This is a genomic window from Acidimicrobiia bacterium, assembly GCA_036271555.1.
GTDB lineage: Bacteria > Actinomycetota > Acidimicrobiia > IMCC26256 > PALSA-610 > DATBAK01.
Genome location: DATBAK010000037.1, coordinates 1 through 57092, shown reverse-complemented (window position 1 = coordinate 57092; position 57092 = coordinate 1). Strand labels below are relative to the sequence as shown.

Here is a 57092-nt window from a genome sequence, read left to right as displayed (position 1 = left end):
TCCGACATCAACCGCGTGTGGACGTCGACGGCCGCGCAGGCCGAGGTCGCGTACCTGCGCAAGCAGGGGCTCGCCAAACTGCTGCTCGTGCGCAATCTCGACGTCGCGTACGACGGCGTGCAGGTGCTGTTCGGCGTCAACTTCGAGATCGACGAGGGCGAGATCGTCGCGCTGCTCGGCACGAACGGCGCGGGCAAGTCGACGTTGTTGAAATCGATCTCCGGTGTCGTCGAGGCGACCAACGGTGCGATCGTGTTCGACGGACGCGACATGACGTACGCGCCTCCCAACGAGGTCGCGGGGCGCGGAGTCGTGCAGGTGCCGGGCGGCGCGGGCGTGTTCCCGTCGCTCACCGTCAACGAGAACCTGCGGCTCGCGGGCTGGCTGCACCGGCGCGACCACGTGCGCACGCGCGAAGGCGTCGAGCACGTGCTCTCGCTCTTCCCCGTGTTGCGCGAGCGGCTCGAGGAACCGGCCGGGAACCTGTCCGGGGGTCAGCAGCAGATGCTCACGCTCGGCATGGCGTTCGTGACGCGGCCGCGGCTGCTGATGATCGACGAGCTCTCGCTCGGGCTCGCGCCCGCGGTCGTCGAGCAGCTGCTGCCGATCGTGCACGAGATCCGCGCCAACGGGACGACGATCATCCTCGTCGAGCAGTCGGTGAACCTCGCGCTCACGCTCGCCGAAACCGCGTACTTCATGGAGAAGGGCGAGATCCGCTTCCACGGCCCGACCGCGGAGCTGCTCGACCGGCCCGACGTGCTGCGGTCCGTGTTCCTCGAGGGCGCCGCGACGGTGAGCGCGCCGAACGGCGCGGCGAGTGAGCGCGCGGACGCGCCGGTCGCGCCCGCCGTGACGGTGGGACCGACGCGCCTCGCGCTCATCGGCGTCGGGAAGCGCTTCGGCGGGCTGCACGCGCTGACCGACGTGACCGTCGACGTCGGTGGCGGCGAGATCGTGGGCTTCCTCGGCCCGAACGGCGCGGGCAAGACCACGCTGTTCGACGTCGTCTCGGGCTTCCTCCCGGCCGACGCGGGCACGATCGGGTTCGACGACGGCTCCGGCGCGGGCGTGCGCGACGTCACGCGGCTCGGTGCGGCGGCACGCGCGCGACTCGGTCTCGGACGTTCGTTCCAGGACGGCCGCCTCTTTCCCGCGCTCACCGTCGCGGAGACGATCGCGGTCGCGCTCGAGCGCCGCGTCGAAGTCCGCGATCCGATCGCCGCCGCGTTGCACCTCCCGTCGGTCACCGACTCGGAGCTGCACGTGCGCGAGCGCGTCGAGCAGCTGCTCGAGTTGCTCGGCATCACCGACTTCCGCGACAAGCTCACGCGTGAGCTGTCGACCGGCAGCCGGCGCGTCGTCGACCTCGCGTGCGTGCTCGCGCACGAGCCAACGGTGCTGCTGCTCGACGAACCGTCGTCGGGCATCGCGCAGCGCGAGGCCGAGGCGCTCGGCCCGCTGCTGCTGCGCATCCGCAACGAGACCGGCGCGAGCCTCCTCGTGATCGAGCACGACGTGCCCTTGTTGCTGTCGATCGCCGACCGCATCGTCGCGCTCGAGCTCGGCGAGGTCGTCACGACCGGCGCACCTGCCGACGTCGTGCACGACCCGCGCGTCGTCGCGTCGTACCTCGGTACCACCGAAGCCGCGATCAGCCGCAGCGGCAGCGCCAGCGGCAACGGCACGGCGCAACCCGCCGCGTCCTCGACCCCGATCTGATTCGAACCGAGCAGGGAGATCCACATGCAGGCACCGCCACCTCCCGTCCGCCGCTCGAACGCGCTGAAGCGCTACGCGCCGTTCCTCGCGATCGCGGTGGTGATCGTGCTCGTCGCGGTCTTCCTCGGCGGCCGCAAGAGCAACAAGTCGGACGACAACACGAAGTCGTCCAACCGCGGCGGCTCGAAGTCGGAGTTGCCGATCACGTACGCGGCCGCGAAGGACGCGAGCACCACATCGAGCTACACGTGGCAGTCGACGTGCGATCCGAAGACGGGGAAGGTCGCGATCCCGATCCTCCAGGCCGCGCCGTGTGTGCCCGCGTTCCACGGCGCCAACGGCGGCGCGACCGCGCCCGGCGTCTCGTCGACGTCGATCAACATCGTCTTCTACGTGGCGAAGCCCGACCCGCAGACCGACGCGCTCACGCGCTCCGTCGGCGCGTACGACAGTCCCGATCAACAGGTGCAGGGCGTACGCGACTACATCAAGATCTTCGCGGCGACGCACGAGCTCTACGGCCGCAAGATCAACCTCGAGCTGCTCCACGGCACCGGCACCGCGACCGACGCGACCGCGGCGCGCGCCGACGCGATCAAGGCCGCGACCGAGCTGCACGCGTTCGCGGTGCTGAACGGTCCGACGCAGACCAACGCCTTCGCCGACGAGCTCACGAACCGCGGCGTCATGTGCATCGGCAACTGCCTCATCGCGCAGCCGCACTCGTTCTACGAGCAGCACCCCGGACTGTTCGGGGCGGGACCGACCGCCGACCAGCCCGCCGACGACACGCTCGAGCTCATCAAGAAGCAACTCGCCGGCAAGGACGCGGTCTACGCGGGCGACTCGAGCTTCCAGCACACGACGCGCAAGTTCGCGCTGCTCAGCTACGACACGCCCGACGGGCAGTTCAAGCCGATCTGGGACTCGTTCTCCAACAGCATGAAGGCGCAGGGCACGCCGCTCACGACGCACGTGTCGTACTTCCTGAACCTCACGACCGCGCAGGACGACGCGCGCACGATCATCACGAAGCTGAAGAGCTCGGGTGCGACGAGCGTGATCTTCAGCGGTGACCCGCTGCTGCCCAAGTACTTCACGGCCGAGGCCACGAAGCAGCACTACTTCCCCGAGTGGATCATCTCGGGCACCGTGTACGCCGACACCGACGTGTTCGCGCGGGGATACGACCAGACGCAGTGGAAGCACGCGTTCGGCATCGGCATCGTCGGCGCGCAGTTCCCCGAGACGCAGCACGACGACTACCAGCTGCACGAGTGGTACTTCGGGACGCCGCCGCCGGACCTCAACACGACCGGGATCGTCGAGGGCGACGTCGACGTGATGTTCACGGGGCTCCAGCTCGCGGGCCCGCACCTCACCGTCGCGAACTTCAGCGCGGGCCTCGAGGACCAGCCGGTCGCGCCCGAATCCGCCAACGGCCTGCGCGCGATCTTCTCCTACGGGAACCATGGCCTGTGGCCGGGCGGCACCGACTTCGGCGGCCTCGACAACCTCAACCTCATTTGGTACGACCCGACGGCCAAGGGCGTCGCCGACGAGACCGGCACCACCGGCACCGGCGCCTACCGCTACATCGACAGCGGCCGCCGCTTCCTCCCCGGCCACCTGCCGACGGATCCGATCAAGTTCTTCGATTCGGCCGACACGATCACGAACTTCACGACCGTGCCCGCGGAGATGCAGCCACCGACCTATCCGAAGCCGAGCAAGTAACCGGCGGCGTCGCGGGTCGCGTCGCGGCGCCGCGCGTCAGTCCGCGCGCACCCATTCGCCGTCGACGTAGCGGCGGATGACGCGCGCGGGCACGCCCGCGACGACGCTGAACGCAGGCACGGCGCTCGTCACGACCGCACCCGCGGCGACCGCGACGTGCTCGCCGATCGTCACGCCCGGCAGGATCACGCAGCCGTGGCCGAGCCACGAGCCCGAGCCGATCACGACCGGCGCGTCGTTCCACATCTGCGTGCCGATCGGCTGCGCCACGTCCTCGTAACCGTGGTTCTGATCGGTGATGTAGACGAAGTGCCCGGTCCAGATGTCGTCACCGAGCTCGATGCGCTCGTGGCCGACGATGCCGATGCCCTTGCCGAGCGTGCAGCGGTCGCCGATCGTGATGATCGGATCGCCGCGCCGACCCGCGTGCACGGGCATGCCCGCGCTCAGCGAGGCGAGCGGTCCGATCGACGTACCCTCGCCGATCGCGATGCGACCCTCACCGAAGATCACGGTCGGCGGGAAGCTGATCATGCTGCCGGCGCCGAACCGTTGGAACTCTCGCGCCGCGCGTTGCTGCGGACCGATCGCGCCGTACCGCACGGCGCCGTGCCACGCGCGCTGCACCACGGCGGCACGCCACGCGCCGAACCGATCGTGGTTGCTCATTCGTACTTGCCCAGCTGACGGAACCAGCCGAGCGTGTCCTCGACTCCCCACGAGCGCGCCAGCCGTCCCCGTTCCACCTGGTAGAGCGTCGTGCCCGGCTTCGCGTACTGCTGACCCGCGGGCTCGATGTCGAGGAACGGTCGACCCGTGAGCGTGCCCCGCTCGATGTAGCGCATCACGATCGTCGAGCGCTCGACGACGAGGTCCTCGATCGTGATCGCGACGTCGGGGAACGACTTGCGCAGGAAGCGGCAGACGCGGACATAGTGCTCGCGTCCGACGTTCGCCTCACCGTCGGCGCCGTAGAACGCGGTGTAGTCGTCGGCGAGCGTGGTCTCGCACACGGTCCAGTCGCCGCGATTGAAGCCCTCGCCGATGTGCCGGCGCACCAGCGCGCGCATCGCGTCCGCATTCATGCGGCTCCGACCTCCGGCCCTCGAGCCGGACGGCGCCGTCTGCGTGTGCGGATGTCCGCGCCTGCGGTCTGCGCCTCGTTCTTCACGGGCGGCACGCTACTTTTCGGCCATGGATCACGCGCCGACTCCCATCCTCATCGGACTGCTCTACGACTTCCCCCAAGGCGACGGGGGCGCCGGGTTCGAAGCGGCGCTGCGCCTCGGACTCGACGATGTCGCCGCGACCGGTCGGCTCGACCGCGCGGTCGACTTCGTGAGCAGCCACGTGCGCGGCCTGCCGTCGGGCAGCGAGCACGAGATGAAGCAGGGCTTCGCCGAGATCGAGCAATCGGGCGCGCTCGTGATGGTGGGTCCGTCGATCTCCGATAACGCGCTGATCGTCGCTCCGCTCTGCGACGCCGCGGGCCTGCCCGCCATCAACTACACCGGCGGCGAGCGCACGCGCAGCGAGCTCATGTTCCACTACCAGATCGGCTCGCTCGAGGAAGAGCCACCGATGCTCGCGCAGCGACTCGTCGACCGCGGGCTGCGCAGCTGCGCGGTGATCAGCGATCAGTCCCCCGTCGGTCGTCGCTACGCGGAGGCGTTCGAGGCCGCGCGCGGCCGGCTCGGTCTCGACGTCACCGGCTCGGCGACGATCTCACCGCTCACCGAGCAGCTCGTCGACGTCGTCGCCCGTCTCCGCGAGGGCGCGCCGAGCGCGCTCGTGTACTTCGGTCTCGGTGTGTCGTCGCGCGCGGTGGCACTCGCGCTCGCGGAGCTCGAGTGGGACGTGCCGGTGCTCTCGAACTCGGCGCTGATGTTCGGCTACGCGCGCCCCGACTGGCGTGACGGCTACCGCGGTTGGGAGTACATCGACACGATCGCCGACGACAACCCGTTGCGCGACGCGCTCCGCGAGCGCTCGCCGCGCGCCGCGTTGAGCCCCGTCGGCTGCGGCGCGTACGACATGGGCCGGCTCGTCGGCGAGGCGATCGCGCGGTGCGATCACCTCACGCGTGAGGGCATCGCCGAGGGACTGCGGCGCGTGAAGCTGCTCCCGGCGACCAGCGGTCACGCGGGCACGATCATGGGCTTCGGCGTGTACGAGCACGCCGCGCTCAAGGGCCCCTACCTGGTGCTGCGCGAGTGGAAGGACGGCAAGAGCGTCCAGGTCGCGGTTTGATCGGCGGCCGCTCGTCGCTTCACTGTCGCACCCTCCTGGTTCACTGCGCCGACCCAGCCCAGGAGGTTCCGATGACTCATCTCGCCGGCGGCTTCGAGCCCTGTCCGAGCTACCGAGCGCCGATCGAGCACGACGAGCCGGTCTGTGCCGGATGCGGCCATCTGGCCGACGACCACGCCGGGCCGGGCGCCCGGGTGCTCGCCCTTGCCGATCGCCGCGGCCTGCGCCGCGTCGAGCGCCCGGCCCGGCGCGCGTCATGAGCGTGCCCTCCACAATGCGACATCCGTTATCTCTCCACGGCACTCACGGTCGCAACGTCGCGGCGGTGGAAGCCGGGCGACGGCTCCGCGGAACCGTTCAGGCGCTCTTGCGGGCGCGCGCCGGCGCCTTCTTCGCGGGGGCCTTGGTCGCCGGCGCCTTCTTCGTGGCCTTCGACGCCTTCACGGCCTTCACCGCTTTCGCGGGCTTGGCCGCCTTCGCGTCCGCGCCGTCGGCCGAATCGGCCGCGCCGATACCACCGGTGCTCGGGTGGCGGCCGCGCGCGCCGGCGGCCTTCTCGAGGCTCGCCTCGAGCGCAGCCACGAGGTCGAGCACCTTCGCGGGCGCCTCGGTCGGCGTGGTCGCGACGATCTCCTCGCCCGCGGCCTTGCGCTCCACGAGGTCGAGGACCTGCTCGCGGTACTCGTCCTTGAACTTCTCGGCGTCGAACTGATCGACCGCGAGCGACTCGATGAGCTGGCGCGCCATCTGGATCTCTTTGTCGCCGACCTCGACGTCGTCGGGGGCGAGGCCGTCGCGGTCGACGACCTCGTCGGAGTAGCGCATCGTCTCGACGCACAGCAGCCCGTCGAGTGGGCGGATCGCGACCAGGCGCTCCTTGGCTCGGATCACGATGCGACCGATCGCGACCTTCTGCAACTCGCTCATCGCCTCGACGAGGAGGCGGTACGCCTTCTTCCCCTTCTCGTCGGGCACGAGGTAGTACGGCTGCTCGAAGAAGACGGGGTCGATCTCGGCGAGGTCGACGAACTCCTCGATGTCGATCGTGTGGCTGGCCTTGGGCGCGAGCGACGCGAGCTCGTCGGCCTCGATGACGACGTAGTGCCCCTTCGAGATCTCGTAGCCCTTGACGATGCGGTCGGCCGTGACCTCTTCACCGGTCGCATCCGAGACCTTCCGGTAGCGGATGCGCGCGCCGGTGCCTTCCTCGAGCTGGTTGAACGAGACGTCACGGTTGCGGGTCGCGGTCATCAGCCGGACGGGCACCTGCACGAGCCCGAATCCGACCGAGCCGCTCCAGATCGCATTCGGCACGCCGACACCTCCGTTGCTCGCTGAACCGTGTCATTCTACGGGTTCGACCGTTCTCGCAGGTCAGAGTCATCGCGAGCCCGCCAGAACGGGCGGGTCGCGGTGCGGCCCGCCAGAACGGGCGGGTCGGGTGCGGCCCGCCCGACCCGGGGACTGAGGCGTCAGGAGCGACGAGCGAAGCGAGTGCGACCAGAAAGCACAGTCCAGGTGGAGATCGGCGGGCACCGGCTCGCCCTGTCGAATCTCGACAAGGTCCTGTACCCCGAGACCGGCTTCCGGAAGGCCGACGTCCTCGACTACTACCGCCGCATCGCACCGGTCCTGCTCCCTCATCTGCGGGGCCGGGTACCGACCCTCGTGCGGGCACCCGACGGCCCGGGCGGCGAGGTGTTCTTCGAGAAGCGCGCGCCGAGCCATCGTCCGAAATGGGTGAAAACGGCGACGATCGGTAGATACGACCATCACGTCGGATTCGAGGGCTGTCTGGTCGACTCGCTCGCGGCGCTCGTCTGGGTCGCGAACCTCGCCGCGCTCGAGCTCCACTGCTACCAGGCGACCGTCGACGACCTCACGCGACCGACCGCGATGGTCATCGACCTCGACCCCGGAGCGCCCGCGACGATCGTCGACTGCGCGCGCGTGGCGCTCGACCTGCGGGCGTTGCTCGCGCAGCTCGGGCTCGAGGCGGTCGTGAAGACGTCGGGGTCGAAGGGCCTGCACCTGTCGGTGCCGCTCAACACGCCCGGCGTCACCGACGACGCGACGAAGTCGTTCTCGCTCGCGCTCGGACAACTGCTCGAATCGCGCGACGCGAAGCGGGTGACGACGGTGATGGCGAAGGAGCACCGGCGCGGCCGCGTCTTCGTCGACTGGAGTCAGAACGACCGCGCCAAGACCACGGTCGCGCCCTACTCGTTGCGCATCCGGCCGCGGCCGTGGGTGTCGACACCGGTGGCGTGGTCCGAGATCGAAGCGGTGCACGACTCCGGCGACGGCCCGTCGCTCACGTTCGAGGCGGCCGACGCGCTCGCGCGCGTCGAGGCGCTCGGCGACCTCTACGCGCCGAACCTCACGCTCGAGCAGGAACTGCCGAGCCTCGGCGCGCCCGCGTAGGGTCCTGCGCCATGGAGCTGCAGGGAAAGGTCGCGATCGTCACCGGTGCGAGCCGCGGCGTCGGTGCCGCGACCGCGGTCGCGCTCGCGTCCGAAGGTTGCGCGGTCGCGTGCGCGGCGCGCGCGACGGACGCCACGCCGATGCCGACGCCGGGCACGATCGACGAGACCGTCGGTCGCATCCGCGCCGCGGGCGGCACCGCGATCGCCGTGCCGACGAACCTCGCGAAGGACGACGAGGTCGAGCAGATGGTCGCAACCGCGACGGAACAGCTCGGCCCCGTCGACATCCTCGTGAACAACGCCGCGATCACGTTCCCCGGCGACGTCGACCTGCCGATGAAGCGCTTCGACCTCGTCTTCGCCGTCGACCTGCGCGCGCCGTTGATCGCGATCCAGGCCGCGCTCCCGTCGATGCGCGCGCGCAAGTCGGGCTGCATCGTGAACGTGTCGTCGGTCGCGGCGCTCAACTACTTCCCGGGGCTGATGGCGTACGGGATGGCGAAGAGCGCGCTCGAGCATCTGACCGTCGACCTCGCGGTGCAGCTGCGCGCCGACAACATCAACGTGAACACGTTCCGCATCGACGTCCCCGTCGCGTCCGAGGGCTTCGTCGCGAACCTGCCCGGCGACCATCCCGACTGGGAGCCATCGGAAGTCGCCGCCGAGGGCATCCTCTGGATGATCCGCCAGCCGGTCTCCTACACCGGTCACAACGCGGGCATGGCCCGGCTGCGCGCCGACCACGGGATCATGGTGTCGCGAGCGCAACAGCTCCACACGCAGGCCGTTGGGCTCGTCACCGAGACCCATCTGCGCCCGCCGAGCTGAACGCGCGACGATCGGCGGCGATGCAGCCGTTCGAAGCGTTGACGCCGCGCGGCCAGACCACCCGGCTGCGCGGGCTCGCACGCGTCGCACTCGAGCACTACGGGCTCGAGGACGCGCGCATCACCCTCTTGAAGGAGTCGTTCAACACCCTCTTCCGCGTCGACGCCGACGGCCGTACGTTCGCGTTGCGCGTCGGTGCGCACGAGCGCATCCACACCGACGAGACCGAAGCAGTCGAGACCGCGTGGCTCGTCGCGCTGCGCGCCGAGACCGATCTCCGCCCGCCGCTTCCGATCGCGAATCGCGAGGGCGCGTTCGTCACCGATGTCGAAGTCGACGGAGTGCCCGGGACGCGGCGCTGCGTCCTGTTCGAGTGGGTACGCGGGCGACGGCTCTGGGACGCGATCGACACCGCGTCGATGACGAGCGCGGGCGAACTGCTCGCGCGATTGCACGAGCACGGCACGACCTTCGACGGCGGACGGCGCCAGCCCGTGATCACCGGCGACACGGTCACGGTCTTCCGGCTCCCCGACCGCATCCCACGCGTCGACGAGCGGTACGGCACGTTGTTCGCCGAGGCGTTCGACCGCGCGCAGGTGGCCGTCGACGCGCTGTGGGCCGATCCGCCGCACCCACCGCACCTGCTGCACGGCGACTTCCACCCGAACAACATCCTCGTGTGGCGCAGCCGGCTCACGCCGATCGACTTCCAGGACCTGCTCTGGGGTTTCGAGGTGCAGGACATCGCGTTCGCGCTGACGACGCTCGGGCTGCGCCCGTTCGCGGCCGAGCGCATCGCCGCGCTGCGCCGCGGTTACGAGCACATCCGTTCGTGGCCCGCCGACGACGCCGTCGTGCACGAGCTCACCGGCGTGCGTCGGCTGAGCATCTTGAACCTCGGCTTGAATCTCCGACGCCCGGGACTCGACGAGTTCGTCGCGGGTCGCGCCGACTGGCTGCGCGACTGGATGCGCTAGCTACGCGAGGCGCTCGACGATCATCGCCATGCCCTGACCGCCGCCGACACACATGCTCTCGAGGCCGAACGTCTTGTTCGCGTCTTCGAGGCCGTTGAGCAGCGTGGTCATGATGCGCGCGCCGGTCATGCCGAACGGGTGACCGAGCGCGATCGCGCCGCCGTTCACGTTGAGCTTGTCGTAGGGGATGCCGAGCTCCTTCGCCGAGGGCACGACCTGCGCCGCGAACGCCTCGTTGATCTCGACCAGGTCGATCTGGTCGATCGTCATCGACGCGCGTGCGAGCACCTGCTGGCACGCGCCGATCGGACCGAGACCCATGATCTCGGGGTCGAGCGCGCTCACGCCGCTCGCGACGATGCGGGCGATCGGCGTGATGCCGAGCGCCTTGGCCTTCGTGTCGCTCATGACGACGACCGCGGCCGCACCGTCGTTGAGCGGGCAGGAGTTGCCCGCGGTGACCTCACCGTCGGGGCGGAACACCGGCTTGAGCGACGCCAGCTTCTCGAGCGTGGTGTCGGCGCGCGGGCCGTCGTCCTTCGACACGACGCTGCCATCGGCCAACCGCACCGGGATGATCTCGCGCTCGAAGAAGCCGCGCTCCTGCGACTGGACCGCACGCTGCTGCGAGCGCAGCGCGAACTCGTCCATCTCCGCGCGCGTCACGCCGGTGATCTCGCGCACGTTCTCCGCGGTCTGACCCATCGCGATGTAGACGTCGGGGAGGCGACCGTTGGACTCCCACGTCGGCGCGCCGCCCGCCTCGCGCTCCTTGGTACGCGCGTGCGCGGCCTCGAACTTCGGGTTGGGCGGACCGGTGTCGGCGGCACCGAACTGGAACCGGCTCACGGTCTCGACGCCACCGGCGACGAACGCGTCGCCCTCACCGGCACGGATCGCGTGCGCGGCCATGCGAATCGTCTGCAACGACGAGGAGCAGTAGCGGTTCACGGTGACACCCGGCGCGTCGAGCCCGGCGAGAAGCGCCGCGACGCGTGCCACGTTCGTGCCCGCCTCGCCCGCGGGCTGGCCGCAGCCCCAGATGACGTCCTCGATGGAGTCGGCGACTGCAGGCACCTTGTCGAGCACGGCCCTGATGACGAGCGCACTGAGGTCGTCGGGCCGGCACTCGACCAGCGATCCCTTGTTGGCGCGCCCGATGGGCGTCCGGCCGGTGGCGACGATCACGGCTTCGGGCATCGATTGCTCCTGCGTTCGTGGGACCGCGCAGGCTAGCTCCGACCTGAGAATGGGTCCGGAAGGAGCACCGGTGCGACGCGGATCCTGCGATGCCGCTCCCATCCCGCGTCAGGAGCGGCGAGCGGAGCGAGCGCGACCAAGCAGGCTCAGCCGACGAGCGTCAGTTCGGAGACGTCGCGTTCCTCGGCGACGCCGCCGGGGCGGCCGTACCACCACGAGTGCCGGAGACGGCCCGATTCGGGCACCGACAGCTCGACGCGCATCGGGAACGGTGATCCTTCCGCGCCGACCTCGAAGACTCCGGGGTCGGTCTCGCGCAGCACCGCGACCGAGCTCGCGTGCGGGTGACCGATCACCATCACGGCGCCGCCGTCGTGCGTGCGACCGATGATCGTGTGCTCGATGTGACCGCGCACACGGTCGGGATGCGCGGGGTTGAGGATCTCGTAGTCGAGCTGCACACCACTATCGCCCGGCAGCGCGGTGACGACGATGCGCGCCGCACCGCGCTCGTCGAAGCCGACAACGGCGTCGATGCCGACGTACGTACCGGTGTTCGCGAGCAGGTCGTCGACGAGGGGCATGCCGGCACCCTACGTGGCTCAGTCGATCTCGGACAACGGCGCGGTCATGCGGTGACGGAAGCTGACCGCGGTGCGCACGTAGTTCGTGGCTTCGACCCGGTTGCGCACGTCGAGCTTGCGGAAGATCTGGCGCAGGTGCGCCTTGACGGTCTCGGCGCCGAGGTAGAGCGCGGCCGCGATCTCGCGGTTCGAGAGACCCTCCGCCGCGAGCACGAGCACCTGACTCTCGCGCTCGGTCAGCCCCGCGTCCTTCGCGGGCCAGTCGAGGGTCGCGCTCGGTGCGCGCGGTGTCGTCGGCGCGGCGACGACCAGCTCGCCGCGCGCGACGCGGACCAACGCGCGCGCGATGTCGTCGGCCGGAAGCGCCTTGGAGATGAACCCGTCGGCACCGGCACTGCGGCCTTCGGCGATGAGATCGGGTCCGAGATCCAACGAGAACATCGCGACGTGATGCACATTGGGCGTGTCCCGCAACGCGCGGAGCGCGGGAGTGGCGATGCCGACGCGCCCGTACGTGTCGTACAGCGCGACATCGACCGGCTCGAGCAGCGGCTCGCCGATCACGAGCTGCTCGACGACGTTCAGCTGCTCGGGGAATTGTCGAAGGAGCGCGGCGAGTCCCGCGACGACGATCTCGTAGTCGTTGACGACGGCGATACGGACGGGAGTGGCGACCACGACCGGATCCTCTACCCCGACTCGGTGCGTCGATACCCCCGTTCGGGGGTATCGAGGGGTCTCGGGTCGGTGTTTCACTGCAGTCGTGCGCCCCGACTGCACGCCGAACCCGACTCACCACCGCGATCAGGTCGACGGCGACGAGGTCACCTCCCTCGAGCTCGTCTTCACGAGCAAGGGAATCGTGACGCACTGCCGGCTCCTCGGCGAGCTCGACGCGGGCACCGCCGATGCGCTTCTCGCCGACGTCGCGCGCACACTCGAACCAACGGTCGCGTTGCTCGAGCTCCACCTCGACGACCTTCGGTTCTGCGACGCTGCGGGCGTGAACGCGTTCCTGCGCGTGCGCTCGCACGTCGCGCGCAACCGGACGGACGTCATGCTCTGCGGCGCGCACGGCATCGTGCGCCGCGTGTTCGACATCGTCGAGCTGCAGCGCGCGATCGCGGTCGTTCGGTGAGGTAAACCGAACACCGCGATCGCACAGCACCCTGGCTAGGGTCACGGCTCGTGGCGACGGAGCGGCGAGCGAATCAGCCCGCGTGCCGCGATGGAGCTTCGTGTCGAGCGGAGCGGGCGCGATCATGAGCATGGAGCACGCGGCCGAGCACCATCGCAGCCCGCGCATCGGCTGGCTCCGCGCCGCGGTGCTCGGCGCCAACGACGGGATCGTGTCGATCGCGAGCCTCGTGATCGGCGTCGCCGCCGCGAACTCGTCCCGTTCGGCCGTGATGACGGCCGGGTTGGCCGGCCTCATCGCGGGCGCGGCATCGATGGCGGTCGGCGAGTACATCTCGGTCAGCTCGCAGCGCGACACCGAGATCGCCGACCTCGAGATGGAGGCGGCCGCGATCGAGTCGAATCCCGAAGCCGAGCTGCGCGAGCTCGCGGCGATCTACATCCGGCGCGGACTCCAGCCCGCACTCGCGCGCGAGGTCGCGCAGCAGCTGCAAGCCCACGACGCGGTCGGCGCGCACGCGCGCGACGAGCTCGGCATCACCGAGATCGCGGCGGCGCGCCCGTTCCAGGCGTCGTGGACGTCGGCCGTGTCGTTCACCACCGCCGCGATCGCGCCCCTGATCGCCGTCGGGCTGTCACCGCGCAACGCGCGCGTCCCGGCGACCTTCGTCGTCGCGCTCCTCGCGCTCGCGCTGCTCGGTGTGCTCGGCGCGCGCGCCGGTGGGGCGCCGCGCACTCGGGCCGCGGCGCGTGTCGTGCTCGGCGGTGGGATCGCGATGGCGCTCACGGCGCTCATCGGTCACCTCGTCGCCTGAGCTCATGGTCGCGCTCGCTGCGGGCCGGGATACCCGGCCCGCACGGCTCCACCGCCGCTCGGCGCTCCGGACGCCTCAAGTACCGAGTTGGTCTGGCCGGAACTCGCGTAGCTTCGTCTTGTACTCGCGCGCGTTGCGCACGTAGTTCGCGGCGTTCTCGAGGATCGACGCGGCGTCGACGCTGTCGGGACGCAGCTTGGCGGGCACGCCGAGCGCCATCGCGCCGGTCGGCACCTCCATGTCGTTCGGCACGAGCGCGGCTGCGCCGACGAGCGCGTGCGCGCGCACGATCGCGCGGTGCAGCACGATCGATCCGGAGCCGATGAGCGAGCCTTCCTCGATCGTGCAGCACTCCATGTGCACGAGGTGCCCGATCACGCAGTCGTCGCCGATCCGCGTCGGGAACCGGTTGGTCGCGTGGATGACGCTGCCGTCCTGGATCGACGTGCGCGCGCCGATGATGATCTGCCCGTAGTCGCCCCGCAGCACCGCCTGCGGCCACACGTTGCTGTCCGCCCCGATCACGACCGAACCGATGACGGTCGCATCCGGGTGCACGAAGGCGTCGGGGTGGATCTCGGGGACCCGGTCGCCGAGCGCGTAGATGGTCACGGCCGGCGACGCTACCGTCTCGCCCGTGACCACGATCGACGAGCACGTCGCGCGCGTCGCGGCCGACGGTTACACGATCCTCGAGCACGCGATCGAGCCCGAGATGATCGACGCGCTCACCACCGACGTCGACCGCCTCGAACGCGACTTCGGCGTGCAGCCCGCCGGCAACTCGTTCGAGGGTGCGCAGACCGTCCGCATCTACAACCTGCTCGCGTACGGATCGCGGTACGAGCAGATCCCGGTGCATCCCGCGGTGCTCCCGGTCGTCGACCGCGTGCTCGATCCCGGTTGCCTCGTGTCGTCACTGTCGTCGATCTCGATCCTGCCCGGCGAGATCGCGCAGCCGATCCACGCCGACGACCAGCTGATCCCGCTCCCGAAGCCGCACGTGCCGACGGTCTGCAACACGATGTGGGCGCTCACCGACTTCACCGCGGCCAACGGCGCGACGCGCGTCGTGCCGGGCACGCATCTCCTCGATCACTCCCCCGACTACGGCAAGCCCTACGACTCGATCCCCGCGGAGATGGAGAAGGGCTCCGTGTTGGTGTGGGTCGGCAGCCTGTGGCACGGCGGCGGCGCGAACACGACCGATGAACGGCGCGTCGGCATCGCGATGAACTACTGCGCGGGCTGGATCCGCCAGCAGGAGAACCAGCAGCTCGGCATCCCGCGCGCGATCGCGAAGGACTTCTCGTCGCGCCTGCGCGAGCTGTGCGGCTACGGCGTCTACAACATGCTGATCGGGCACATCAACAAGCACAGTCCCGTGGAGATGTTGGATGCGCTCGACGCGCCGAGCGACGGCAGTCCGATGGTCTGGGACCGCATCTGACCTACGCTCCCGCCACTCACCCAGGGAGACTGCAATGACAGGCGCGATCGTCGACACCCGCAGCGGCAAGGTCCAGGGGCTCGAACGCAACGGGATCCACGTGTTCCGCGGGATCCCGTATGCGGCGCCGCCGGTGGGCGGGCGGCGCTGGAAGCCGCCGCAGCGCGAGGACGCGTGGGACGACGTGCGCGACGCGACGAAGTTCTCCGCGCAGTCGGCGCAGGGCCTCTTCATGCTCGACCAGATGCTCGGCGGCGAGGAACGGGCGAAGAGCGAGGACTCGCTCTATCTGAACGTGTTCACGCCCGGCCTCGACGACGCGCGCCGACCGGTGATGGTATGGATCCACGGTGGCGCGTTCATGTTCGGCGAGGGTGCGACACCGTGGTACGACGGCACGAAGTTCGCGACGCGCGGCGACGTCGTGCTCGTGTCGCTCAACTACCGCCTCGGGTCCTTCGGCTTCCTGCACCTCGCCGACCTCTTCGGCGACGACGTCGCGGGCTCGGGCAACGTCGGCCTGCTCGACCAGGTCGCCGCGCTCGAGTGGGTGCGCGACAACATCGAGGCGTTCGGTGGCGACCCGAACCGCGTGACGATCTTCGGTGAGTCCGCAGGCGCGGGCAGCATCGGAACGCTGCTCGGCATGCCCGCGGCGCGCGGCCTCTTCTCTGCCGCGATCCCGCAGAGCGGCGCGGCGTCGTGGTTCGCGACGCGCGAGCACGCGACCGAGATCGCGAGCGTCATCGTCGAGCAGCTCGGCGTGAAGCCCGGCGACCTCGACGCGCTCTACGCGAAGTCGACCGACGAGATCATCACCGCGCAAGCCGCGGTGGGGCTCGAGACCGACGCGAACGGGTTGCCGTTCCAGCCCGTCGTCGACGGCACCGTGCTCCCCCGCCCCGCGCTCGCGGCGATCCGCGACGGCAGCGCCGCCGGAGTCCGGCTGCTCATCGGGACGAACAAAAATGAGTTCACGCTCTTCAGCGTCCTCGATCCGTCGCTCGCGTCACTCGACGAGGCCGGTATTCGAGCGCGCGTCCGCACGTACTACGGAGAGGACGGTGTCGACGAGTTCCTCGCGACCTACCGCCGCATCCTGCCCGGCTCGACGCTGCAGGACCAGTGGAACGCGATGGCCACCGACGCACTGTTCCGGGTTCCCGCGATCCAACTCGCCGAGGCGCAGCTCCCGCACGCGCCCGTATGGAGCTACTTCTTCACGTGGGAGTCGCCGGCGTTCGGCGGCTTGCTCAAGTCGACGCACGCGCTCGAGATCCCGTTCGTGTTCGACACGCTCGACCAACCCGGGAGCGACCTCTTCACCGGCGACGGTCCCGAGCGCGCGGCGATCGCGTCGCGCATGCACGACGCGTGGATCGCATTCGCGCGCGACGGCGCGCCCGGACACGCTGCCATCCCGGAGTGGCCGCAATACGACACGACGCGCCGCGCGACGATGCGCATCGACGAGACGTGGGAAGCGCTCGACGATCCCGGCGCCGAGACCCGCCGCCTCTGGGACAACCACTGACGACGGGGTCGATCGTCGCGCTCGACGGCGTCGGCGTCCGCTTCGGCGGGCAGCCGGTCCTGCACGACGTCACGCTCGCGATCGAGCCCGGTGAGGTCGTCGGCGTCACCGGCCCCAACGGCGCGGGCAAGACGACACTCCTGCGCGTCGCCGCCAACCTGCTGCGGCCCGCGACCGGCCGACGGCTGGGAACCCCCCGACTCGCGTACGTTCCCGCGGCGGTCGAGCCGCCGTTGCTCACCGTGCAGTCGTGGTTGGACGGAGTGCGGCGCACGCGGCGCGTGCCCTGGAGCGACGTGCTGGAACAGCTCGGATTCGACGGGCGCCTCGACCGAGCGTGCCGTGAGCTCTCGTTCGGAAACCTGCGCAAGCTGCTCCTGGCCGACGCGTTCAGCAGCGAGAGCGACCTCGTCGTCATCGACGAGGCATCCGAAGGTCTCGACAGCACGGGGGCGGCCGCGGTCGTCGCGTTGATGAACGATGCCCGCCGGCGCGCGGCCGCGGTGCTGTTCACCGAGCAGCTGACGCAGACGATCGTCGGTGCCGATCGGATCGTGTCGATCACGCGCGGCGTGCTCCGCATCGAGTCCGCGTCCGACATCGCCGAGGTCACGATCCGGCTGCGCGGCCCGGCGACGCGCGTCGAAGAGGTCACGACGCACGCCGCGGACCTGGGTTTCCGCTACCTCACCGACGATCGCCCGTGATCGCGTTCAACTCGCGGCTCGCGCTGCGGTCGGCGAAGTGGGTCGGCCCCGCGGTCATCGTGTTGCTCTGGACCGCCTTCACCGTCGCGAGCCCCGGCAGCGGATTGAGCAACGCCGGCAACGACTCGTTCATGTTCATCGCCATCGCGTGCTGGCTCACGGTCGGCATCGGCAACATCGACGACCAGGGGCACCGCGAGCTGCTCGCCGCGGCGACCGGATCGCCCGCGCGCCTGCACCGCGCCCGCGCCGTCACCGCCTTCACGTTCGCCAACGAGCTCGCGCTGATTCCGACGATCGCGGGGCTCGCGACCGCGCAGAACCCCGCGCACGCGCCGAACCCCGTCGTGATCGTGATCACCGCCCTGCTCCTGCAGGTCGCGGCGACCGCGGTCGGTGTTGCGATCGGCACGTGCCTGCACCGACCCGTCGTCGACAACACCGGTGTGGCGCTGCTCGTGTCGATCGGCGCGTTCGTCGTGCTCGCGTTGTTGCCGCCGTTGCAACACGTGCTTCGCGACCTGAACGACGACCGCGTCGGCCGCGCGCTGGTCGCGGTGCCGGTCGCGATCGTGGTGGCGCTCGGCGCGGTCGTCGGCGCCGGCGCGCTGGCCGACCGCCGGAACTAGGTAGACGAGGCGCGCGGCGGTCGACTGTGGCGGGCCTTCTCGCGTAGGAAGGCGTGGATCCCCGCGTCGCCGAGCGACACGCCGAGACCCGAGTGGCCGCGCCCCGCCCAGGGCAGGCGCGCGGTGGTGCGGTCGGAGCAGTTCCAGTAGACCGTGCCCGAGTCCATGCCCGCGAGGAAGTGGTCGGCGCGCTCGCGGTCGTCGGTGAAGATCGCGGCGGTGAGGCCGTACTCGGTGTCGGCGGCGAGGCGCGCGGCTTCGCTGTCGGAGGCGACCCGTTGGATGCCGATCACCGGTCCGAAGGATTCCTCGCGCATCACGGTCATCGAGTGGTCGACGTCGACGAGCACCACCGGCGCGAAGAAGTTGCCGGCGCCGTCGACCGAGCCGCCGTCGGCGACGACCCGTGCGCCGCGCGCGACCGCGTCGGCGACCTGCGCCGCGAGCAGCGCGGGTTGTTCCGCGCGCGCGAGCGGCCCGAGCGTCGTCGCAGGATCGGTCGGATCGCCGGGCACGTAGCCACGCGTCTCGGCGACGAAGGCATCGACGAACGCGTCGAAGATCCGCTCGTGCACGTACACGCGCTCGATCGCGCAGCACGACTGACCCGCGTTGTAGAAGACGCCCTCGGCGACCGCGGTCGCCGTGCGCGCGATGTCGACGTCGTCGCAGACGTAGGCGGGGTCCTTGCCGCCCAGCTCGAGTTGCGCCCGCGCGAGACGTTCGGCCGCCGCGGCCGCGACGCGCCGGCCCGTCGCGTACGAGCCGGTGAAGCAGACGACGTCGACGTTGCTCTCGACGACCGCGGCGCCGGTCGGACCCGCTCCGACCGCGGCCTGCATGACGTCGACCGGCACTCCGGACGCGTGCAGCACATCGGTGATGCGCAGGCCGGTGAGCGACGCGAGCTCCGACGGCTTGTAGATCACCGCGTTGCCGGCGAGCAGCGCGGGCACGATCGAGTTGAGTCCGACGAAGTACGGGTAGTTCCACGCGCTCACGTGCGCGACGACGCCGGCCGGGTCGTACGTGATCGACTCTTCGAGCTCCGGAGCCGTCGTCACCGTGCGCGCCGCGGCGATGCGCGGCACGTGCTCGACGAAGAACTCGACGCGCTCGCGCACCGCGCGGATCTCGTTGCGGGCCTGCGTGATCGGCTTGCCCATCTCCGACGTCGTCGTCGCCGCGCAGTCGTCGATCGCGGCCTCGAGGCGATCGACGAAGTCGAGCAGCACGACCGCGCGATCGTCGAACGAGCGCGCCGCCCAGCCCGCTTGCGCGGCGCGCGCCCTCCGCACCTTCGTCGCGACCGTCGCGTCGTCGTCGACCTCGAGCTCGCGGATCAGCGCACCGGTCGCAGGGTTGCGCACCGGGATCGGGCGCGGCGTCGCCGGTGACGGCGTGAACGCGCGCTCCGGACGCGGCTGCGACGAGACGCCGACCGTGGGGGTCGACGGCACACCGACGGTCGGCTCGGGCGCCGGCGCGACACCCGCGACCCCGGCGGCGCCGTCGGCCGCGCCGGCGGTCAGCCGCTCGCCCCAGCGGTTCTCCTTCTGTCCGGGGCGCCGGCCGAGCTCACCGACGAATCCGCGTGTGGGCTCGGCGAGCGCACGCAACGCGGCCTCGACGTCGGCGAGCGTGTCGAACGTCGCGAGCCGGCCGCTCCGCGTCTTCAGCTCACCCGGCGTCTGCGGACCCCTCAGCAGCAACAACGTGACGAGCGCGAGCTCGCGCCGGTTCAGACGCAACGTCTCGTCGAGCACGTGCCGGTGCTTCACGACCCGCTGCCCGGCCGCCTTGATGCGGCGCGCCAGCTGCTTCTCGCGCAGTCCTTCGAGCGCGCGTTCGACCGTCGCCTCGTCGTAGGCAACGACCGGCTCGCGGTTCGTCGACTGGTTGCACGCGGTGACGAGCCCGTTCAGCGACAGCGGGTAGTTCTCGGGCGTCGCGAGCGACTTCTCCGCGAGCGCGCCGACGACGCGCGCCTCTTCCGGTTCGAGCGTGATCCGCTCCGGCTCGGAGCCGCCGCCCGCTTCGTCGTCGTCGCTCACGGCCTGTTACAGAACCAGGTCCGCGACCGTGCGCAGGGTGTTCACGTCGCCGCTGATGAGGAGGGTGCCGACGACCGACTCGCGCCACTTCTCGAGGTCGTCGCGGATCTTCTCCTTCGGACCGATGAGCGCGGTGTCCTCGATGAGCTGCAGCGGCACCTCGCGCGCGGCCTCTTCCTTCTTGCCGTCGAGGTAGAGATCCTGGATGACCTTCGCCTCGCGTTCGTAGCCCATGCGCGCGAACACCTCGTTGTGGAAGTTCACCTCGCGCGCGCCCATACCACCGATGTAGAGCGCCATCACCGGACGGTAGAAGTCGGCCGCGCTCTCGGGGTCGTCGGTGATGATCACCGGCACCGTGCACGCGATCTCGAAGTCGTCCCAGCCGTGGCGCGCGGTCGGGCGCGCGAAGCCTTCGCTCAACGCGTCCTTGTAGAAACCGTCGACGCGCGGCGCGTAGAAGATCGCGAGCCAGCCGTCGGCGATCTCCGCGGTGAGCGCGACGTTCTTCGGACCCTCCGACGCGAGGTAGATCGGGATCTCCTTGCGGAGCGGGTGCGTGATCGACTTCAGCGGCTTGCCGAGCCCCATGCCGCCGCGCAACGGCATCTGGTAGTGCTTGCCCTCGAAGTCGACCGGTTCCTCGCGCGCGACCACGCGCCGCACGATCTCGACGTACTCGCGCGTGCGCGCGAGCGGCTTGCGGTAGTCGTCGCCGTACCAACCCTCGGCGACCTGCGGACCCGACGCGCCGAGTCCGAGGATGAAGCGTCCGCCCGACAGATGGTCGAGCGTGATCGCGGCCATGCCCATCGCCGCGGGTGAGCGCGCCGACATCTGGCATATCGACGTGCCGAGCTTGATGCGCGACGTCGACGCACCCCACCACGCGAGCGGGGTCAGCGCGTCGGAGCCGTACGCCTCGGCGGTCCAGAACGAGTCGTAGCCGAGCTTCTCGGCCTCGACGAGGATGTCGGGGAAGTTCGGCGGCGGCGACGCTCCCCAGTAGCCGATCTGGAATCCGAGCTTCAGGTCCTTGGCCATGCGCGCATCCTAGAAGCGACCCGCCACACGGTCCGAGGGCGCGAGGTCGAGCCGCATCGACGCCCTCACGTCACCCGCGACCGTGAGCCACAGGCGAAGCTCGTTGCCGTCGGTCATCTGCACGAGGTCGACGGGCTCACCGGGGTCGATGCCACCGCGGAACTCGATCGCGACGCGGCGGGGGGCACGACGCGGGTCGAGCATGGCGAGCGCGTCCTCGGCCGCGGCCCAGTACGCGGCGTTGTTCACGTGACCGAGCAGGTCGAAGTCGGTGGTCCGAACCGGCCAGCGGTCGCGCCGCGCACCGTCCGCGGGTGGCGGATGACTCAGGCGCTGGCCGATGCTCCGACCGCCGGCCGCCTCGCCGAACACGGCGTCGAAGTCGGGACCGAGCGGCACCGGACGTCCGCTCGCGACGTCGATGAGCACCCACACCGCGGTCGCGCGCGCGACCGTCGTCGCACCGAGCGCGATGTCGGTGCGGCGCTCGGCCCACGCGCGGCCGACTCCCGAGCACCACGTGGCCAGCGTGAGCTCGTCGCGCAGGTGCGCGGCGCGGTCGTCGTGCAACTCGACGGCGAGCCGCCGCATGACCCAGGCGCGCTCGGGTTGCTGACCCGCGTCGACGGCGTCGTCGCTCGCGACGTCCTGCATGAACCGCGCGATCGCGTCGAGGCGGAGCCGACCCGTACGCGAGAGATCCGCGAGCCGCACGCGCACCGAGCCCGTGAACACGCGACCGCGCGTCGGGCGGGGCACCAGCTCGTCACCGGCCACGACGGCAACGTAGCCTGCCGGCCGCCCGCCCCGAACCCGGAGGAAACGCGTGCCCGCCCCCCGCTCCGCGCAATTCGGAGAGCACGAGCCGACGCCCGAGGGTTTCCGGCAGCACCAGTTCAGCGTGCCGCCGGGCGCGACGACCGTGCTCCTCGTGCGCCACGGCGAGTCCGCACCCGCGCGTCCGGGCGAGCCGTTCGCGCGACGCGACGGGCATGGCGATCCCGAGCTCGACCCGGTCGGCGTCGCGCAGGCGGAGAAGGTCGGCGAGCGACTCGCGCTCGAGCGGGTCGACGCGATCTACGTCACCACGTTGCAGCGGACGCACCAGACCGCGGCGCCGCTCGCGGCGCGGCTCGGGCTCACGCCGATCGAAGAGCCGGAGCTTCGCGAGGTGTTCCTCGGCGAATGGGAAGGCGGCGAGCTGCGCGTGCGCGCCGCGGCGCGCGATCCGATCTTCGAGGAGATCTTCAAGCAGGAGCGGTGGGACGTGATCCCCGGCGCCGAGCCCGCGGAAGCGTTCGACGCGCGCTTGCAGCGCGGTCTGCAGCGCATCGTCGACGCGCATCCCGACGGCCGCGTCGTCGCGGTCGTGCACGGCGGCGTCATCGGCCAGCTGCTGCAGCGGGTCACGGACTCGCGTCCGTTCGCGTTCGCGGGCGCCGACAACGCGTCGATCAGCGAGATCGTCGTCACCGGCGACCGCACGATCCTGCGCCGCTACAACGACACCGGCCACCTGGCCTGATCGGCGAGCGCGACAACGAGCGCTTCGGTGTGCGGGCGCAGCGTGCCCGGCGCCGGCCCTTCCGGATCGCGCTCGTCCCACCAGCGGCCGTAGCCGCGCACGCGCGGCGGCAGCTCGAGCTGCACTCCCCCGCGGCGCGCCCGGTTGACGGGATTGTCGGGATGCACGCCGCGCAGTCCGAGCGGGATGCGCTCGAGCTCGTCGAGAAAGGTGTACTCGGGCAGCGCACCGCGCAGTGCCGCCGCGAGCCGGGCCGCGAGCGCGCGGTCCGCGCCCCCGACGAGCACGGTCGTCCATCGGTCGTCGGAGGGAATGAGCCCGCCGTAGCCGTGCACCGACACGATGACGTCGACGTGGTCGAGGAACGCGGCCAGCGCGTCGGACTGCGCGGGGTCGTAGTCCGCCGACGACACGTGCCAGCGCAGCGTCTCGGGTTGCACGACTGCGTACAACGACGCGCCCGACCGGATGCTCGCCTCGCGCGCGATCTCGAAGGTGCCCCGCTCGAGCCCTCCGTGCAGCGCGAGGAAGCCGACGCGCGAGCCCAGCTCGACGTGCTCGTGCACACCGTCGCACTCGAGGAATTCGCGCAGTAACACCATGCGCGTCAGTCGCGCCGGCGCGAGAGCAGACAGAACTCGTTGCCCTCGGGGTCGGCGAGCACGATCCACGAGACCTCGCCCTGACCGACGTCGACGCGCGTCGCGCCGAGCGCAAGCAAGCGCTCGAGCTCCTCGGCCTGATCGCTGCCCACCGGACTGACGTCGAGGTGCACGCGGTTCTTCACGACCTTGTCGTCGGCGACCTTCGCGATCACGATCGTCGGCCGCGACCCGTCGGGATCGGCGATCTCGACCGCGTCCTCGTCGCGATCGACCTCGTTCCAGCCGAGCACCGCGCACCAGAAGCGCGCGAGTGCGTCGACATCGTGTGCGTCGACGCTGAGCTCGGTGAACCTGGCTCCCACGCGGTCGAGGATAGGACCGTGCCGGTACGCTGCGCGGGTGTCGGTCGTCGTGGTCACCGGTGCGGCGCGCGGCATGGGTCGCGCCTGCGTCGAGCGCGTCCGCGACCTCGCCGAGCACGTCGTCGTCGCCGATCTCGACGCGCCCGCGATCGACGGAACGGTGGGTGTCCCGTGCGACGTCGGGGACCCCGACGCGATCGCGACGCTCGTCGCGCGGGTCCGGGACTTCGGCCCGCTGCGCGCGCTCGTGCACGCGGCCGGTATCTCACCGACGATGGCCGACGCGCGCCGGATCCTCGCGGTCGACCTGGTCGGTACCCAGCTCCTGCTCGACGGCTTCGAGCCGCTCGTGACCCCGGGCACGCGCGCGGTGTGCTTCGCGTCGAGCGCCGCGCACCAGATCGCGGTGCTCGCGCCCGACCCCGAGCTCGCCGCGCTCGTCGAGGAACCGCTCGCCGACGGCTTCCTCGACCGCGCCGCGGAACGGCTCGCCGATCCCGGGATCGCGTACGCGTGGGCGAAGCACGGCGTGATCCGCGCCGTCGCGCGCGCCGCGGTCACCTGGGGCGCGCGCGGCGGACGCGTGAACTCGGTGTCGCCGGGCATGATCGACACCGACATGGGCCGGCAGGAGTTCGACGGCCAGCCGGTGATGAAGCTCATGCTCGAGCACTCGCCCGCGGGTCGGTTCGGGCGGCCCGACGAAGTTGCCGCGGTCGTCGCGTTCCTGCTCTCCGACGCGGCGTCGTTCGTCTCCGGCATCGACATCCTCGTCGACGGCGGCGGCCTCGAAGGTTTCCGGAACGCGATCGCGGGCTGAGCCGCGACACGCGCGCGCTTACGCGTCGTGGATGCGGACGCGCAGGCGCTTGTTGCCCTTGCCCTTGCTCTCCGTCTTCACCACTTCGAAGCGACCGATCTCCGCGGTCGAGTGCACGTGCGTGCCGCCGTCGGCCTGCTTGTCGAGACCGACGATGTCGACGACTCGGATCTCGGTGACCGACTCGGGGATGAGGTTCACCTTCGTGCGGATGAGATCCGCGTCGTCGAGCGCGGTGCCGCGTGGCAGGAACGACACCTCGATCGGCCGGTCCGCCGCGATCTCGGCGTTCACGAGCTCGGTGACGGTCGCGGCGAAGCCCTCCGGCAGCGGGTCGAACTCGAAGTCCATACGCGCTTCGAGCGGTTCCATGTTGCCGCCGGTGACCGCCTTGCCCCACTCGTTCCAGATCACGCCGCACAGCGTGTGCAACGCGGAGTGCGTACGCATGAGCCGGTGGCGGCGGTCCCAATCGAGCACACCGTGCACGTTCGCACCTTCTTCGGGCGCAGCACCGGCGAGCGTGTGCCACACGAGGTCGCCGTCCTTGCGCACGTCGACAATCTCCACATCGTCGAGCAAGCCCCGGTCGTGGGGTTGTCCACCGCCCGTCGCGTAGCACGCGGTGCGGTCGAGCGCGACCGCGTCGTCGCGTCGCGACACGACGCGCGCGTCGAACTCGCGCAGGTACGCATCGCGCAAGAACAACAACTCCGTCGCCATCGCGTGCGACCCTAGTGGTCGGGCGCGCGCCTCGTTTCCCGGCGCGTCCCGCGGGTACCACGCGAAGGTCTCCTCCCCGGCGGAAGGAACTCGAATGCGCGCGTCGACGAAGTGGTGGCTCACGATCGCGTTCGTCGTCCCGATGGTGATCACGGTCGGCGGCACTGCAAGCCGCGCCGCCGCAGCGGGTGGCACGACCTGTTCGAGCAGCAGCGGCACCGCGACCTTCAAGCCGCCACTGCCCGTCTTCCACTCGAAGCAGAAGGTCGAGCCGGCGGTCACGGTGAAGGGCGCGAAGTCCGGCGGTTGCAAGGGTGGCGGCGTCACGAGCGGCACCTTCAGCTCGACGAGCAAGTTCCACGCCGACACCAACTGCGACATCTTCGTCGCGGGCAAGTCGTCACCGCACCCGCCGACCGGCACGCTCACGACGAAGTGGAACACCGGCAAGACGTCGACCACCACGGTGACGTTGAACGCCATGCTCGGGCAGCCGACCAAGCTGCGCGTCAAGGGCAAGGTGACCACCGGAGTGTTCAAGGGCATGAAGCTGAGCGCGACGATCGAGTTCGCGCCGAAGCCGCGCGACTGCGTCAGCGCGCCGCTCGCGTCGGTGGCCTTCCGCCTGGTCGGGAAGCTCCAAATCAGCTGACCGATCGCGTCCGAGCGGTATCGCGCGCCGCACCCATTCGCGCCGCGTGATGTACTGACGCCGTGGCCGCGCTGCCTCCGGATCGGATCGACCTCGGCAACGGCACGCTCGGTCCCGGCGCGGAGCGCACGTTCGCGTTGCGTCGTTTGCGCGTCGGCGACGCGCCGAAGGTCGCGGGTGCGGTCGGCGACAACCTCGACCACCTGCGGCCCTGGATGCCGTGGGCGGGCAAGGATTCGGCGGACACGCGCTTCCAGCGCCGCCGGCTCGCGGAGGCCGACCTGCAATGGGCGCGCGGTGCCGACTTCGGCTACGGGCTCTTCGCGACCGCCGACGACGGCTTCGAACGCCTGCTCGGCGCGTTCGGCCTGACCGCGCGACGCGGACCGCGGACGCTCGAGATCGGCTACTGGCTGTGCGCCGACGTGACCGGCTTCGGGCTCGCGACGCGCGCGGTCGCCGCGCTCACCGACACCGCGCTCGCGGTCGACGGGATCGAGCGCGTGCTCGTCTACTGCGACGAGGCGAACCACGCGAGCGCCGCGATCCCGCGTCGACTCGGCTTCACCATCGACCGCATCGTCGCGGTCCCGCCCGAAGCGGCCGCGGAGACCGGCCGTCAGCTCGAATGGGTCGTGCGCCCCGCCGAATGGCGCGAGCTGCGCAGCGCGGCCGGCCGCGACTGATCGCGCGCACTCCCATCCCGCGTCCCGAGCGGCGAGCGCCCGCGGGCCGGGTATCCCGACCCGCAGCGAGCGCGAGCATCAATGCTGCGTGCCGACCAACAGCTGGCGGAAGGGCGTGGTCTTGTCGGGGCCGGGCTCCTTCGGGAGGCCGAGTACGCGCTCGCCGATGATGTTGCGCTGCACCTGGTCGGTGCCGCCGTAGATCGACGGACCCGGCGAGAACAGCGTCATCTCCTGCACGAGCCCGCCGCCCGCGGTCCCTTCGCCCATGAGCATCCCGTCGGCGCCGATGATCTGGTTCCCGAGCTCACGGTTGAGTCGCAGCAGGTCGCTCATCATCAGCTTCGCAATGTTCGGCGCGCCCGCCGACGCACCACCGCCGCGCATGCGCAGCGCGGAGAATCCGCCGATGCGGTTCAGCGTGTAGAGCCGCGCGAGACCCTGGCGCACGACCGGGTCGTCGTCTCGACCGAGCTCCTTCGCGAGCCCGATGAGTCGGTCGGTCATGCCCGACCCACCGCCGCCGGTGCCGCCGGTACGCACCTGGCCGACGAACTCGCCCGCCTTGCGCTCGAGATGTCCCGCGAGCGGGCCGGGGAACGCGGCGCCCGCGGCGCCGCCGCCACCGCTGCCGAGGCTCGCGCGCTCCGCCGCGAGCGTCGTGTTCGCGACCGCCCAACCGTTGTTGACGCCGCCGAGGTTGTCGGCCGCGGACACGTGCCCGTCGTCGATGAACACCTCGTTGAAGAGCGCGCGCCCCGTCATCTCGCGCAGCGGACGCACCTCGACGCCCTTCTGCGTCATGTCGAATCGGAAGTACGTGATGCCCACGTGCTTCGGCAGGTCCGGGTCGGTGCGCGCGATCAACATGCCGAGGTTGCAGAGCTGCGCGGTCGACGTCCACACCTTCTGACCGTTGATGACGTACTCGTCACCGTCGAGCTCGGCGCGGCACTGCAACGACGCGAGGTCGGAGCCCGCGCCCGGCTCGCTGAAGAGCTGGCACCACGCGTCCTGACCGTTGAGGATGCGCAGCAGCCATGTCTGCTTCTGCTCCTGCGTTCCGTGCCGCGCGATCGTCGGCGCCGCGAGCGCGTAGCCGAGGCCCGACGGTGGGCCGATCGCGCCGCCGTCGCGGATCTCGTCGCTCACGACGTTCGCGAGCGCACGCGAATACCCGCGCCCGAAGGAGTCCTCGGGGAACGTCGGCGCGGCGTAGCCCGACTGCGCCAGCCGCTCCCACCAGTCGCCGACGCTGAGGTCGGGATCCCAGTTCTCGGCGAGCCACGAGCGCACCTCGGCGCGGACGTCCTCGACGGTCGGTTCGCTCACCGGATCCTCCCTCTCGGCGTCATTCGCTGACGCCCCATTCGCCGACGACACGCGTCGGCCGCACGTGAACCAGCAACTCACCCGGCACCGCGTTGCGGCGACCGAACTCCTCGGCGCGATCCTCGCCCATGTACCTGCCGCCGAGCACGGTCGACCACGCGAGCAGCTGCTCGGGATCCTCGGAGATCGTCGCCTCGCCCTCGATCGTCACGAACGAGAACGGCGGCGTCTCGTCGTCGAAGGCCATCGCGACACGCGGATCGCGCCGGAGACTCTTGCCCTTCACCGTTTGGGTGTTGGTCGTGAAGACGATGTCGTCACCGTCGAGCGCGACCCAGATCGGCGCGACGTGCGGCGACCCGTCGGCGCGCACGGTCGCGAGCTTCGCGGTGCGGGGCGTGGCGAAGGCGAAGCGCTTCCAGTCGTCGCCGGTCATCTTCGTCACAGCAGCTCGTTCACGCGTTCGCTCGGACGGGCGATGACCGCGCGGTCACCGCGGAACACGACCGGGCGCTCCATCAGCTCGGGGTGCTCGAGCAGCAGGCCGACGACTTCCTGCTTCGTCGTGTAGCCCTTCGGGTCGAGGCCGAGCTCCTTGAACCGGTTGTCGTGCCGCACGAGCGCGGCGGGCGGATCGGAGATCCCGTCGACGATGCGCTCGAGCGTCTTCTTGTCGGGCGGGGCCTTGAGGTACTCGACGACGTCGGCGTCGATGTGGCGCTCCTTCAGGATGTCGAGCGCGCCGCGCGACTTGCTGCAGCTCGGGTTGTGGAAGATCTGCATGTCGTCCATCGGCCGAGCTTATGGTCGCATCCGCGTGCACTTCACGATCACGCCGCGCCTTGGTGACGACTGCCGCGCCTGCTCCAAGCTAGATCGCAGCTCGGAGCCGACGGAGATACGTGTCCCGCGGCATGTCGACCGCGCCCAACGACACGAGGTGCGGGGTCGTCCACTGCACGTCGAACAGCGTGACGCCGTCGAGCGCGAGGCAGTCGACGAGCGCCCACAACGCGACCTTCGACGCGTCGCGACGCGAGTGGAACATCGACTCCCCCGCGAAGAGCCGTCCGATGCGCACGCCGTAGACGCCGCCCGCCAGCTCACCGTCCTCCCACGCTTCGAGGCTGTGCGCCCATCCGAGGTCGGCGAGATTCGTATAGGCGTCGAGGAACGACTCGTCGATCCAGCCGTGCGGGCGGCGACGATCGGCGCAGCCTTCCATCACGGTGCGGAACGCGGCGTCGATCGTGACGGTGAAGCGCGGACGGGCGCGCTGCAGGCTGCGACTCGCGTGGAAGCCGTCGAGCGGGATCACGCCACGCGGATCGGGCGACCACCACGCGAGCGCGCCGCGGCGGCCGAGTCGCATCGGAAACAGACCGCGGCGGTACGCGGCGATCAGCGTGCCGGGTTCGAGGTCGGCGCCGATGCCCGCGACGCCGTCGGCGTCCGCGCGCGCGGGATCGGGCAGCTCCCACTCGCACGCCGGCGGCTCGACCGGCGTCATCTACGCCAGCAGCGCGCGGGCGATGTGCCCCACCTGGATCTCGTCGGTCCCCGCGTAGATCTGGAGCACCTTCGCATCGCGGCAGAGCTGCTCGACCTCGTACTCGGCCATGTAGCCGTTGCCGCCGAAGAGCTGCACCGCTTCGAGCGCGACGCTCATCGCCGCCTGGGCGGAGTAGAGCTTGAGCGCCGACGCTTCACTCAGGCTCATCGGCTTGCCCGCGGCCGACCGTTCGAGCGTGCGGAACACGAGGTTCTCGACGTTGAGCCGCGCGACCTCCATGTTCGCGAGCTTCAGCTGGATGAGCTGGTAGTTGCCGATCGGCTGACCGAACTGCACGCGCTCCTTCGCGTAGGGCACACACAGCTCGAGGCAGCGCTCGATGATGCCGAGCGCCATCGCGGCCACACCGGTGCGCTCCATCGTGAACGTCGCCTTCGACGCGTCGCGCCCTTCGCGTGCCGGCAGGTCCTCGGTCTCGCCGAGCAGACGGTCGCGACCGCAGCGCACGTCGTCGAGAAAGAGCATGCCGGTCGGCGACGAGTGCAGACCCATCTTGCGCAATGGCTTGCTCTGCTCGAGCCCGGGCATGCCGCGGTCGAGCACGAACTGCAGCACCTTGCGGTCACGCGGGTTGCTCTCGCCGTCGTCGAGCTTGCAGATGAACACGATCGTGTCGGCGTACGGACCGTTCGTGATGAACGTCTTCGATCCGTTCAGCACGTACTCGTCGCCGTCGCGCCGAGCAGTCGACACCATCGAGCCGAACGCGTCGGATCCCGAACCCGGCTCGGTGATCGCCCACGCACCGATCTTGTCCATCGTGAGGATCTCGGGGACCCAGCGCTCCCGTTGCGCGATCGTGCCCCGGCTGTCGATCGCGGCCGCGGTGAGCCCGACGCTCACGCCCATCGCGGTGACCATGCCGGGTGAGCACTTGCAGAGCTCGATGATCGGCACCATCGCCATCGCGGCTCCGAAGCCGCCGCCGCGCCCGCCGCCGTCGCCGTCTCCGTCGCGTTTCGGCGCCTCGGCCTCGCCCTTGGCGATCGCGATCCGGCGCTCGAAGTTGTCGCGCTGCATCGCGCCGATGCCGAACGTCGTGTACAGCTTGCGCAACAGGTCGTAGGGCGGCAGATCGCCGTGCTCGAGCTCCTCGCGGTGCGGGCGGATCTCGCGGTCGACGAAGTCGCGCACCGCGCCCCGCACCATGTCGAGCTCTTCAGGCCATTCGAACACTGTGCCTCCTGGTCGGGTTCGGGAGCTCGCCCTCCTCGACGCCTCAGTCAACACGCCGCACGGGCCGTGAAGCGACCCGTCCGTTCCGGTGCGTCGCCCGCAAACCTCCGACTCGGCGGTGAACGTGCCGACAGAAGCGGCGTCAGAACAGTCACAACGGTCGGCCACGGAATGGCGGCGACCGGGGCCGAGACCTCAGACGGGCGGGGTGTCCGGCCGATGAAAACCCTGTGAGCGGCGGAAGGAGCCCCGTGGCCGCGCGAGAGTCCGTCACCGTGTCCCGGCGGCTGCCGCTGGCGCCCGACGCACTGCGGGTGGCGTTGCTGTTCCTCGCCGTCGACACGATCAGCGGTTCGCGGCGCTGGACCCTCGGGCCGCTGGGCGCGCTCGAGATCGACACCGAGTTTCGAACCGACGGCGCTCAGAGCGGCGGCGTGGAGCACCGGTCGACCACCCACGGCCATCTCTCGGCACCCGACGGCTACACCGTTCCCGCCACGATCGTCTTGACGACCGGCGACGACGGCGCGGCCCGCTTGTCGCTGCGCGCCGACGCACGCTCGGCCCGCCACCGCGAACCGCTCACGATCGCGGCGCGCGCCGGGCTCACCGAGCTCGTCGAAGAGCTCCGCTTCTTCGGCACCCGCCAGGGCGCGCTGAACTGACCCGGGCCTAGGCTGCGCTCCGAGCCAGGAGGGCGGCCATGTGGGTGAAGCGTTGGTTCGCGGCGATCGCGGTCGTCGCGTTGGTCGGTGTCACCGCGGGAAGCGCGAGTGCGGCGACGAGGCCGTGGCGCATCGTGAAGACGCCGGCGCTCGGCACCGGTATGGAGATGCTCGGCGTGTCGTGCCCGACCGCGACGTTCTGCATGGCGGTCGGTCAGAGCGGTGGGACGGCCGCGGCGAAATGGGACGGTACCGAATGGTCGACGGTCCCGACCGTCGACCCGAGCGGCACGTTCGCCGACTGGCTGACCGACATCTCGTGCGTCAGCTCCGATTTCTGCGTCGCCGTGGGCGAGCGCTTCTCCTCACAAGCCGGAAACGATCCGACCCTGATCGAGACGTGGAACGGAACGAGCTGGTCCCTGACCGACACGTCGGCGCTCACGTCCGAGGGTGGCCTGAACGGCGTCGCGTGCACGAGCACCACCGCCTGCGTTGCGGTCGGGGGCGGGCCGATCGCCGCACTCTGGGACGGTGTGCAGTGGACGGCATCCACGGTTCCCGCGCCGAGTGCGTTCGGCGGCGACCTCGAGGACATCTCGTGCCCCTCGCCCTCCGCGTGCGTGGCGGTGGGCACCTACAACACCGCTCCCAATGCGCAGGGCACGCTCGTCGAGTCGTGGGACGGCTCGGCCTGGACGCAGTCGCAGAGCCCGAGTCCGGGGATCGATCCGAATCTCACCGACGTCTCCTGCGCGTCGACAACCGCGTGCCTCGCGGTCGGCGTCACTCGCGACAACGACGACCACTACCAGCCGCTCGCCGAAGTCTTCCGGCGTCATCACTGGACGGTGACCGCGACGCCCGACGCTCCGACTCCGGGCATCTTCGACTCGGTGTCGTGCGCGCGGCCGACCTGGTGCGTCGTCGTCGGTGATCGCACCGGTCCGGTCAACGCGGCGATCCTCGACGTCTGGAACGGGTCGACGTGGACGGTGCCGTCCTTCTCCGCGCCGCGCGCCGACAACGAGCTCCTCGGGACGACGTGCATCGCGGTCCAGTCGTGCGTCGCGGTCGGCGTCAGCAACACCGGCAAGCGGCCCTTCAAGGCGCATCCCCTCGTCGAGACCGACATGAAGCGAGTGGCCGCGTCCTGACCGCCGCCCCCCTCGCGGGCGTGGCGCCCGGCGGCGCGGCCGGCCGGCCGCGTTACCGGATCGGCGCCTGCGCGGGGACGATCGGCGCGGGGAGCGCGGTCTCGCCCATGAGCCAGCGGTCGGCCGCGGCCGCGCACGAGCGGCCTTCGGCGATCGCCCACACGATCAGGCTCTGACCGCGGCCCATGTCGCCGCAGACGAAGACGTTCGGCACCGACGTCTGGAAGTCGTCGCCGCGCGCGACGTTCCCGCGTCCGTCGAGCTCGACACCGAGACCTTCGAGCAGCCCCGCGCGCTCGGGACCGAGGAAGCCCATCGCGAGCAGCACGAGCTCGCACTCGAGCTCGAAGTCGGTGCCGTCGACCTTCTCGAACGTCGGTCGCCCGTCGACGATGACCGACTGCACCTCGTGCGCGCGCAACCCGCGCACCGCACCATCCGAGTCGGCGAGGAAGCACTCGGTGTTCACCGCGAACACGCGCTCGCAACCCTCTTCGTGCGCGGACGACGTGCGCATCATCAACGGCCACGTCGGCCACGGCGTGCTCGCGTCGCGCAGGTCCGGAGGCCGCGGCAGGATCTCGAACTGGTGCACCGAGGTCGCGCCCTGGCGGAGCGAGGTGCCGAGGCAGTCGGCGCCGGTGTCGCCGCCGCCGATGATCACGACCCGCTTGCCCTCCGCGCTGATCGGCGGCGCGGCGATGTCGCCCTCCTGCACCCGGTTCGACAACGGCAGGTACTCCATCGCCTGGTAGATGCCGTCGAGCTCGCGACCCGGGATCGGCAGGTCGCGCCATGCGGTCGCGCCCCCCGCGAGCACCACGACCGCGTGCTCGGCGACGAGCTCGTCGGCGCCGACGTCGACACCGACGTTCACGCTCGTGCGGAACTCCGTGCCCTCCGCACGCATCTGCTCGAGCCGCCGTTCGAGGTGGCGCTTCTCGAGCTTGAACTCGGGGATGCCGTAGCGCAGCAGCCCACCGATGCGATCCGCGCGCTCGTAGACGACGACGTCGTGCCCTGCGCGCGTGAGCTGCTGCGCCGCCGCGAGGCCCGCGGGTCCGCTCCCGACGACGGCGACGCGCCGGTCGGTCTTCACCGACGGCGGCAGCGGCACGACCCAGCCCTCTTCGAACGCGCGGTCGATGATCTCGACCTCGACCTGCTTGATCGTCACCGCGGGCTCGCTGATGCCGAGCACGCACGCGGACTCGCAGGGCGCGGGACAGAGCCGCCCGGTGAACTCGGGGAAGTTGTTCGTCGCGTGCAGGCGCTCGATCGCCGCCTGCCAATGGTCGCGGTACACGAGGTCGTTCCACTCGGGGATCAGGTTCCCGAGCGGGCAACCGGTGTGGCAGAACGGGATGCCGCAGTCCATGCAGCGCGCGGCCTGCGTGCGCGTCTTCGACGTCGGGAAGTCGACGTACACCTCGTGCCAGTCGTGCACGCGCTCGGTCACGGGCCGGCGCACCGGCAGCTCGCGATCGAACTTGAGAAACCCCGTCGTATCACCCATGCCAACTCGCTCGCTTCTTCGCCGGCTTCGCTTCGCTCGCCGACTCGCACGTTCGCGGGCGAGCTTCGATGCTCGCTCCGCTCGCGCCTTCGGCCGCGTCGGAGTGGCTCATCCTCTCGCCGCGGCCATGACCGCCTCATCCGGATCAGTGCCGCGCTCCTCGGCGTCGGCGCGTGCGGCGAGCACGCGCTTGAAGTCCTTGGGGAAGACCTTGCGGAAGCGATCGCTCTCGCGCCACCAGGCCGAGAGGATGCGCTCCGCGACCGCGGAGCCGGTTTCCTCGAGGTGGCGGGACACGATCTCGCGCAGCCACGTGCGATCGTCTTCCTCGAGCCCGTCGAGGTCGACCATGTCGCGGTTCGTGCGCTGCCAGAGCGAGCCGTCGGAGTCGTACACGAACGCGAGACCACCCGACATGCCCGCCGCGAAGTTGCGACCGGTGCGTCCGAGGATCACCGCGCGCCCACCCGTCATGTACTCGCACGCGTGGTCGCCGACGCCTTCGACGACCGCGGTCGCGCCCGAGTTGCGCACGCAGAACCGCTCGCCGACCATGCCGCGGATGAACACCTCGCCCGCGGTCGCGCCGTAGAGGATCACGTTGCCGGCGATGATGTTGTCCTCCGCGACGAAGCGCGATCCCGGCGGCGGCAGCACGGTGACGCGCCCACCCGAGAGGCCCTTCGCGAGGTAGTCGTTCGCGTCGCCTTCGAGCCGCAGGCTCAGGCCGCGCGGCACGAACGCGCCGAACGACTGGCCCGCGGAGCCGGTGAGCGTGATGCGGATCGTGTCGTTCGGCAGCCCTTGCGCGCCGAAGCGCTTCGTGACCTCGGATCCGAGCATCGTGCCGACGGTGCGGTTCACGTTCCGGATCGGCATCGAGATCTCGACCGGCTGACCGTCGACGAGCGCGGCCTCGCTGAGTGCGATCAGCTGTTGGTCGAGCGCACGCTCGAGTCCGTGGTCCTGCGGACGCGAGCAATAGTTCGTCTGGCCGTAGGGGTTCTCCGGCACGTGGAGGATCGGCGAGAGGTCGAGACCGCGCGCCTTCCAATGGTCGACTGCGGCGCGCACGTCGAGCAGCTCGACGTGGCCGATCGCCTCCTCGACGCTGCGGAATCCGAGCGACGCGAGCAGCTCGCGCACCTCTTCCGCCACGAACTCCATGAAGTTCACGACGAACTCGGCCTTGCCGCTGAACTTCTTGCGCAGCTCGGGGTTCTGCGTCGCGACACCGACCGGACACGTGTCGAGATGGCAGACGCGCATCATCACGCAGCCCGACACGACGAGCGGCGCGGTCGCGAAGCCGAACTCCTCGGCGCCGAGCAGCGCGGCGATCAGCACGTCGCGACCGGTCTTCAGCTGCCCGTCACATTGCACGACGATGCGGTCGCGCAAGCCGTTCAGCAACAGCGTCTGCTGCGTCTCCGCGAGGCCGAGCTCCCACGGCGCGCCGGCGTGCTTGATCGAGGTGAGCCGCGCCGCGCCCGTCCCACCGTCGTGGCCCGAGATGAGCACGACGTCGGCGTGGGCCTTCGACACGCCCGCCGCGACGGTGCCCACACCGACCTCCGCGACGAGCTTCACGTGCACGCGCGCCGACGGGTTGGCGTTCTTGAGGTCGTGGATGAGCTGCTTGATGTCCTCGATCGAATAGATGTCGTGGTGCGGGGGTGGCGAGATGAGCCCGACGCCGGGCGTCGAGTGCCGCGTCTTCGCGATCCACGGCCACACCTTGTGGCCCGGCAGCTCGCCGCCCTCGCCCGGCTTCGCGCCCTGCGCCATCTTGATCTGGAGGTCGGTCGCGTTCACGAGGTACTCGCTCGTGACCCCGAACCGTCCCGACGCCACCTGCTTGATCGCGCTGCGCCGGAGGTCGCCGTTCGCGTCGGGCCGGAAGCGGTCGGCGTCCTCGCCGCCCTCCCCGGTGTTCGAACGCGCGCCGAGCCGGTTCATCGCGATCGCGAGCGTCTCGTGCGCTTCCTTCGAGATCGAGCCGTACGACATCGCGCCGGTCGAGAACCGCTTGACGATCTCGGAGACCGGCTCGACCTCGTCGATCGGCACCGGCGCGCGTGCCCCGGTCTCGAGCTCGAACAGACCCCGCAACGTCGCGAGTTGGCGGGCCTGGTCGTCGACGAGCCGCGTGTACTCCTTGAACACGTCGTAGCGCTTCGTGCGCGTCGAGTGCTGGAGCTTGAACACGGTCTCGGGATTGAAGAGGTGGTACTCGCCCTCGCGCCGCCACTGGTACTCACCGCCGACCGGCAGCTCGCGGTGCGCGAGCTCCTCGGGACGATCGGGGAACGCGAGGCGGTGGCGCGCGCCGACCTCGGCCGCGATCACGTCGAGGTCGACACCTTCGATGCGGCTCGCGGTGCCCGTGAAGTACTCGTCGACGACGCTCCTGGCGAGCCCGACGGCCTCGAAGATCTGCGCACCGGTGTACGACGCGACCGTCGAGATGCCCATCTTCGACATCACCTTGAGGATGCCCTTGCCCGCGGCCTTGATGTAGTTCTGCTGGGCCTTGCGCTCCGGAAGGCCGGCGAGGATCTCCTCACGCACGAGATGGTGCAGCGCGTCGAACGCGAGGTACGGGTTGATTGCGCCCGCGCCGTACCCGAGCAGCAGGCAGAAGTGGTGCACCTCCCGCGCCTCGCCGGTCTCGACGACGAGCCCGACGCGCGTGCGCGTCTTCGTGCGCACGAGGTGATGGTGCACGGCCGCGGTCGCGAGCAGCGCGGGGATCGGCGCGAGCTCGGCGGTGGCGTACCGATCGGAGAGGATGATGATGTTCGCGCCACCCGCGATCGCGTCGCTCACCTGACGGCGGATCGCGTCGATCGCGTTGCGCAGCGCGTCGCCGCCGCCGAGCACCGGATACAGGCACGACACCGTGACCGGCCGGTAACCGAGCTCGGGCGCCTCGCGGTCGATGTAGCGGAGCTTCGCGAGGTCGTCGTTCGAGATGACCGGGTACGGCAGCACGATCTGCCGGCACGACTCGCTCGTCGGCTCGAGCAGGTTGCCCTCGGCACCGATCGTCGACGACAGCGATGTGACGAGCGCTTCGAAGTTCGCGTCGAGCGGCGGGTTCGTCACCTGCGCGAACAGCTGCTTGAAGTACTCGTAGAGCATGCGGGGGCGATCCGACAGCACCGGCGACGGCGTGTCGGTGCCCATCGACCCGAGCGCCTCGACCGCGTTGCGCGCCATCGGGGCGATGATGAGCCGCAGATCTTCTTGCGTGTAGCCGAACAACCGCTGCTGCTGCACCGCGGAGGAGTGCACCGGCGTGAGCGCGTACTGCGGCGGCAGGTCGTCGAGATGGATGAGTCCCGCGTCGAGCCACAGCTGGTACGGCTGCTCGGCCGCGAGCGTCGCCTTGATCTCGTCGTCGGGCACGAGCCGACCCTGTGCGGTGTCGACGAGGAAGATCTTCCCGGGCTCGAGGCGGCCCTTGGCGACGATGCGCTCGGGCGCGATGTCGAGGACGCCGACCTCGCTCGCCATCACGACGAGGTGGTCGTCGGTGACCCAATAGCGCGACGGCCGCAGCCCGTTGCGGTCGAGCACCGCGCCGATCACGGTGCCGTCGGTGAACGCGATCGACGCGGGACCGTCCCAGGGCTCCATCAGCGACGAGTGGTAGCGGTAGAACGCGCGGTGCGCGGGGTTCATCGAGGTGTGGTTCTCCCACGCCTCCGGGATCATCATCAGCACCGCGTGGTGGAGCGGCCGCCCCGCGAGGTGGAGCAGCTCGAGCGCCTCGTCGAAGCGCGCGGTGTCGCTCGCCGCGGGCGTGCAGATCGGGAACACGCGCTCGAGATCCGGCAGCGCGTCGTGGTGCATCGAGCCTTCTCGCGCGCGCATCCAGTTCTCGTTGCCCTGCACGGTGTTGATCTCGCCGTTGTGCGCGATCACGCGGTACGGGTGCGCGAGCGGCCAGCTCGGGAACGTGTTGGTCGAGAAACGTGAGTGCACGAGGCACAGGGCCGAAGCGGCGCGCTCGTCGGAGAGGTCGGGATAGAAGCCCCGCAGCTGGGGCGCGGTCAGCATGCCCTTGTAGACGAACGTGCGCGTCGACAGCGACGGCACGTACACGCCGAGCTCGTGCTCGAGCCGCTTCCGCACCAGGTAGACGTGACGCTCGAGGTCGATGCCGGCGACCGCGCGTCCGTCACCCGTGCGCTGGGCCACGAAGATCTGCTCGAACGCGGGCATCGCGGCGCGGGCCGACGTGCCGACGCCCGACGGGTCGGTCGGCACGACGCGCGTGCCGAGCAGCGTGCAGCCCTCGTCGGTGAGCAGCTTCGCGATCGCGTCGCGCTGGTCGGCCGCGACCGCGGCGTCGGCCGAGAGGAACACCATCCCCGTCGCGTACTCACCGCGCGGCGGGAGGTCGAAGTCGACGACGCCCCGGAACAACGCGTCGGGCGTCTGGATCAGAATTCCGGCGCCGTCACCCGTGTCCGGCTCCGCCCCGGCCGCGCCCCGGTGCTCGAGGCTGCACAGCGACTGGAACGCGAGCTCGAGAATCGAGTGCGACGCCCGTCCGAGCATGTCGACGACGAAGGAGACGCCGCACGAATCGTGCTCGAAACGGGGGTCGTAGAGGCCCGGTGTGGGCATGCGCGTGACGTCCTCGGCTTGGGAAAACGGTCGTCCGGGTTTGGGGCCGGCCGTTCGCGGGACGTCGATGGCCCTACGGCAGAGCCCGGCGAGTGTACCGGCGAGGGCGCGCCACGACCAACAGTTCCGCGTCATGCACGGCCGGCGTCAGACGCGAGCCGCGTCCCACGACAGGCGCAGCTGCGCTTCCCGCCAGAGCTCGGCGAACGCGGCCGCGGGCGCGCCGTCGGGACTGCGCACCACGATTGGTTGGCGGTACACCGGCATGCGCTCGATCTCGGCCGACATCGGGATCTGCGCCGACAACGTCTCGGGGCGCGCGAGCTGCACGGACTCGACCGTCTCGCGGTGCAGCCGCTTGCGCCGGTCGACCATCGAGAAGAACGGCAGCAGCGTCGGTCGGCCGCGTCCGCTACGGCCCGCCTGCTCGACGCGCGTCACGAGGTCCGCGAGCTGGTCGAGCGCGCGTACCGACAGCGGACCGGGGATCAACGGCACGAGCAGTCCGTCGGCCGCGTCGACGATCTGCTCCGCGAGCCGCCCGGTTCCCGGCGGGCAGTCGAGCACGACGAGGTCGAAGCGCTCGCGCATCGGTCGCAACAGCGTGCGGAGTCGGTGCTCGTCGTCGAGCAGCCGGTCGTAGTTGCGCGCGGAGCGGTCGGCCGGGACGACGGAGAGTCCTTGCCACTGGGTCGGACGCGCCTCGGCAACGAGGTTGCGGCGGCCGCGCACCACGCCCTTCGCGACACCGCGCGGTGCCGGCACCGTCGACAGGCAGTGCGTCGCCGCGCCCTGCGGATCGAGGTCCCACAACACGACCCGCAGCGACCGGGCCGCGAGCGCGGCCAGGTTCACCGCGACCGTCGTCTTGCCCACCCCACCCTTGCCGCTGCACGACGCGACGACCCTCATACGCGCCCGCCCCGTGGTCAGTGCCGATCCGTCGGCCCTTCGGAACCGCCGCAGGTTATGGGCTTTTCACTCGCTGCGCTCGTCCTCGTTTGTGACGCCGCGTAGCGGAATGGCGAAAAGGCCAAGTTTTTCGGCTCAGAATCCGCGCGCGCGACCCCCGGTGATGTAAGGCTTCCCCCGTTCGGTCCGGAAAAACAGGAGGAAACGTGAATCGAAGCCAGCTGGTGACCGCGCTCTCCGAGCGCATCGAGACGACCCGCCGTGAAGCGGACGAGGTGTTGCAGTCCATCGTCGACCTGATCACGGCCACCGTCGCGGCTGGGGAAGACGTCGCCATCTCGGGGTTCGCGAAGTTCCGCCGGGTCGACCGTCCGGCGCGCATGGGACGCAACCCCGCGACCGGTGAGACGATCCGCATCAAGGCGAAGCGCTCGGCGAAGATCACGCCGCTGAAGAACTTCAAGGACGCGGTGCTCTCGGGCAAGGCCCCCGCGGCGAAGAAGGCTCCGGCCAAGAAGGCTCCGGCGAAGAAGACGGCGGCCAAGAAGACGACCGCGAAGAAGACGACCGCGAAGAAGGCTCCGGCCCGCAAGACCGCGGCGAAGAAGGCCCCGGCGAAGAAGGCTGCGAAGCGGGCGCCCGCGAAGAAGGCTGCGAAGAAGGCGCCGGCCAAGAAGGCGGCGAAGCGCCGGTAGTCAGCAAATCATCGGCGTTTTCACGGTGCCCCCGGCCGACGGTCCGGGGGCACCGTCGCGTCGCGGGCCTGGCGCGGTGCGGCAACCCGCGCTCGCGCGCGCTACGGTCACGTACGGCTGCGGCGCCCGGTGACCCCACACATCGGCGCGCTGCGGCCGTTTCTTTTCTCGGGGTCGCTTCGAGACGCGGGCGCGTCAGTCCTCGCCGTCGGGGCGGTCGAGGAGCCATGGCCGCACGAGGATGATCGAGTCCGACGGGAGGTCGGGGTCGAGGCGCATCGAGATGCCGTTCGGCGTCGGCGGCGCGCCGCTCCACTCCTCGACGATCGCGGGCTCTTCGTCCTTCGGCGGCTCGAGCACGTCGCGCAGGCCGAGCATCGACGCCCGCAGGATCATCCCCACGCTCGTGCGCGTGAAGCGATCGACGGGTCGCTCCGGGGCGGGCTCCTCTTCGAGCACGCGCCCAGGGTAGGTCGGTCGAGAATCGCTCCGGAATCGCGGCTTCGCGAAGGCGCTATCGTCAGGTCGTGGCGAACGTACGTTCGAATGCCGTCGCCGCCCCGCCGATGGAGTGGCAGACGTCGTTGCTGGCGAGCGCGCCCGCGCGCCCGTCGATCGACCCGACGTTCGCGTCGCTCCGACGGATCGAGCTCTCGCCCGGCGCGTGGGCCGATCACGCGCCGCTCTGGCTCACCGGCGCCGACGACCTCTTCGGCGCCGTGCTCGCCCGCGCGCCCTGGCACCAACGCACGGTGACGATGCACGGCCGCATCGTCGACGAGCCGCGTCTGCACGCGTGGTACGGCACCGAGCCGCACGCCGACACCGTGCCGCCCGTGCTCGGCGACGCGGCCGACGCGCTGAGCGCGCGCTACGAGCGCGCCTTCACGCACCTCGGCGCCGCGCTGTATCGCGACGGGCGCGACAGCGTCGCCTGGCACGGCGATCGCATCCCGCGCGAGATCGTCGAGCCGGTGGTCGCGATCGTCTCCCTGGGCGGACCACGCACGCTGCGGATGCGGCCGAAGGGCGGCGGTCGCTCGATCCCGTTCGTGCTGCACAGCGGCGACCTGCTCGTGATGGGCGGCACGAGTCAGCGCACGTGGGAGCACAGCGTCCCGAAGGCCGCGCACGCGCTCCCCCGCGTGAGCATCCAGTTCCGTCACGACCTCTGACTGTGCTTTCTGGGCGGGCTCGCAAGCTTCGCCCCGGCCGCCGAGCGACCCGGCCGTTCCGGCGGGAACGATCAGTTTCCAAGTCGACGCGTCTGCACCTTCATCGAGGGGGCGTCGGCGGCGACGGTGCCGACGAAGCCGGGGCCGCAGTCGATCGGCTCGCACGACCAACCGTGGGGTCGCGGCACCGCGTTCGCGAAGCCGCCCGCGATGCCGGTGCCCTGCGCCTTCAAGATCGCCTCGACCTCGGTCCAACGCCGGAGGAATGCCAGAAGTCGCGCGGCGTCGTCGAGCGCGGCCAACGCGACGAGCTCGTCGGCGTCGAAGATGCGGGTCGCGATTCGGTCGAGGTACCGACGCGGCCGCACGCGTTCGACGTCGATGCCGACGCGCGCGCCGGGATCGCTGATCGCGATCGCGCCGAGCCCGCCGGAGTGCGCGAGGCTGAGCGCGACGCCCTCGGCGATCGGACGTCCGCTCGGCTCGCGCTCGATGAAGACGAGGGTCGGATAGACCGCGAGGCGGCTGCCGATCACGACGCGCGCCGCAGTGTCGAGGACGGTCGACGCGCGGCGCGGCTCGACATCGACGATGTCGACGATCACGACCTCGATCGCGAGCGGTTCGCTCACGACGGCGTGAGTGATGCGCGTCGGCGTTCGAGCGCGGCGCGCTCGCGGAGGTTCGAAGCGAGCTCGATCGCGCGGTCGTACGCGGCGCGCGCCGCGACGTCTTCTCCGGCGCGCCGCAGGAGCTCGGCGCGCGCGGCGTGGTACGGGTGGTGCGCGGCGAGCGGTTCCGCGAGCGGTGCGAGTTGCGCCAACCCGGCGCGCGGACCGTCGGCCATCGCGATCGCGACCGCGCGGTTGAGCTCGATGACGGGTCCGGGTGCGAGCTGCGCGAGCACGCCGTAGAGCGCGGCGATCTCGGTCCAGTCGGTCTCGTCGACGCTCGCGGCGGTCGCGTGCAGCGCGGCGATCGCGGCCTGCACCTGGTATTGACCGACGTCGCCCGCGCGTAGCGCGGAGTCGACCAGTGTCTCGCCTTCCGTGATCTCGGCGTGGTCCCAACGACTGCGATCCTGCTGCTCGAGCAGCACGAGGTCGCCGTCGTCGGTGATGCGCGCGGCGCGGCGAGCGTGGTGCAACAACATGAGCGCGAGCAATCCCACGACCTCGGGATCGGCACTGAACCCGCTGCGCACGAGGCGCGTGAGGCGGATCGCTTCGCGACACAGGTCGTCGCGCACGAGATCGTCGCCGGCGGTCGCGGTGTAGCCCTCGTTGAAGATCAGGTAGAGGCAGGCGAGCACGCCCGCAAGGCGTTCCGCGAGCAGCTCGGGCGGCGGCACACGGAAGGGAATGCCGGCGGCGCGGATCTTGCGCTTGGCGCGCACGATGCGCTGCGAGATCGTCGGCTCGCTCACGACGAACGCGCGTGCGAGCTCGGATGTGCTGAGTCCCGCGACCGCCTTGAGCGTGAGCGCGACGCGCGTCTCGATGGGGAGCGACGGGTGGCAGCAGGTGAACAGCAGGCAGAGGCGGTCGTCGTCGATCGGCGCGGGTGCGAGCTCGGCCGGGACCGCCGGCGTGTCCCGTTCGAGCTGTTCGACCTTGCGCGCGAGGGTCGCATCGCGGCGCACGCGATCGAGCGCCTTCCGGCGCGCGGTCGTCGTGATCCACGCCGCGGGGTTGTCGGGAACGCCGGACCGCGGCCACGTCTCGAGCGCGGCGGTCAGCGCGTCCTGCGCGGCGTCCTCGGCGAGCGCGAGATCGCCGAAGCGCCGCGTCAGGCCGGCGACGACGTGTCCCCACTCGAGCCGGACCGTGCGCTCGATCGACGCGTGGACGGCGCCGGGGAGAGGATCGCGACGGCGGTCGGGCACGCCGTGATTCTGCTCCCCCCGGATGACCGGCCGGGCCGGCAGGACCGCGGTCACATCGCGGAGTAGTCCTGCACCGGCCGCACTTCGATCGCGCTGTGCTGCACGCTCGGGATCTTGGCCGCCCACGCGATCGCGGCGTCGAGGTCGGCGACGTCGACGATGTAGTAGCCCGCCAGGTGCTCACGGGTCTCGGCGAAGGGGCCGTCGCTCGTGAGCGTCTCGCCCTTGCGCACGCGCACGGTCGTGGCGGTGTCGGGGCCGTGCAGCGGGTCGCCACCCACGATCACGCCGGCGCCCACGAGCTCCTCCGTGAAGGTGCCGTACGCCCCGTGCTCGGCGCGCTGCTCCTCGGAACCGTCCTTCGGCGCACTCTTCGGGTCGACGTAGATCAGCAGCATGTACTTCATCGGGCCTCGTTCCTCCTGGCCGCCCGGCGGCGGCATCGTGTTCCCGACGAACGGCGCCGCCGGATTTCGACCTCGGTCGCGAGATTCTCGCGGCTCGGGTCATCGGTATGGCGCCCCCCGAGCGTCAGAGTGAGCAGACCATGACCGCCGACGAGCGAGCGCCGAGCTTCGATGCCGCCTTCCCACTGCTGTTCCGCCATGCCTTCGTCGTCGCCGTGCGCATCCTCGGGGATCGGGGCGACGCCGAGGACGCGGCGATCGAGGCCACTGCCCGCGCCCACCTGCACTGGCGCCGCATCGGCCGCGCGCCGTACCCGTGGCTCACGCGGGTGAGCGCCAACCTTGCGATCGACGAGCTGCGGCGGCGACGCCGGCGGCCACCGACGAGCCCGGACTCCGGCGTCGAGGCCGCGGCACCGGAGCTCGGGCGGGACGAGCAGCTCGACCTCCGGCGCATCCTCGAGACGCTCCCCCGCCGGCAACGCGAGGTGCTCGTGCTCCACTACTTCGACGACCTCACGCACGACGCGATCGCGGCCGCGCTGTCGACCACCGCCGGCACCGTGAAGCAGCACCAGTCGCGCGGGCTCGGCGCGCTGCGGCGCGCGCTCGGAAAGGAAGACGACGATGGCTGACGGTCGCGACGACCTGCCGCTCGACTGGCCGACGTCCGAACAGCGGACACGCGTCGACGCGCGCGTGCGCGCGTTGCGGCACGGCCGGCTCGCGCGACGGTCGGCCGCGGCCGCGGTGGTCGTCGCGCTCGTCGTCGGGCTGCTCGTGGTCGTGCGCGGCGGAACGTCGAGCTCGGTTCGCACCGCGGCCTCGGCCCCGTCGACGACGGCGGCGATCGCGCCGGTGCCCACGACGACGCAGCCCCTGGTCGGTGTCGCCGAGCCCAAGGGCTGGCGCCTCGTCGACTACGGCGACGCGCGGTTCGCCCTTCCTCCCGGTTGGTCCGCCGACGGCCCCGGCTCCTCTTCGTGCGCGCCGCTCACCAACACCGGCGTCACGCTCCGACACGACGGGCCCGACTGCGCGTACGTCTCGGTCGAGCCGTTCTCGCAGCTGCGCGAGCTACCTGGCCGCCCCGCGCTGACGATCCACGGCATCGACCTGTATCTCGAGCCCGGCAGCCCGCTCTGGATCGACTACGCGGTTCCGGCGCTCGGTCTGCACGTCTACGTGCACCAGCCGACCGAGGCCCGGCGCGTGCTCGACACGCTGACGCTGTCGACGCGCCGGGTCGTGCTCGATTCGACCACGTGGCCCTCGGTGCCGCGCGACTGGAAGACATTGAGCTTCGGTGACGTGACACTGTCGGTGCCCCCCGCGATGAACATCACGCAACTCGGCCCGAACACGATCGCGCCGGGCGCGTGCAGCGCGGTGCCGTTCCCCGAGTCGGGCGCGTACCTCGGCAGCGGCGCGGGCATCACGTTGAACTGCCCGATGATTCCGGCCGGCGTCGTCCCCGTCCCGACGGACGGGGTGTGGATGCGCCCCGCCGACAAGGGGGCGATCCCGCCGCTGCCGGTCGACCGCACCATCCGCAACGGCCGGGCCGGCCTGGCCGTCAAGTTCGTCCCGGGCTACGGCGTCCTGGATCTCGAACCGGCGTTCGACGTGACGATCCTGGGTCGCGACGGTCGCCGCTCGACGACGACCGTCCGCGTCGGGCTCGGAGCGAACCCCGAGATCGCCCGCACGATCATCGGCTCGATGCGCCCGGCGGGTCGCTCGAACTGATCGAGAACAGTGACGCGCCCGCGTCACTTCGATCGATCAGTTCCGCGAAAGGCCTGGTCAGTGGCCGATGAGGCGTTCGGTGATCGTGCGGCCGGTGAGGGGGCGGCCGGTGCGGGCCGCCTTCTCGTCGAGCTTCAGCGACGCGTTCTGCAGGTACCGCGCCGCGAGGAAGCGCAGCGGCTCGGGTTCCCACGGGCGCGATTGGTGCCCGACCATCGGCAGGTGCGTGATCTCGGAATCGGTGCCGGTAATGAGATCCGCGAGCACGCGCCCGCTCAGGTTCGTCGCCGCGACGCCCTCACCGGTGTAGCCGTGCGCGGTCGCGATGCCGGACGCGCGGTCGTAGCGCATCGTCGGGATCCAGTCGCGCGGCACACCGACCGTGCCGCCCCACGCGTGCGTGGTGCGCACGCCGGCGAGCGACGGGAACCACTCGACGATCGACCGCCGCAGGCGCTCGTGGGTCTCCGCGTGGCGGTCGAACTCGGGCCGGATCGCAGATCCGAAGTGGTACGGCGCGCCGCGCCCGCCGAACAGGATGCGGCCGTCGCGCGTGCGCGAGAGGTAGTCGACCGTGAGCGCTTGCGAGTTGACGACGGCGCGGTGCGTCCAGTGGATCTCGTCGAGCTGCGCGTCGGTCAACGGCTCGGTCAGCACGATCAGCGAGTAGATCGGCAACACCGCGCGCCGGTAGCCGGGGAGCTGCGCCAGGTACGACTCCCCCGCGAGCACGACGACGTTCGCGCGCACGTCGCCGGACGCGGTCTCGAGCGCGGGATGCGAACCGCTGCGCACACCGGTCACCGCCGTCTGCTCGACGATCGTCGCGCCACTGCGCTCCACGGCACGCGCGAGCCCACGCACGAGTCGGCCGGGATGGATCGCGGCCGTGGCCGGGAACCATACTGCGCCTTCGACGCCGGTCACGTCGAGCTTGGCGCGCGCCGCATCGCGGTCGAGGCGGTGCACGAATCCCGACCGGCCGAGGTCGTCGTAGCGCCGTTGGATCGCGTCGAGCGACGGCAGCTGATGCGCGCCGAGCGCGAGCGAGAGCTCGCCGTCCTTCTGGTAATGCGCGTCGATGCCCTCGGCCGCCGCCGTCGCACCGACCGCATCGACGGTCGCGACCATTGCGTCGTGCACCGCGATCGCCGCGTCCTTCCCCCAGCGGTGCTGCAACAGATCGGGACCGGCGCCGAAGCCGAACGTGCACCACGCGCCGTTGCGGCCCGACGCGCCGAAGCCCGCGATGTCGCGCTCGACGATCACGATGCGCAACGACGGGTCGCGCGCGAGCAACGAGTGCGCGGTCCACAGCCCGGTGAAGCCCGCGCCCATGATCGCGACGTCGGCGTCGACGGAAGCGTCGAGCGGCGCGCGCGGCGTCAGGTCGTCGCCGCAGCTCTCGAGCCAGTAGCTGACCTGTGAGTAGTCCACCGGCCGGGCAGCCTACGAGGCCACCGTTTCGCGCGGGAGCGGGCCGGTCGCTGTGCAACGCCGCCCGACTCGGGCCCGACTCGTCGCGTGAGGCGTCAGGAGCGGCGAGCGGAGCGAGTGCGACAATGAGCGCGTGCTGACCATTGCTTCGGACGCGCATCGCGCGCACGCGCCGCAGGGCGCGGTGCTCGACCAGGGCACGCCCATCGCGGCGCCCGAGGTTCCGGAGCGCGCCGAGCGCATCGTCGCCGAGATCCGGGCGCGCGCCCTCGGTCCGATCCAGGCGCCGACGGCTCACGGCCTCGACCCGGTGCTGCGCGTGCACGCGCGCGACTACGTCGAGTTCCTCGAGACCGCGTACGACGAGTTCGTACGCGTGACCGGTGCCGCGCCGGGCACCGAGCTGACCGCGTACGCGCGGCCGGTTCGCGGACAGCCCGCGACACGTGACACGGCCGTACACCCGATCGCCAAGATCGGCTGGTACTCGCACGACACCGACCCAATCGTCGCGGGCACGTGGGCGGCCTCGATCGCGGCCGTCGACATCGCGCTGACGGGAGTCGACGAGATCCGCGCCGCGGGCCGCGGCGGCGTCTACTCGCTGTGCCGCCCGCCCGGCCATCACGCCGCGCACGACGGCCTCGCGGGCTACTGCTACCTCAACAACGCCGCGATCGCGGCACGCGCGTTGAGCGACGCCGGCGCGCGCGTCGCGATCCTCGACGTCGACTTCCATCACGGCAACGGCACACAGGCGATCTTCGATCGCGATCCGAATGTGTTCTTCGCGTCGCTGCACGCCGATCCCGTCGACGACTACCCGTACTTCTCGGGTTTCGCCTCCGAACGCGGCACCGCGGAGGGCGAAGGCACGACACTCAACCGTCCGCTCCCGCCCGGCACCGAGTGGTCCACGTACGGGGCCGCGCTCGCCGACGCGCTCGGCGCGATCCGCGCCTTCGGCTGCGACACCCTTGTCGTGTCGCTCGGCGTCGACACTGCACTCGAGGACGTCGACTCGTTCCGCCTCACGGGCGACGACTTCCACCGGCTCGGCGCGGCCATCGCATCGTTGCAGCGACCGACGCTCTTCGTGCAGGAAGGCGGCTACTGCCTCGACGTCATCGGCCGCAACGTCGTGAACGTGCTGACTGCCTTCGAGACGTCACTCGCCCAATGAATCGAAACGCGCGTTGAACGGCGGGAGCACGAGCAGCCGTTCGGGCGTGGCGCTCGGCGACCAGTCGTAGGCGCGGATCTCGTCGAGCGTCCGCCGGCCGGTGACCGCGCGCGCGAGCTCGAACGTCGAGGCCCGCAGCGTTACGGCGGGCTCGACCGTCCCGGACGTCGATTCGCGGCCGTCGTGCGCGAACCGCACCGCGCGGTCGCCGGTCTCGTCGTAGGTGCGGCCGAGCGCGGTCACGACGTACGCGAACCCGAGCGTGAGCGCGTCGGAGTCGCGCGCGCCGGGCGCGCCCAACACCTGGCGCAGGTCGTGCTCGTGCGTGACCGTGTCGGCGATGAGCTGCCCGGTGATCGCGGTCGGCAGCGCGAGCACGAAGGCGTCGAGCTGCGGGCCGGATGCGTCCCACTCTGCGAGCAGATCGTCGATCGAGCGATCCCGGCGCGTGTCGACCTGAACGGCCGTCCAGTCGTCGCCGCCGGCGTCGGCGACGTTGCCGCTCACGACGTCGGTCGCGACGCCGACGACGTGCGCGAGCACGTCACGCGCCCGCCAGGCCGGAGTCGCCGGCGCGCCTGCGTCGAGCGCGCCGGGCGCCGCCTTCTGCACGAGCGCGGTGATGCGCTCGCGCGTCGTCCGGTACGCCTCCGAATGCGCGATCTGATCGGGCGTCGGTCCGCCGTTCATCCCACCACCCCTGCCTCGAGCCGCCTCGGCGCGCAGAGTACGGCGAGCGCCGCGGCGCAGGCGACTCCGAGCATGAGCAGCCCGCCGATCGAGCGGTGCGCGAGCGGGCCCCACGCGAGCGCGCCGACGCCGACCGAGCCACCGAAGCCCATGATCCAGAGGGCGGTGACGCGTCCGCGCACCGCCTCCGACACGTACTCCTGGAGGACCGTCGACAGCGAGGTGATGACGACGAAGTACGCGTAGCCGAGCGCGAACGCGATCTCGAACGAGAGCGCAGCGACGCGCACCACCCCGAACAGCGCGAGCAGGACCGCGAACGCGACCAGACCCGGGCGCACGAGCGATGCCTTCGAGCGCCGGGCGAGGATCGAGCCGACGCTCACCGCTCCGCACGCGGCGCCGAATCCGAAGGACGCGTAGAGCAGTCCGTACGCAGTCGACTTCGGCGAGATCCCGAAGTGCTCGGTGGCCAGAACCGGCATGAACGAGATGAAGTTCAAGGAGATGAACGAGAACGTGAAGAGGACGAAGAGCACGATGCTGAGCAGTCGATCGGCGATCGCGATGCGGACTCCCGACATCAGACGCGCCGCACCCCGTTCGGTGATCCCCGCATCGACGCGTCGCGGGTACTTCGCGGCGAGCAGGCTGTAGACCGCGGCGAGGTACGTGAGCGCGTTGATCGCGAACACCGGGGACGCGCCGAAGCGCGCGTAGATCAGCGCCGCGATCGGCGGTCCGATGACTCGCGACAGGTTCATCTGGACGGACGCGAGCGCGACCGCTCCGGAGAGATCCTCGCGTGGAACCAGCGACGGCATGATCGCGCTCATGCCCGGTCCGCCGACCGCGTTCGCGATACCGATCGCGAGCACGCAGAGGAAGATCGCGACCGACGACGGGTGATGACCGAGCGCGAGCACTGCCAGCACGATCGCGAGCGCGAGCTGTACGACCTGCGCGGCGACCAGCAGCGTGCGGCGGTCGAGCGTGTCGGCGAGCACGCCGCTCACCGTCGACAGGAAGAGGAGGGGCCCGAGCTGTGCGAACGCGAGAAGGCCGACATACGTCGCGGAGTGCGTGAGCACCAACCCGTACGCGCCGAGCAGCACGTTCTGCATCCAGGTGCCGATGTTCGACGCGAACACGCCGCTCCAGAAGACACGGAAGTCGCGGTTGCGGAGCGCGGCGCGCGCGGTGCCGCGCTCGAGCGCGACGTCGCCGTCGATCAGCGCATCCGACACCCGCTCCGAGTCGGCATCGTCGGAGCGGTGCACCTGCATCGACGCCACGCTAGAGGAGCGTGCCGGGTTGACCGGAATGCGATTCCGGGGGGAGGGTGACACCGATGTTCGACCTGATCGTCGTCGGAGGAGGCGTCGTCGGCGCGTCGGCTGCGTACCGCGCGGTCGGGCTCGGCGCGCGCACGCTCCTCGTCGACGTCCACCACGAGGGCCGCGCGACCGATGCGGGCGCGGGCATCGTGTCGCCCGAGACCGAGATCCGCGACGGCTCGCCTCGCCAGGCGATGGTCGACGCGACCGCCGCGCACTACCGCGCGCTCATCGACTCGCTCGCCGCCGACGGCGAGCGCGACACCGGCTTCGTGCAGTGCGGGAAGCTCGTGATCGCGCGCGACGAGCGCGAGGCGAAGATGCTCGAGGGCTATCTGAAGCTCCTGCACGACGCGGACCGACCGGGCGCGGTGCCCGCGCCGGGAACGATCGAGGAGATCAGCGCGGCGGACGCGCACGCGCGCTTTCCCGTGCTCGGCCCGGTGGTCTCGGCGTTCTTCTCGCACTCGGCGGCGCGTGTCGACGGCCGTCAGCTCACGGCCGCACTGCTGCGCGCCGCGGTCGCGCGCGGGCTCGAGCAGGAGACGACGGCCGTCACCGACTTCGTGATCGACGGCGATCGCGTCACCGGCGTCGAAGTCGACGTCGACGGACGCGCGATCGCGGCGAAGGCCGTGGTCGTCGCGGGCGGCGCGTGGACGCCGGCACTCGGCGAACGGCTCGGCGTGACGCTGCCGGTCGTGCCGCAGCGCGGGCAGATCGCACATCTTCAACTCGACGGCGTCGACACCGCGGCGTGGCCGGTGCTCTCCCCACTGCACGATCACTACATGGTCGCGTGGCCCGGCGGTCGCGTCGCGTGCGGCGCGACGCACGACGACGTCGGGTTCGATCCGCGCGTCACGTTCGAAGGAGTGCGCGAGATCATCGACCGCGCGCTCGCGATCGCGCCCGGTCTCGCGGATGCAACCGTGCTCGAGGTCCGCGTCGGATTGCGACCGGTCTCGACGACCGGCATGCCGGTGCTCGGCGCGATCCCGGATCGGCCGGGCGCGTTCGTCGCGACCGGTCACGGCGCGAGCGGCCTGACGTTCGGTCCCTGGAGCGCGAGCGCGGTCGTCGACCTCGCGCTCGACATCGAGACGACGGTCGATCTCAGTGCTTTCGCGCCGCCGGTACCGGCCGCGCGCTGACCCAACCCGAGGAGAACGTGTCATGAGCCCCTTCGGATACGACGGCCAGCGGGTCGTGCTCACCGGCGCCGCGACCGGTGTCGGCGCGGCGACGACGCGCATGCTCGCCGACCTCGGCGCCGAGGTGCACGCCCTCGACGTCGCCGACGTCGAGGGACCGATCGAGCACTTCTACCGGTGCGACGTCTCCGATCCCGCCGCCATCGCGTCCGTCGTCGCCGAGATCGGCGCGCCGATCCACAAGCTCTTCAACATCGCGGGTGTGCCGCAGACGCGGCCGCCCGAGATGGTGATCGGCGTGAACTTCCTCGGCCTGCGCGAGCTCACCGAGACGGTGCTGCCGCTGATGCCCGCCGGTGGCGCGGTCGCGCACGTCGCGTCGATCGCGGGCATGGGGTGGCCGAACCGGCTCGACGTCGTGCGCGAGCTCGTCGAGACGGCCGACTTCGCGGCGGGCGCGCAGTGGGTCGACGCGCACCTCGGCGAGCAGGGCGACCCGTACTTCTTCTCGAAGGAGTGCGTGGTCGTGTACACGATGCTGCGCGCGCGACCGTGCTGGTTCGACGGCCGCATCCGCATGAACTGCGTGAGCCCGGGCCCGATCGAGAGCCCGATGATGCCGGACTTCCGGACCGCGATGGGCTCGAACACGATCGACTGGACCGCGGCGCAGTCGGCGGGCCGGCTCGCGACACCGTCGGAGATCGCACCCGCGCTCGTGTTCGTCAACGCCGACGAGAGCTCGTACGTGAACGGCCTCAACCTCGTCGTCGACGCCGCGTTCGGCGCCGCGAGCACGATGGGCCAGGTCGACTACGCCGCGCTGACCGCCTGACCGCGCGCCCCTCACGCGTGCCCGGACGACCGGGGCGATCAGCCCGGAGCGAGGGGCGTGTCGCCGATCACGTGGCGCTCGCGCAGGGCGGCGAGCTCGTCGGCGGTGACACCGATCTCGCGCAGCACTTCGTCGGTGTGCTGGCCGAGCGTCGGTGCGGGCGCGCGCCAGTACGTCGAGGGCCCGGCCGACATCGTCATCGGGAACGTCGGGTAGTCGTGGCGCCCGACCAACGGATTGTCGATCGACTGGAAGAACTTCCGAGCGACGAGCTGCGGATCGTCGACCGCGAGATGGCCGGCGATCACGGGCCACGCGGCGATGCCGTCGGCGCGCAACGCCGCGGCCGCGTCCTCCTTCGTGCGCGCCGCGCACCATTCGGCGCGCGCCGCCACGGGCATTGCATCGGCGTCGAGATCGAGCGCGATCCACTCGTCGTCGCCCGCGCAGCGGTACACGCCGCCCTCGCCGCGCCGGCCCATGAGCTCGCCGTACTCCGAGAACCGAATGACCTGCTCGGCTGTGGTCGCGATTGCGACCTCGATCATCGGCATCTCGACGAGGCCGCCCTCGCCGGTGTGGTCGCGCCGCGCGAGCGCGGCGACCAGCGCAAGCGCGACGTGCGTGCCCACCATCGGGTCGACCACTCCGCCCGCGATGATCGGCGGGCCACCCTCGTAACCGGTCACCCACGCCATGCCGGTGAGCTGCTCCATCGTCTGCGCGAAGCCGGGACGATCGCGCCACGGGCCCGACAGCCCGAACGCGGGCAGCCGTAGCATCACGACGTCGGGCTTGATCGCGCGCACCGCGTCGTACGAGAAGCCGAAGTCGTCGAGCACGCGCGGCGTGAAGTTCTCGACGACGACGTCGGCCGTCTCGATCAGACGACGCGCGAGCGCGCGCCCCTCCTCCTGCGAGAGGTCGAGCGTGATCCCGCGCTTCGCGAGATTCGCGGCGTGGAACAGTCCCGACTTCTCGAAGTACTGCGCGTCCTGCGACGCGCGAACGGCCGCGCTGAAGCGGATGCCGTCGGGCCGCTGCACGGACTCGACCTTCACGACGTCGGCGCCCATGGCGGCAAGCCATGCGGTCGCGAACGGGCCGGACCAGAACGCCGTGAAGTCGATCACGCGCACGCCCGCGAGCGGACGGTCACCCACTTCGGCGGGTGCGCGATCGCCGGAGGCACGCGCGGTCCACGGCGTCACCCCGGCTTCCGGGGCCGTCGGGGCCGCCACGAGCTCGCGATCCGCGATCCCGTGGAAGCGGAACGGTGCTCGCGGCCGTACGAACGACGCGCCCGGCTGCGCGACGAACACCGCGCGCGACTTCAGCTGGTCGAGCTGGGGCAGCAACTCTCCGTTGCTCACGACCGCGACGGGCACGCGCGCCGCGCTGCACGCGTCCTCGATCTCGTCGGCGGTGTGCGCACGCGTCCAGCCGTGGAGGAGACCGTTCACCTCCTGCGCACGCATGAAGCGCCCGATCATCGTCGTGAGCTGATCGTCGTCCTTCAGATCGTCGCGACCCATCGCCCCGAGCAGCGCGCGCCACTGCGCGGCCGTGATCGTGGTGATGCCGACGTAGCGGTCGTCGCCCGTCGGCTCGTTGCCGGGGATCATCACGAACCGGAACGTCGTGCCGCGACCGCCGGGAAAGTGCGCGAGCAGCGTCGGCACCGTGAGCATCGTGAGCTGCATCGCCTCGAGCTTCGACACGTCGACGAGCTCGGCGCGCCGCGTCTGCTCCGCGCGCCGCCACGCGGTCGCGGCACCGAGCGCGGCGAACGCACCGGCCACGTACTCACCGATGCGACCGCCGACGGTGAGCGGCGTCTGCCCCATGTGCCCGTGGCCGGACAGCGCACCCGACCGGGCCTGGAGCACCGGCTCGGGCAGGTCGAGCCCGTCGTCGGGACCACCATGCCCGAGCGCCGACACCTCCACGACGACGAGCGGACCGACGCCGGTCGCCGCCGCGCGCCCGCGCTCGCGCAACGAGGTCACCAAGGCCGCCGACAACGCGTCCGGCGACGGATCCGACAGCAACACGACATCGGCGCCGTCGACCCACGCGGCCGCGTCGCCGAAGACCGCGCGCTGCGACGTCCGCAGGTACGCGTGGAGCGCGCCGTGCGGGTCGTCGCGTCGCAACGCATCGCCGCCGGGCGGCTCCCAATGCACGACCTGCGCGCCGAGATCGGTCAGGAGCTTCGCCGCGTACGCGGGCGCGAGCCCGCTCGACAGGTCGAGGACACGCAGGTCGTCGTAGATCATGCGCGCGGCGGCAGCTCGAGCCCATAGAGATCGACCGCGTTCGTGTGCACGAACGTGCGCACCTCGTCGAGCGGGAGGCCGCGGAACACGCGCTCGATCGTGACACGCGAGTTGGGCCAGTCGCAGCCGGTGTGCGGGTAGTCGGTCGACCAGAGCAGGTGCGCGCCGTTCATGCGGTAGCGCAGCTCCATCCCGACCGTGTCGATCATGAACGTCGCCCAGAGGTTGCGGTGGAAGAGCTCGCTCGGCATCGCGCGCATCTTCTCGGTCGCGCCGGTGAACCAGCGGTAGCGGAGGAACATGTCGTCGAGCTGCTCGGTGAGGGTCGGGATCCAGCCGATGTTCGACTCGACGAGCACGACCTTGAGCCGCGGGAACTGCTCGAAGATGCCCGAGAAGATCAGGGAGCACGCGACCGGCAGCGCCTGCGAACCGGCCTTCGCGGCGCCCGTGATGCCGAGGAACGACAGCTCGTGCGTATCGGGCCACTTCATGCCCGGGCGGGAGGGAACGAAGCTGCCGATGTGCACCGCGACCGGCAGCCCGATCTCCTCCACGAGCGCCCAGAACGGCGCGTCCTCGGGTTGCGCGTTCAGCGTCCCGTTCGGGAAGGCGCTGATCACCACGCCCTTGTGTCCGAGCGCGAGCGCCGCGTGCAGCTCGGCGATCGCGTCGTCGACACCGGTCGTCGGGATGATCGCCTGGCCGATGAGTCGGCCCTCGCCGCCCGCGCAGAACTCCGCGAGCCATTCGTTGTACGCACGCACGCACGCGAGTTGGAGCTCGCGCTCGTCGGCGTAGAGGCGCGCGCCCGAGAGCGTCACCGACGGGTACAGCACCTGCGCCCAGATGCCGTCGGCGTCGAGATCGCCGAGGCGCGCCTTGGGCTCGAACGATCCGGGCCGGATCTCGGAGTAACGGAGCCCCTCGGGACGGAACTGCGGGAAGCTCAGGCCCGCGGTCGCGGTGAGGCCGAGCGCGCGCGAGCGCTTGCCGTCCTCGAACGACCAGAAGTCGCCGTCGTCGGTGTGCAGCACCTTCGGCGCGCGGTCGCGCCAGCGCGCCGGGACACGCGTCTGCCAGAGATCGGGGGGCTCGTTGACGTGCGCGTCGGCGTCGACGATCGGGACGTCGAGGTCGAAGCAGTCGGTGAACGTCGTCTTCATGCGTTGCTCGCAAGCTCGAACATGGCGACGGTGACCGCCTTGCCCGGAACCGTCGGGAACGTGAGCGGACGGAACACCGCGCGCACGGGCGCGTCGGCCCGGAGCGTCGACGGCTCGGCGTCGACGATGTACGTGCAGAGCCGCACCGCGGGATCCTCGGCGAGCGCGACGAGCGCGGTCACGAACGGAACCGCTTCCTCGAACGCGGGCAGGAACGCTCGGCGCAGGACGGCCCACGAGAACAACGTGCCGTGGCCGCTCACCGCGGTCCAGCGCGGCGCGTCCGTCGATCCGCACGCCACGCACTCCGCCGCCGGGTACCAGACGAACCGCGCGCACGAATCGCAGCGCGGGATCACGAGCTCACCGCGCGCGGCGCCCGCGAAGAACTCGGCGGTCAACGGGTCGTCGACGTCGGGCAGCGGGAAGTCGGCGCGCTTGATCGCCATCGCGGCCTCAGCGGTCCTTCGTGAGCACGAGCGTGCTCGCCATGTGTCCGGTGTAACCGCCGTACACGCCGACCTCGCAGTTCGGCACCTGCGCGGCCGCGACACCACGAAGCTGCTTCACGACCTCGATGACGTGCGCGATTCCGAGCACGTACGCGTGCGACAGGAGTCCGCCGTGCGTGTTGAACGGCAGCTTGCCCGCGTCGTGATGCAGCGTGTCGCCCTCGACGAACGCGCCCGCGTCACCCTTCGGACAAAAGCCCATGTCCTCGATCTGCATGAGCGACACGACGGTGAACGGGTCGTAGACGGTGAGCAGATCGACGTCGGACGGCGAGAGGTCGGCCATCGCGAACGCGCCCGGCGCGCTGAACACTTGCGGCGTGCTCGTGAACTCACGCTGGAGCGCCCAGTGGGTGCCGCTCCCCGAGTAGCCCTCGCCCACTCCCCTGACGACGATCGGGTCCGCGCGCAGATCACGCGCGCGCTCGGTGCTCGTCGTCACGTACGCGGCGCCGCCGTCGGAGATGAGGCACGAGTCGAGCAGCCGCAGCGGCTCCGCGAGCATCGGCGCCGCGAGGTAATCCGACATCGCCATCGGCCGGCCGTGCATCACGGCTTCGGGATTGAGGTTCGCGTGCCGCCGCGCCGCGAGCGCGATCGCACCGAACTGCTCCTCGGTCGTGCCGAACTCGATCGTGTGCCGGCGCATGATCGTGGCGAAGTAGACCGGCTGCGGGAACCAGCCGAACGGCACCTCGAGGTTCTGCTTCAGCGACTGCGCGGCGTGCACCTCGCCGGGGCCACCCGTCATCGAGCCGCGCTGCGTCGCCCACGCGACCGAGAACACGTTGAGCACGTGCTTGGCCGTACGTTCCTCGATCGCCTTCGCCGCGAGGTACGGCGCGGTTGCAGCCCATGCCATGCCGCCGCCCCACGGCGACGACCAGACGTCGTGGGTCGTACCGAAGTGCTCGTGGAACGCGGCGACGTCGAAGTCGGCGAACGCACCCGAGTACGTGAGCCCGTCGATGTCGTGCGGCTCGAGGCCCGCGTCCGCGATGGCGCGTTCGGCGGCCTCGGCCGCGATCTCGCGCGCGGTGCGGCCCGACGCCTTCGTGTACGCGGTCTCGCCGATGCCCGCGATCGCGACCTGCCCCGACACGTCGTCGAGCGCGTTCGCGTACCCCCAGTCGGCCTCGGTCGCCGTCA

Annotated in this window: 58 protein-coding genes (1 of these 58 running past the window's edge); 26 read left to right on the top strand and 32 right to left on the bottom strand. The window is 70.8% G+C overall.

Features of this window, described 5'->3' with window-relative positions; translation table 11 throughout:
• On the top strand, window positions 1–1722 hold the 3' portion of the coding sequence (locus tag VH914_10320; GenBank protein HEX4491589.1) for an MFS transporter. It extends 1296 nt beyond the left edge of the window; 1722 of the gene's 3018 nt are visible here — the last part of the coding sequence; the start codon falls outside the window, past its left edge; the stop codon is at window positions 1720–1722.
• Window positions 1723–1746: 24 nt separating this feature from the next.
• On the top strand, window positions 1747–3459 hold the full coding sequence (locus tag VH914_10315; protein ID HEX4491588.1) for a hypothetical protein: 1713 nt from the start codon (window positions 1747–1749) through the stop codon (window positions 3457–3459).
• A gap of 36 nt (window positions 3460–3495) precedes the next feature.
• Here VH914_10315 and VH914_10310 read toward each other — a convergent pair whose 3' ends face one another.
• Both VH914_10310 and VH914_10305 read right to left on the bottom strand, forming a co-directional pair.
• Window positions 3496–4128, bottom strand: coding sequence for an acyltransferase (locus tag VH914_10310; protein HEX4491587.1), 633 nt, complete (start codon window positions 4126–4128; stop codon window positions 3496–3498).
• Window positions 4125–4544: an ester cyclase gene (locus VH914_10305; GenBank protein ID HEX4491586.1), complete on the bottom strand. Its 420-nt coding sequence runs from the start codon at window positions 4542–4544 to the stop codon at window positions 4125–4127. Before VH914_10305 ends, VH914_10310 begins: the two co-directional genes overlap by 4 nt.
• Before the next feature lie 109 nt (window positions 4545–4653).
• On the opposite strand from VH914_10305, the gene VH914_10300 reads away from it, so the two are divergent.
• On the top strand, window positions 4654–5709 hold the full coding sequence (locus VH914_10300; GenBank protein HEX4491585.1) for an ABC transporter substrate-binding protein: 1056 nt from the start codon (window positions 4654–4656) through the stop codon (window positions 5707–5709).
• Window positions 5710–5780: 71 nt separating this feature from the next.
• Window positions 5781–5969: a hypothetical protein gene (locus VH914_10295; GenBank protein HEX4491584.1), complete on the top strand. Its 189-nt coding sequence runs from the start codon at window positions 5781–5783 to the stop codon at window positions 5967–5969.
• Between the two features lie 97 nt (window positions 5970–6066).
• Here VH914_10295 and VH914_10290 read toward each other — a convergent pair whose 3' ends face one another.
• The gene (locus VH914_10290; GenBank protein ID HEX4491583.1) at window positions 6067–7023 is read right to left on the bottom strand and encodes a Ku protein; all 957 of its coding nucleotides are present in this window, start codon (window positions 7021–7023) and stop codon (window positions 6067–6069) included.
• A 204-nt stretch (window positions 7024–7227) separates the two neighbouring features.
• On the opposite strand from VH914_10290, the gene ligD reads away from it, so the two are divergent.
• Genes ligD through VH914_10275 form a run of 3 tightly spaced genes read left to right on the top strand, consistent with a single transcriptional unit; the run spans window position 7228 to window position 9943 of the window.
• Window positions 7228–8133: a non-homologous end-joining DNA ligase gene (gene ligD, locus VH914_10285; GenBank protein HEX4491582.1), complete on the top strand. Its 906-nt coding sequence runs from the start codon at window positions 7228–7230 to the stop codon at window positions 8131–8133.
• A gap of 11 nt (window positions 8134–8144) precedes the next feature.
• Window positions 8145–8963 carry an SDR family NAD(P)-dependent oxidoreductase gene (locus tag VH914_10280; GenBank protein ID HEX4491581.1) on the top strand — a complete coding sequence of 273 codons (819 nt, stop codon included), beginning with the start codon at window positions 8145–8147 and terminating at the stop codon, window positions 8961–8963.
• 20 nt (window positions 8964–8983) lie between these two features.
• Window positions 8984–9943: a phosphotransferase gene (locus VH914_10275; GenBank protein HEX4491580.1), complete on the top strand. Its 960-nt coding sequence runs from the start codon at window positions 8984–8986 to the stop codon at window positions 9941–9943.
• On the opposite strand, the gene VH914_10270 is transcribed toward VH914_10275, so the two are convergent.
• From VH914_10270 to VH914_10260, 3 genes are all read right to left on the bottom strand, one after another.
• Window positions 9944–11143 (bottom strand): acetyl-CoA C-acetyltransferase, encoded by a 1200-nt coding sequence (locus VH914_10270; protein HEX4491579.1) that lies wholly within the window; start codon window positions 11141–11143, stop codon window positions 9944–9946.
• A gap of 146 nt (window positions 11144–11289) precedes the next feature.
• Window positions 11290–11727 carry a hypothetical protein gene (locus VH914_10265; protein ID HEX4491578.1) on the bottom strand — a complete coding sequence of 146 codons (438 nt, stop codon included), beginning with the start codon at window positions 11725–11727 and terminating at the stop codon, window positions 11290–11292.
• Window positions 11728–11745: 18 nt separating this feature from the next.
• Window positions 11746–12405, bottom strand: a complete 660-nt coding sequence (locus VH914_10260; protein ID HEX4491577.1) for a response regulator transcription factor — start codon at window positions 12403–12405, stop codon at window positions 11746–11748.
• Between the two features lie 85 nt (window positions 12406–12490).
• On the opposite strand from VH914_10260, the gene VH914_10255 reads away from it, so the two are divergent.
• Window positions 12491–12865, top strand: a complete 375-nt coding sequence (locus VH914_10255) for an STAS domain-containing protein (GenBank protein ID HEX4491576.1) — start codon at window positions 12491–12493, stop codon at window positions 12863–12865.
• A gap of 130 nt (window positions 12866–12995) precedes the next feature.
• Entirely contained in the window at window positions 12996–13679 is a 684-nt protein-coding gene (locus VH914_10250; protein ID HEX4491575.1) for a VIT family protein, read from the top strand.
• A gap of 75 nt (window positions 13680–13754) precedes the next feature.
• Here the strand turns inward: VH914_10250 and VH914_10245 are convergent, their stop codons facing one another.
• The gene (locus VH914_10245) at window positions 13755–14291 is read right to left on the bottom strand and encodes a gamma carbonic anhydrase family protein (GenBank protein ID HEX4491574.1); all 537 of its coding nucleotides are present in this window, start codon (window positions 14289–14291) and stop codon (window positions 13755–13757) included.
• A 25-nt stretch (window positions 14292–14316) separates the two neighbouring features.
• Between VH914_10245 and VH914_10240 the strand changes: the two genes are divergently transcribed.
• Genes VH914_10240 through VH914_10225 form a run of 4 tightly spaced genes read left to right on the top strand, consistent with a single transcriptional unit; the run spans window position 14317 to window position 17999 of the window.
• Window positions 14317–15129, top strand: a complete 813-nt coding sequence (locus VH914_10240) for a phytanoyl-CoA dioxygenase family protein (protein ID HEX4491573.1) — start codon at window positions 14317–14319, stop codon at window positions 15127–15129.
• Window positions 15130–15163: 34 nt separating this feature from the next.
• Complete coding sequence (locus tag VH914_10235) at window positions 15164–16663, top strand: carboxylesterase/lipase family protein (GenBank protein HEX4491572.1); 1500 nt, start codon at window positions 15164–15166, stop codon at window positions 16661–16663.
• The gene (locus tag VH914_10230) at window positions 16606–17370 is read left to right on the top strand and encodes an ATP-binding cassette domain-containing protein (GenBank protein ID HEX4491571.1); all 765 of its coding nucleotides are present in this window, start codon (window positions 16606–16608) and stop codon (window positions 17368–17370) included. The genes VH914_10235 and VH914_10230 overlap by 58 nt, the downstream gene beginning before the upstream one ends.
• Complete coding sequence (locus VH914_10225; GenBank protein ID HEX4491570.1) at window positions 17367–17999, top strand: hypothetical protein; 633 nt, start codon at window positions 17367–17369, stop codon at window positions 17997–17999. The genes VH914_10230 and VH914_10225 overlap by 4 nt, the downstream gene beginning before the upstream one ends.
• Here the strand turns inward: VH914_10225 and VH914_10220 are convergent.
• The 3 genes from VH914_10220 to VH914_10210 are packed head-to-tail and all read right to left on the bottom strand — an operon-like array spanning window position 17996 to window position 21874.
• Entirely contained in the window at window positions 17996–20053 is a 2058-nt protein-coding gene (locus VH914_10220; protein HEX4491569.1) for an aldehyde dehydrogenase family protein, read from the bottom strand. The genes VH914_10225 and VH914_10220 overlap by 4 nt on opposite strands.
• A 6-nt stretch (window positions 20054–20059) precedes the next feature.
• Window positions 20060–21085: an LLM class F420-dependent oxidoreductase gene (locus VH914_10215; GenBank protein HEX4491568.1), complete on the bottom strand. Its 1026-nt coding sequence runs from the start codon at window positions 21083–21085 to the stop codon at window positions 20060–20062.
• 21 nt (window positions 21086–21106) lie between these two features.
• The gene (locus VH914_10210) at window positions 21107–21874 is read right to left on the bottom strand and encodes an acyl-ACP thioesterase domain-containing protein (protein ID HEX4491567.1); all 768 of its coding nucleotides are present in this window, start codon (window positions 21872–21874) and stop codon (window positions 21107–21109) included.
• A gap of 49 nt (window positions 21875–21923) precedes the next feature.
• Here VH914_10210 and VH914_10205 point away from each other — a divergent pair, with 49 nt between their 5' ends.
• Window positions 21924–22622 (top strand): histidine phosphatase family protein, encoded by a 699-nt coding sequence (locus VH914_10205; protein ID HEX4491566.1) that lies wholly within the window; start codon window positions 21924–21926, stop codon window positions 22620–22622.
• Here the strand turns inward: VH914_10205 and VH914_10200 are convergent.
• Both VH914_10200 and VH914_10195 read right to left on the bottom strand, forming a co-directional pair.
• Window positions 22595–23224 carry a poly-gamma-glutamate hydrolase family protein gene (locus tag VH914_10200; GenBank protein ID HEX4491565.1) on the bottom strand — a complete coding sequence of 210 codons (630 nt, stop codon included), beginning with the start codon at window positions 23222–23224 and terminating at the stop codon, window positions 22595–22597. The genes VH914_10205 and VH914_10200 overlap by 28 nt on opposite strands.
• Before the next feature lie 5 nt (window positions 23225–23229).
• Window positions 23230–23589 (bottom strand): VOC family protein, encoded by a 360-nt coding sequence (locus tag VH914_10195; protein HEX4491564.1) that lies wholly within the window; start codon window positions 23587–23589, stop codon window positions 23230–23232.
• A gap of 37 nt (window positions 23590–23626) precedes the next feature.
• On the opposite strand from VH914_10195, the gene VH914_10190 reads away from it, so the two are divergent.
• Window positions 23627–24409, top strand: a complete 783-nt coding sequence (locus tag VH914_10190; protein HEX4491563.1) for an SDR family oxidoreductase — start codon at window positions 23627–23629, stop codon at window positions 24407–24409.
• Between the two features lie 18 nt (window positions 24410–24427).
• Here the strand turns inward: VH914_10190 and VH914_10185 are convergent, their stop codons facing one another.
• A complete protein-coding gene (locus tag VH914_10185; GenBank protein HEX4491562.1) occupies window positions 24428–25132 on the bottom strand; it encodes an alanyl-tRNA editing protein in 705 nt (234 codons plus the stop codon).
• A 94-nt stretch (window positions 25133–25226) separates the two neighbouring features.
• On the opposite strand from VH914_10185, the gene VH914_10180 reads away from it, so the two are divergent.
• Both VH914_10180 and VH914_10175 read left to right on the top strand, forming a co-directional pair.
• Entirely contained in the window at window positions 25227–25784 is a 558-nt protein-coding gene (locus tag VH914_10180; protein ID HEX4491561.1) for a hypothetical protein, read from the top strand.
• Window positions 25785–25846: 62 nt separating this feature from the next.
• Window positions 25847–26470: a GNAT family N-acetyltransferase gene (locus VH914_10175; GenBank protein HEX4491560.1), complete on the top strand. Its 624-nt coding sequence runs from the start codon at window positions 25847–25849 to the stop codon at window positions 26468–26470.
• 78 nt (window positions 26471–26548) lie between these two features.
• Here the strand turns inward: VH914_10175 and VH914_10170 are convergent, their stop codons facing one another.
• The 5 genes from VH914_10170 to VH914_10150 form a co-directional block, all read right to left on the bottom strand.
• On the bottom strand, window positions 26549–27802 hold the full coding sequence (locus VH914_10170; GenBank protein HEX4491559.1) for an acyl-CoA dehydrogenase family protein: 1254 nt from the start codon (window positions 27800–27802) through the stop codon (window positions 26549–26551).
• A 19-nt stretch (window positions 27803–27821) separates the two neighbouring features.
• On the bottom strand, window positions 27822–28238 hold the full coding sequence (locus VH914_10165) for a PPOX class F420-dependent oxidoreductase (protein HEX4491558.1): 417 nt from the start codon (window positions 28236–28238) through the stop codon (window positions 27822–27824).
• 5 nt (window positions 28239–28243) lie between these two features.
• Window positions 28244–28594 (bottom strand): arsenate reductase (glutaredoxin), encoded by a 351-nt coding sequence (gene arsC, locus VH914_10160; GenBank protein ID HEX4491557.1) that lies wholly within the window; start codon window positions 28592–28594, stop codon window positions 28244–28246.
• A 79-nt stretch (window positions 28595–28673) separates the two neighbouring features.
• On the bottom strand, window positions 28674–29312 hold the full coding sequence (gene aat, locus VH914_10155; GenBank protein ID HEX4491556.1) for a leucyl/phenylalanyl-tRNA--protein transferase: 639 nt from the start codon (window positions 29310–29312) through the stop codon (window positions 28674–28676).
• Window positions 29313–30551, bottom strand: coding sequence for an acyl-CoA dehydrogenase family protein (locus VH914_10150; GenBank protein ID HEX4491555.1), 1239 nt, complete (start codon window positions 30549–30551; stop codon window positions 29313–29315).
• 251 nt (window positions 30552–30802) lie between these two features.
• On the opposite strand from VH914_10150, the gene VH914_10145 reads away from it, so the two are divergent.
• Both VH914_10145 and VH914_10140 read left to right on the top strand, forming a co-directional pair.
• Complete coding sequence (locus VH914_10145) at window positions 30803–31216, top strand: hypothetical protein (GenBank protein HEX4491554.1); 414 nt, start codon at window positions 30803–30805, stop codon at window positions 31214–31216.
• 38 nt (window positions 31217–31254) lie between these two features.
• Window positions 31255–32373: a hypothetical protein gene (locus tag VH914_10140; protein ID HEX4491553.1), complete on the top strand. Its 1119-nt coding sequence runs from the start codon at window positions 31255–31257 to the stop codon at window positions 32371–32373.
• A gap of 52 nt (window positions 32374–32425) precedes the next feature.
• Here the strand turns inward: VH914_10140 and VH914_10135 are convergent, their stop codons facing one another.
• The 3 genes from VH914_10135 to VH914_10125 all read right to left on the bottom strand — a co-directional run bounded on the left by VH914_10135 (window position 32426) and on the right by VH914_10125 (window position 39439).
• Window positions 32426–33889: a glutamate synthase subunit beta gene (locus tag VH914_10135; GenBank protein HEX4491552.1), complete on the bottom strand. Its 1464-nt coding sequence runs from the start codon at window positions 33887–33889 to the stop codon at window positions 32426–32428.
• A 108-nt stretch (window positions 33890–33997) separates the two neighbouring features.
• A complete protein-coding gene (gene gltB / locus VH914_10130; GenBank protein ID HEX4491551.1) occupies window positions 33998–38527 on the bottom strand; it encodes a glutamate synthase large subunit in 4530 nt (1509 codons plus the stop codon).
• Between the two features lie 147 nt (window positions 38528–38674).
• A complete protein-coding gene (locus tag VH914_10125; protein HEX4491550.1) occupies window positions 38675–39439 on the bottom strand; it encodes a ParA family protein in 765 nt (254 codons plus the stop codon).
• A gap of 206 nt (window positions 39440–39645) precedes the next feature.
• Here VH914_10125 and VH914_10120 point away from each other — a divergent pair, with 206 nt between their 5' ends.
• Window positions 39646–40134 carry an HU family DNA-binding protein gene (locus VH914_10120; protein HEX4491549.1) on the top strand — a complete coding sequence of 163 codons (489 nt, stop codon included), beginning with the start codon at window positions 39646–39648 and terminating at the stop codon, window positions 40132–40134.
• A 195-nt stretch (window positions 40135–40329) separates the two neighbouring features.
• Here the strand turns inward: VH914_10120 and VH914_10115 are convergent, their stop codons facing one another.
• Window positions 40330–40593: a hypothetical protein gene (locus VH914_10115; GenBank protein ID HEX4491548.1), complete on the bottom strand. Its 264-nt coding sequence runs from the start codon at window positions 40591–40593 to the stop codon at window positions 40330–40332.
• A 68-nt stretch (window positions 40594–40661) separates the two neighbouring features.
• Between VH914_10115 and VH914_10110 the strand changes: the two genes are divergently transcribed.
• Entirely contained in the window at window positions 40662–41309 is a 648-nt protein-coding gene (locus VH914_10110; GenBank protein HEX4491547.1) for an alpha-ketoglutarate-dependent dioxygenase AlkB, read from the top strand.
• 71 nt (window positions 41310–41380) lie between these two features.
• Here VH914_10110 and VH914_10105 read toward each other — a convergent pair whose 3' ends face one another.
• The 3 genes from VH914_10105 to VH914_10095 are packed head-to-tail and all read right to left on the bottom strand — an operon-like array spanning window position 41381 to window position 43601.
• Window positions 41381–41941 carry a 4'-phosphopantetheinyl transferase superfamily protein gene (locus tag VH914_10105; protein ID HEX4491546.1) on the bottom strand — a complete coding sequence of 187 codons (561 nt, stop codon included), beginning with the start codon at window positions 41939–41941 and terminating at the stop codon, window positions 41381–41383.
• Window positions 41938–43194: a sigma-70 family RNA polymerase sigma factor gene (locus tag VH914_10100; protein ID HEX4491545.1), complete on the bottom strand. Its 1257-nt coding sequence runs from the start codon at window positions 43192–43194 to the stop codon at window positions 41938–41940. Before VH914_10100 ends, VH914_10105 begins: the two co-directional genes overlap by 4 nt.
• Window positions 43195–43244: 50 nt before the next feature.
• Window positions 43245–43601, bottom strand: coding sequence for a YciI family protein (locus VH914_10095; protein HEX4491544.1), 357 nt, complete (start codon window positions 43599–43601; stop codon window positions 43245–43247).
• Window positions 43602–43741: 140 nt separating this feature from the next.
• Between VH914_10095 and VH914_10090 the strand changes: the two genes are divergently transcribed.
• Complete coding sequence (locus tag VH914_10090; protein ID HEX4491543.1) at window positions 43742–44236, top strand: RNA polymerase sigma factor; 495 nt, start codon at window positions 43742–43744, stop codon at window positions 44234–44236.
• A complete protein-coding gene (locus VH914_10085) occupies window positions 44229–45350 on the top strand; it encodes a hypothetical protein (protein HEX4491542.1) in 1122 nt (373 codons plus the stop codon). Before VH914_10090 ends, VH914_10085 begins: the two co-directional genes overlap by 8 nt.
• Window positions 45351–45407: 57 nt before the next feature.
• On the opposite strand, the gene VH914_10080 is transcribed toward VH914_10085, so the two are convergent.
• A complete protein-coding gene (locus VH914_10080) occupies window positions 45408–46787 on the bottom strand; it encodes an FAD-dependent oxidoreductase (GenBank protein HEX4491541.1) in 1380 nt (459 codons plus the stop codon).
• Between the two features lie 133 nt (window positions 46788–46920).
• On the opposite strand from VH914_10080, the gene VH914_10075 reads away from it, so the two are divergent.
• Entirely contained in the window at window positions 46921–47970 is a 1050-nt protein-coding gene (locus VH914_10075) for a histone deacetylase family protein (GenBank protein HEX4491540.1), read from the top strand.
• On the opposite strand, the gene VH914_10070 is transcribed toward VH914_10075, so the two are convergent.
• Window positions 47956–48660 carry a maleylpyruvate isomerase family mycothiol-dependent enzyme gene (locus tag VH914_10070; GenBank protein ID HEX4491539.1) on the bottom strand — a complete coding sequence of 235 codons (705 nt, stop codon included), beginning with the start codon at window positions 48658–48660 and terminating at the stop codon, window positions 47956–47958. The two genes, VH914_10075 and VH914_10070, sit on opposite strands and share 15 nt — an antisense overlap.
• On the bottom strand, window positions 48657–49946 hold the full coding sequence (locus VH914_10065) for an MFS transporter (GenBank protein HEX4491538.1): 1290 nt from the start codon (window positions 49944–49946) through the stop codon (window positions 48657–48659). Before VH914_10065 ends, VH914_10070 begins: the two co-directional genes overlap by 4 nt.
• A gap of 65 nt (window positions 49947–50011) precedes the next feature.
• On the opposite strand from VH914_10065, the gene VH914_10060 reads away from it, so the two are divergent.
• Window positions 50012–51151, top strand: a complete 1140-nt coding sequence (locus VH914_10060) for an FAD-dependent oxidoreductase (protein HEX4491537.1) — start codon at window positions 50012–50014, stop codon at window positions 51149–51151.
• Window positions 51152–51173: 22 nt separating this feature from the next.
• Window positions 51174–51986 (top strand): coniferyl-alcohol dehydrogenase, encoded by an 813-nt coding sequence (locus tag VH914_10055; protein ID HEX4491536.1) that lies wholly within the window; start codon window positions 51174–51176, stop codon window positions 51984–51986.
• A gap of 38 nt (window positions 51987–52024) precedes the next feature.
• On the opposite strand, the gene VH914_10050 is transcribed toward VH914_10055, so the two are convergent.
• The 4 genes from VH914_10050 to VH914_10035 form a co-directional block, all read right to left on the bottom strand.
• Entirely contained in the window at window positions 52025–54265 is a 2241-nt protein-coding gene (locus tag VH914_10050; protein HEX4491535.1) for a CoA transferase, read from the bottom strand.
• A complete protein-coding gene (locus VH914_10045) occupies window positions 54262–55431 on the bottom strand; it encodes an amidohydrolase family protein (GenBank protein HEX4491534.1) in 1170 nt (389 codons plus the stop codon). Before VH914_10045 ends, VH914_10050 begins: the two co-directional genes overlap by 4 nt.
• A complete protein-coding gene (locus VH914_10040; protein ID HEX4491533.1) occupies window positions 55428–55880 on the bottom strand; it encodes an OB-fold domain-containing protein in 453 nt (150 codons plus the stop codon). Before VH914_10040 ends, VH914_10045 begins: the two co-directional genes overlap by 4 nt.
• A gap of 7 nt (window positions 55881–55887) precedes the next feature.
• Window positions 55888–57092: thiolase family protein (locus tag VH914_10035; GenBank protein ID HEX4491532.1), on the bottom strand; the 1205-nt coding region annotated here is incomplete at its 5' end.

Bases quoted from the DNA above. Each gene is read 5' to 3' on its own strand.
- VH914_10040 (HEX4491533.1), bottom strand. From the start codon at position 55,880: ATGGCGATCAAGCGCGCCGACTTCCCGCTGCCCGACGTCGACGACCCG.
- VH914_10095 (HEX4491544.1), bottom strand. From the start codon at position 43,601: ATGAAGTACATGCTGCTGATCTACGTCGACCCGAAGAGTGCGCCGAAG.
- VH914_10090 (HEX4491543.1), top strand. From the start codon at position 43,742: ATGACCGCCGACGAGCGAGCGCCGAGCTTCGATGCCGCCTTCCCACTG.
- aat (HEX4491556.1), bottom strand. From the start codon at position 29,312: ATGACGCCGGTCGAGCCGCCGGCGTGCGAGTGGGAGCTGCCCGATCCC.
- VH914_10280 (HEX4491581.1), top strand. From the start codon at position 8,145: ATGGAGCTGCAGGGAAAGGTCGCGATCGTCACCGGTGCGAGCCGCGGC.
- VH914_10050 (HEX4491535.1), bottom strand. From the start codon at position 54,265: ATGATCTACGACGACCTGCGTGTCCTCGACCTGTCGAGCGGGCTCGCG.
- VH914_10270 (HEX4491579.1), bottom strand. From the start codon at position 11,143: ATGCCCGAAGCCGTGATCGTCGCCACCGGCCGGACGCCCATCGGGCGC.
- VH914_10250 (HEX4491575.1), top strand. From the start codon at position 12,996: ATGGAGCACGCGGCCGAGCACCATCGCAGCCCGCGCATCGGCTGGCTC.
- VH914_10235 (HEX4491572.1), top strand. From the start codon at position 15,164: ATGACAGGCGCGATCGTCGACACCCGCAGCGGCAAGGTCCAGGGGCTC.
- VH914_10200 (HEX4491565.1), bottom strand. From the start codon at position 23,224: ATGGTGTTACTGCGCGAATTCCTCGAGTGCGACGGTGTGCACGAGCAC.
- VH914_10070 (HEX4491539.1), bottom strand. From the start codon at position 48,660: ATGAACGGCGGACCGACGCCCGATCAGATCGCGCATTCGGAGGCGTAC.
- VH914_10305 (HEX4491586.1), bottom strand. From the start codon at position 4,544: ATGAATGCGGACGCGATGCGCGCGCTGGTGCGCCGGCACATCGGCGAG.
- VH914_10295 (HEX4491584.1), top strand. From the start codon at position 5,781: ATGACTCATCTCGCCGGCGGCTTCGAGCCCTGTCCGAGCTACCGAGCG.
- VH914_10065 (HEX4491538.1), bottom strand. From the start codon at position 49,946: ATGCAGGTGCACCGCTCCGACGATGCCGACTCGGAGCGGGTGTCGGAT.
- VH914_10140 (HEX4491553.1), top strand. From the start codon at position 31,255: ATGTGGGTGAAGCGTTGGTTCGCGGCGATCGCGGTCGTCGCGTTGGTC.
- VH914_10315 (HEX4491588.1), top strand. From the start codon at position 1,747: ATGCAGGCACCGCCACCTCCCGTCCGCCGCTCGAACGCGCTGAAGCGC.
- VH914_10085 (HEX4491542.1), top strand. From the start codon at position 44,229: ATGGCTGACGGTCGCGACGACCTGCCGCTCGACTGGCCGACGTCCGAA.
- VH914_10125 (HEX4491550.1), bottom strand. From the start codon at position 39,439: ATGAGGGTCGTCGCGTCGTGCAGCGGCAAGGGTGGGGTGGGCAAGACG.
- VH914_10045 (HEX4491534.1), bottom strand. From the start codon at position 55,431: ATGAAGACGACGTTCACCGACTGCTTCGACCTCGACGTCCCGATCGTC.
- VH914_10275 (HEX4491580.1), top strand. From the start codon at position 8,984: ATGCAGCCGTTCGAAGCGTTGACGCCGCGCGGCCAGACCACCCGGCTG.
- VH914_10180 (HEX4491561.1), top strand. From the start codon at position 25,227: ATGCGCGCGTCGACGAAGTGGTGGCTCACGATCGCGTTCGTCGTCCCG.
- VH914_10300 (HEX4491585.1), top strand. From the start codon at position 4,654: ATGGATCACGCGCCGACTCCCATCCTCATCGGACTGCTCTACGACTTC.
- VH914_10060 (HEX4491537.1), top strand. From the start codon at position 50,012: ATGTTCGACCTGATCGTCGTCGGAGGAGGCGTCGTCGGCGCGTCGGCT.
- arsC (HEX4491557.1), bottom strand. From the start codon at position 28,594: ATGGACGACATGCAGATCTTCCACAACCCGAGCTGCAGCAAGTCGCGC.
- VH914_10055 (HEX4491536.1), top strand. From the start codon at position 51,174: ATGAGCCCCTTCGGATACGACGGCCAGCGGGTCGTGCTCACCGGCGCC.
- VH914_10185 (HEX4491562.1), bottom strand. From the start codon at position 25,132: ATGGCGACGGAGTTGTTGTTCTTGCGCGATGCGTACCTGCGCGAGTTC.
- VH914_10165 (HEX4491558.1), bottom strand. From the start codon at position 28,238: ATGACCGGCGACGACTGGAAGCGCTTCGCCTTCGCCACGCCCCGCACC.
- gltB (HEX4491551.1), bottom strand. From the start codon at position 38,527: ATGCCCACACCGGGCCTCTACGACCCCCGTTTCGAGCACGATTCGTGC.
- VH914_10310 (HEX4491587.1), bottom strand. From the start codon at position 4,128: ATGAGCAACCACGATCGGTTCGGCGCGTGGCGTGCCGCCGTGGTGCAG.
- VH914_10265 (HEX4491578.1), bottom strand. From the start codon at position 11,727: ATGCCCCTCGTCGACGACCTGCTCGCGAACACCGGTACGTACGTCGGC.
- VH914_10135 (HEX4491552.1), bottom strand. From the start codon at position 33,889: ATGGGTGATACGACGGGGTTTCTCAAGTTCGATCGCGAGCTGCCGGTG.